This is a genomic window from Paenibacillus sp. Cedars (genome assembly GCF_003184205.1).
GTDB lineage: Bacteria > Bacillota > Bacilli > Paenibacillales > Paenibacillaceae > Paenibacillus_AQ > Paenibacillus_AQ glucanolyticus.
Window position 1 is genome coordinate 6,248,529 of sequence record NZ_CP020866.1, and the last position, 57,671, is coordinate 6,306,199.

Consider the following 57,671-nt stretch of genomic DNA (forward strand, 5'->3'; position numbering starts at 1 on the left):
TATGCTTCGGGGCTGCGTCGTGGTATTCATTCAGGATCGGGTGCTCCTGTTTGATGCCGTGTTGATCAATGCAGGCGATATTCAGCCTGCCAGCACGGAGAATGTCATTCAAGGGCCGGATGACTCCTTTACCGAGAATATTGAAGTGAATTTGAATTTAATACGCCATCGTTACCAAACGGCCAATCTGAAATCGGAGTTTATGACGGTAGGGAAAATATCCCAGACCCGGATTATCATCCTCTATGATGTGACCAAAGCCGATGAGTCGGTTTTGGAGGAATTAAGGAAGCGTCTTTCCGAACTCAAATCAGATATTGTCCAGTCTGCATCCGAGATTGAGCGGCATACGATGCACCCTCAGCTAAGACTGTTCCCAACGTTAATGTTGACCGAGCGGCCGGACCGGACGGTCATGAATATTTCCCAGGGAAAAGTAGCCGTCCTTGTTGACTCGACGGGGTACGCAATTCTGCTTCCGGCGATCTTCAACGATTTCTTTACAGCCATGGATGACAAAATCCAGCTGCCCCCTATCGGATGGTTCCTCAAGGGAATCCGGTACATCGCATTGTTTGTGACGGTCCTCATGCCGAGCCTGTATGTGGCTTTTACCTCCTACAATCCCGAAATACTCAAAATGCAGATTACACTGCTCATTGCGGGCAGCCGGGCCACCGTCCCGTATCCCTCCTTCTTCGAAGTAATCTTTATGCTTCTGGCGATGGAGTTTCTGACGGAGGCAAGTGTCCGGCTGCCGAAGGCGATAGGCCAGACCGCCTGCGTGGTCGGTGGACTCATACTGGGTACAGCGGCTACAGAAGCAGGGCTCGTCAGCAATATCATGATTATTTTGGTGGCTGCAGTGGCGGTTACGAACTTTGTTATTCCGATCAACATGATGAGTTCCGGCATCCGCGTGACCAAGTACATATTCATTCTCCTGGCTACCTTTTTCGGGCTGGTAGGCATTGTGCTGGGTGTCGTTGCAACGATTATGTACTTAACCAGCCTGCGGTCGTTCGGCAAGCCTTATCTGAAGATGTTTGCGGTGGAGTGGAGCAATAAGGGGGATCAGCAGAGTGGTTAGAAATAAATATTTTTATTACCTCTTCCTGCTCAATGCGACCATCAACCTGATTAACTATGTGCCCAGGATCCTGATTCAGGACCGATTTGACGGTGCCTTGATATCCATTCTGATAGCGATCCCTATCGGATCCTTGCTGCTATATACTTTCACCAAGCTAATCCAGAAATTTCCTGGCGAAGGACTGCCGGAAATTTTCAATTCCGTGATGCCTGCATGGATATCCGGCGTGCTTCTGGTTCTGTACGGATTAGGGTGGTATTTCTCCAGCGTCATTACGCTGGTCAGTTTTGTGGATATTACCAACCGGTATGTAAGCCCGGATGTGTCGCCCATTATCGTGCTGATTGGGTTTCTGGTTGTCGTGGCACTTAGTGCAAGGCTGGATTCGGAGTCGATCCTGTATGCCCTGGAAATGATCCTTTATATGACCGTTCCGATCATTATGTATATGGCTTGGCGTGTTTTTAGTAATCCCTACTACAGCTGGGATGCGGTCAGGCAGATCATTACGCATCTGTGGGACATACCCAATTACCGGACGGTTGCAGCCGCGACCTACATTTATACCGGATATATCAATATGGTGGTTTTCAATCGGATCTTCCACAAGTTCAGGGTAAAGCATATCTGGTCCATCGTCATCGTAAGTATTCTAACGCTGGCGGTATCCATTTTTGCGCCGATCGGACTGCTTGGAGCAGCGGGAGCAGGGGAGCATGTGTATCCTGCTTTCTCCACCGTAGACTCGCTTCGCATCCGCTACTTCATCATTGAACGGATGATTTACGTGTTCTATGTGGTCTATATGTGCCTTTCCCTCGTCAATTCCATTGTCCACTGGCATGTGGGCAAGGAATTGATTCTGGGCGGATTTCGGCTGAAGTCCGATAAACCGGAGTCCATTCGTAAGAAGCGGAAGGTGGAATGGTGGGTGCTTGCTGCTTTTTGCGTGATCATCCTTGCATCCTCAATGGCCATCAATCAATACTCTTTGAATGATATGGCCATTGTCTTCCTCGATGTTCGGTTTGCGGGAGAATTCCTGTTAATTGCCCTGTTATTCTACGCCGTGTGGAGAAGGAGGAGGAAGCGGGCATGAACATGCTGAAACGTCGGCTGGTCTGGGTGTTGTGCTGCTCGATGCTTACACTTACACTCTCGGGATGTGAGTTTCGGGATATCGACCTTCGCCTCTTTGTGGTATCCATCGGTGTTGACGTGTCGGAGAAAAGTCCCGATCTGTATAACTTCAGCTTCAAGATTTCGATCCCTTCGGGTGACCCGAAAACCGGCGAGGAGAAGTCGCTTCTCATTACCGAGGAGTCCGACAGCATCGCAGAGGCGATTCGTCAAGTCAAATCCAAAGTGGACAAAGAGCTCGATTTTGGACATTGCAAAGGCGTAATGTACGGTGAAGCCTATGCCCGCCGGGATATTAGCAAAATTGAGGACTGGACGGTCCGCCGGAGGGACATGCAGCTTCTGATGTATCCGGCGGTTGCGATCCCGACGGCGGAGGAGGTGCTCAGGGCAGAGCCGCCAACCGAACGGATTGCCGGTAACGCTATTTTTCTGGCGCTGAGCGAGGATGGCACGGAGTCCCCTTTTATTACGAGGACCTATTCCTTTGATCTTGCCCGCCGAATGACCGAGGTAGGGGAGGATCCTGTCATGCCTGTCGTTGAGGTAGGCGAGAAGAATGTTTTGAATATCAATAAGGTTGCCCTGATGGATAAGTCCAAGGTTAAGGTAATTCTCACGAAGGATGAGACCCGTCTGTTCAACCTGCTCGATCTTCGGAATCTAAGCACCAACTTTGGCACCCGCGTTGACGGGGAATTGATTGAGGTCAACACGGACAGGACGCGGGCAAGCTATAAGATCGTAACCAGCCCGAAGGGGCAAGAAGCGATCCATTTTCGGGTTCGCATTCAAGCCACGCTGGAGGAGAAGGAGGATATCAAGCTATTGACACCGGAAGAAGTAAAAAAAATCGAGGGGATATACAATAAGGAGCTCTCTAAAGCGATAACCGATGTGCTGGAAAAAATCCGAAAAACAGGCCGGGATCCACTTGGCTTCGGTCTTCGGTACGGGGGTACGCATTGGAATAATAAAACCGAAATGGAGGAATGGGCGGCGATCTATCCTCATATCAAGTTTAATGTTTCCGTAAAATTAAGAATCAAATCTACCGGTTATAAGCAGTAGACAGGGTTACTCTATCCATCGTACAGGAAGATGTTACAATAATGGGGAAGCATCTATCTTGTATAAGGAGGTTTCACATATGGAATTTAGAAGATTGGGCGGAAGCGGGCTGAAGGTCAGCGATATCAGTCTCGGGAGCTGGCTGACGTACGGAGGATATGTGGAACGGGAGAATGCAGTCAAGTCGATTCAGACGGCGTATGGGCTCGGCGTCAACTTTTTTGATACGGCAAATGTGTATGCCCAAGGGGCAGCCGAGGTGGTTGTAGGTGAAACCTTGAGGGCATTCCCAAGGGAATCCTATGTGCTGGCAACAAAAGTATTCGGCAAGATGGGGGACGGACCGAATGATCAGGGGCTTTCCCGCAAACATATTAAGGAGCAATGTGATGCGAGTCTGAAACGGCTCGGAACCGATTATGTCGATATTTATTATTGCCACCGATACCATGAAGAGACACCGCTTGAAGAAACGCTGCGCGCGCTGGATGACCTCGTTCGGCAAGGCAAGGTGCTCTATGTAGGAGTCAGTATGTGGACAGCTGCCCAAATGGAGGCGGCATTGGCTGTTGCGGACCGATATCTGCTGGACCGCATCGTGGTGAATCAGCCGCTGTATAATATGTTTGAGCGTAAGATTGAGGAGGAGGTCATTCCGCTTGGCGAGAAGAAAGGGATTGGCCAGGTGGTCTATTCTCCCCTTGCGCAGGGACTGTTGACGGGCAAGTATGCCTCGAGGGAAGAAGTGCCGGATAACAGCCGTGCATCCAAGATCGGAGCGGATCGAATCAAAATGAGTGAAGACCGCCTCCAAAAGGTGCAGGCGCTCGGGCGCATAGCTGACGAGCTGGGCATCACCGTCGGCCAATTGGCCCTGGCCTGGATTTTGCGTCAGGACAACGTATCCAGTGCGCTTGTCGGCGCAAGCCGCCCGGAGCAGGTCGAAGAGAACGTGAAGGCTTCCGGCATCAAGCTGTCGCCGGATACGCTGTCTGTCATCGAAGAGGTATTGAAGGCGGATCAAGGCTAAGAGAGGACCAGGTCATTGATTTCTACGGCGGAGCATACGCGGTTGCGCCCGCTGTTCTTGGCGCGGTAAAGCTCATGGTCCGCTTGCTGGAGCAGCTCCTTGGCATCCTTCGACCGGACCGTATCCGGATGAACGGCGGCTCCGATCGACACGGTGATCCGCAGCCTGGTCCCGTCTTCAAGGACGAATACATGGCGTTCTACTGCGGCCCGGATCCGTTCGGCAATCGCAGCCGTTTCGTCGATGGTTGCTTCCGGAACGAGCACCGAGAATTCTTCCCCGCCGTTGCGGGACACTTCGTCAAAAGAACGGGAATGCTCCCTCAGCACTTTGCTGAGCTGCTGCAAAACGACATCTCCGGCCGCGTGGCCGTAGGTGTCGTTTATTTTTTTGAAATGGTCGATGTCCACGACCAGAACGCCCAGCCGTTCGCTGAAATGCTGGGCTTCGAGAAAGCGCTCGGACAACAGCTGCTCAAACTGGCGCAAATTGTGCAGGCTGGTCAGATGATCGGTCTCCGCGTTTTTTTTCATTTGCAGAAACAATTTATTGGAGGTATGGATATACTCGGTCAGCATGTAGATGACAACGGTGGCAAGCACCGATATAATCAGATGCTGCGTAAAGACGGCAAACACTTTTTGGTGGTTCTGAATATTCATCCACATAATAAACAGGAGCACCAGCATGCTGGATACACTCATGATCATCATTTTGGTCAACCGGTCCCAACGCGTGCGAGACAGGGTTCCGCAGATCATGCCGATCAGCAGCATGCCGGCACCCGCAATGGCAGAGGAAGCGGACATGCCGAACAGGATCATCCGTCCGAGTGCAATCAGAACGCCTGCTATCAACGACGGAAGCCAGCCCAAGTAGCTGGCAATCACCACGATAGCCAAATGCCGCAAATCGGCAAAAAACCTGGGATCAATCGGAAAAGAATAGTACATCAGAATGATCCCGTAGATGCCAAAGAGCAATCCGGCATTGATCTTCACGGTAGTGGAGGGAGTCACAACGCCGGCCACATATTTTTTGGACAGCAGTCCGGATAAATATAAAAAGGTTACGAATATACAAAAGTTGGTGAACAGGATATTAGTCATGAGAAGGGATTCATTCCTTTCACGTGCTTGCACCAGCAGTGCAAGGCGATGAGGACATTCATCCCTATTTTATCGGAAAATGGAATTGTATGTCGAATATTAATTGTTTTATTTGTTAATTTCAGGAGCCTGTAGCGGCAGTCGGACTTCGAACATTGTAAGTTCCGTGCTGCTGGTTACCTGAATCGTGCCGTGATGGGCGTCGACGATGGTTTTCACGATGGCTAAACCCAGTCCTGAGCCGCCGGTTTGATCCGTGCGCGATTCGTCGGCCCGGTAGAATCGCTCGAACAGGTGGGGGATGGCATGCTGAGGGATCGGAGGGCCATAATTGATCACCTGCACGATAGCAACCTTCGGTTCCCGGGATACTTTCAAATCCACCCTTCCGGCATCCCGCCCATGCCGCACTGCATTGGACAGCAGGTTCTCGAAGGTACGCATCAGTTTATCCCCGTCCGAGGAGATCATGATTTTCTCCGTAGCGGGCGTGAATACCACCTGCACCTTCTCATGCTGTCCCGTTAATGAAAAATCCACGGCCAATTGCCCGAGCAGCTCCACCAAGTTAATATCGACCCGATTGATCGGAGAATAGCCCATGCGGGTGTATTCAAACAAATCGCTGACGAGACCGCCCAGACGCAGCGATTTATCGTAGGCGATATCGGTGTAATAACGGAGTTCGACTTCATCCTTGTAACGATCCTCTTTCACCAGTCGCAAGTACCCGATGATGGAAGTGAGCGGGGTGCGCAGATCATGGGAGACGTTGCTGATGAGCTCGTTCTTGGACTGTACCGCCATGCGTTCTTCTGCCAGTGATAGTTTGAGCTGCTTGGCCATTTGATTGATTTGCTTGGCCATTTGGCCCAGCTCGTCATTCGATCTGATGAGGATTTCCTGGTCCAGTTCTCCCTTTGCCAACCGTTTCGTTCCCTCCATTAGCTGGTTAATTTGACGAATGGTCCCTTGACTAAGGAGCAGTACAATGCAGATAAACAGTACAATGCCAACCATCGTTGCAACAATCGGAAACCCGAAGAAATTCTCCAGGAGACGATCCACACTAAAGAGAGCGGCTACCATTGGTTCCCGCCAATAATCCCGCCCGATCAATCGTATGATCTGCTGAGCGATAAACAACATGATCAGGGTGAGGCCTCCGCTGACCAAGAACAGCATGATGATTTTCCACTGCAGCTTACGCATGGATTTTGTACCCGACGCCCCATACGGTTTGGATCAGCTTGTAACCGAGCTCCTTCTCAAGCTTGTCCCGCAGGTTGCTGATGTGAACCATGACCGTGTTGTTGGATACGTAGTATTTCTCCTTCCAGACCTGCTGAAATATATCCTCGGCGCTGAAGATTCTTCCTGGTTGACGGGCCAGCAAGTACAGGATCTCAAATTCCCTTGCCGTCAGGGATACCGATCTGCCATTGGCGGTGACTTCATGTGTGGTCCGGTTGATATCGAGTCCGTCAATCTGGATGCGGTCGGTGTGTCCCTGCTGAAGCTCAGTATTGTACTGCGTGGAACGCCGCAGCAGTGTTTTGACACGTGTGGTCAGTTCCAGCGGATTGAAGGGTTTAATCATATAGTCATCGGCGCCCGTCATCAGCCCCAGGATCTTATCCATATCCTCGCTCTTGGCGCTCAGCATCAGGATAGGGATGGATGAGGTTTCCCGAATCCTGCGGCAGGTGTCGATTCCGTTCAGCCTGGGCATCATGACATCCAGGATGACGAGGTCCACCGTGCCTTCGTTCGTTGCCATGGCCAGCAGCGCTTCTTCCCCGTCATGGGCCTGAATAACGCGGTATCCTTCATTCTCCAGATAGATGGAGATCAGCCCGGATATTTCTTTATCATCGTCTACAATCAATACACTTCTCATCGGTATCCTCCATTAAATCACCCATTAAAGTCTAAACTTTCCTAATAAACAGTGTACCCTAAAATAAGCCCGCACAGCTTAGATTTCACTCCGATGCGTCTTTAGGTTGGATATGAGTCAAGGGCCATTTAATTAAAAAGGAGGGATAGGAGATTCGAAAACATGCCTTGACGCTCGAAGCCGTAATTCATCAGCTTCCGGGTTTCCGTGAACCGCTGATCCGTGCTCTCGGTTCCCATCACGACAGAGATCAACCGATTCCCTCCCCGCGCTGCGGTACCGGTAAAACAATAGCCGGCTGAGCTCGTATAACCGGTCTTGAAGCCGTCATTGCCCACATAGCCGTGCGCTTCGCCTGGCAGCATAAGATTGGTGGTATGCAGGGTAAGGTCCTTCTGCGGCAGCGGAAAATCCCGTTGGCTGGTGACTTCAAGCAGATCAGGGTGTTTATTCATGATCCAGCGGGCCAGCATGGCCGAGTCTCTGGCGGTCATGATGGTCTCTCCTTCGGTGGCCGCTTCCGCAAACGAAGCCAGATCGGCAGCAGGCAGCCCCGAAGCATTGGCAAATACGGTACGGTCGGAAAGACCGATTTCCTTCGCCCGGGCATTCATTTCCTTCACAAACTGTGTCTCCGACCCTTTTAGATGTTCGGCAATGGCCACCGCGGCATCATTGGCTGAATGAATAATGAGCGCCTGGAACAATTGTGTCAGGGTGTAAGACTCCCCTTCGACCATGCCAATACCCGAACCCGGCACTCCTGCAGCGTAACGACTGATGGATACCTCCTCGTCCCAAGCATGCTGTCCGGAACGGACAGCATCAAGCACCAGCAGCTCGGTCATCATTTTGGACATGCTTGCAGGGGGAAGTGGAAGATCGGCATGCTGGGCATAGAGCACCCGGCCCGTCTCGGCATGAATCAGGATGGCTGAGCTGGCTTTAATGGAAGGGGGAATAATTACCCTTGTTATGTACACCGCCATAAGAATAACGACAAACAACAGAAGCAGCAGACTGAGACGGGCGCGTCCATTGCGGCGTTTTGCCCGGTTGCTCTGCCGTCTGTTTGTTTCCTGCCGGGGTGGTTCGGATGTGGATGAAGGTTTATAGGGATGCTTGGCAACGGATTCCATGGCTGTATATCGACTCCTTTAACTGGCTGTTATTTGCATTAACATCTATGTTTCTAGTCTATCCATACAAGCTAAAGGAATTTTTAACGGAATCTAAAGAAATCTTAAAGATTACCAGCGGCATTTTCAGCGGCGGATATTGACCTTGAAATAAATAAGATTTATACTTGATCTAAAAATAAATTAAAAGGGTGAATACCTTGAGATCTTTAAATCTGACGACACAACGCCAAGCAGTATACGATGTCCTTCGGGAATCGCATGATCATCCGACAGCTGCGGATATCATGAACCGACTGGTGGAGAAAGGATATAATCTTGCATACGGGACCGTTTATAATTCCCTGCGTTATCTGACGGATAAACAGCTGATCCGAGAGTTGAAGCTTGGGGAGAGCGCAAGCCGATACGATGCCCGTACAGACGAACACCAGCACATTATTTGTGAAGTATGCGGAAAAGTCGACGAAGTCATGACGGAGGTGCCGGAGGATTGGGCGGCTACCGTGGCTGGCGAAACCAGCTATGTGATCCATCATGCTCACGTCGTATTCGGGGGGGTGTGTCCAGAATGCCAAATCAAACGGAAGAAATGATGGAGCCGGGAACGGTCTATCCGTTTCCGGAATGGAAATCCGGCAATCTGTTTGTTCGTCCGACGGCCGCTATGGCGATTGGCGATGCTTGTCCTACAACGCTGCGGGCCGCGTTATTGAGCCGTTCTCCAGGGCGGGTTCATGAAATGTTCATTACGCTGACGGACAACTGCTTTGAGGTGATGATGTTCCGAAAATGGGAACCGCGCCTGCAATCGGCTCTGAATACAGGACTGATCATTGCCGATATGACGGGCTGCCGGAATATGGCGGCATTCAACAAGGAGAAGGAGCTTCTGCTTCCCGAACGATCCTCCATTCCGATTCTGTACCTCGTGGGCGAGGAGCTGATGAGCAATGCAGGCTCAAGCCTGCTCGATGAAGAGCTTATGGTATGGCCTGCCCGCTCCAAGGATACGATGATGTATCAGGTACAGCGGACGATTCGATTGTTCTCACCCGCTGCGGGTTTGCCTGGAGAAGAGGAAGCTGTACGCGGTTTGGTGTACAAGGACTTATCGATTGATCGGGATAAAATGACCATTCACCGCGGAAGCACCCCCATTCACTTGACCAAGACAGAGTATCATTTGCTGATGCTGATGCTGGACAGCGAAGGGGCCGTCTGCACGCGTGAGGATCTGATGTGCAAGATTTGGGATACGGACTTTATGGGCGGCAGCAATGTGGTGGATGTCCATATCAAAAGCTTGCGTAAAAAGCTGAGCGACAATGCGGGAGCCCCGCGCTATATTGCAACAGTTAGAGGAGTGGGATACCGCCTGGCGGATTAATCCCCTCTTTTTTTTGCGTGCCTTCACGGTCTTTTCCAGCGTTCATCTGAACTTCATATAAGGATCATATAACACTCATGCGACAATCATGATCTGCTGGATTCTCCGATGATACAATCATCTCATAAATTTAGATTCAGTCTAAAATCAATTATAGAGATGATGGAGGTTCATACATGGACAGATTAACAACCAACCAAGGGGCTCCTGTAGGAGATAACCAAAATTCGAAAACGGCTGGCCGCCGCGGACCGACGCTGCTTGAGGATTATCATCTGATCGAAAAAATCGCCCATTTCGACCGTGAACGGATTCCGGAGCGTGTCGTTCACGCTCGCGGTGCAGGGGCGCACGGCGTGTTTGTGGTCGAGAATGATATGAAGGCTTATACCAGAGCTGCATTCCTGCAGGAAATTGGTCAGGAAACACCTGTCCTTGTGCGTTTCTCAACGGTTATCCATGGAACAGGATCACCGGAGACCGCTCGTGATCCACGCGGTTTTGCCGTGAAGTTCTACACGGAAGAAGGAAACTACGACATTGTGGGCAATCACCTCCCGGTCTTCTTTATCCGGGACGCCATTAAATTCCCGGATATGGTGCATTCCCTGAAACCTTCGCCCGAGAGCAATATTCAAGAGGCCGGCCGCTACTGGGATTTCATGACGCTGTCACCGGAATCCACGCATATGATGACTTGGCTGTTCTCGGATCATGGTACACCGGCAAATTATCGCGAGCTTGACGGCTTTGGTGTGCATTCCTTCAAGTGGGTCAATGGTGAAGGCAAAGTAACGTACATCAAATATAAGTGGGAATCCGTGCAAGGGGTAAGAACGCTGGATGTGGATCAAGCGGGTGAGGTGCAGGGCAAGGACTTCAATCATGCCACCCGTGATCTGCGCGAACATATCGAAAATGGTGATTTTCCGAAGTGGCGCCTGCAGGTGCAGCTGATGTCCCCCGATGAGATGGACGATTTGTCCTTTGATGCGCTGGATCCTACCAAGACCTGGCCGGAGGATCGCTTCCCATTCATCACCGTAGGTACGATGACACTAAACCGCAACCCGCAGAACTACTTTGCCGAGGTAGAGCAGGCCGCTTTCTCTCCAAGCGCTTTGGTGCCGGGTATTGAGCCATCCGAGGATAAATTGCTGCAAGGCCGCTTGTTCTCTTACCCGGATACGCAGCGTCATCGACTGGGACCGAATTATTTGCAGCTTCCGATCAACTGCCCGTACGCACCTGTGCGTAATCATCAGCGCGACGGCTTCATGAACGTGAAGCAGGATCCGTCACCGGTCAATTATGAGCCGAACAGTTATACAACGGGTCCTGTGGAAGACCCGTCGGTCCGCGAGAGCGAAGCTCCATTGACGGGGAGCGTTGTTCGTCAGCGCATCGAGAAAACGGATGATTTCACGCAAGCCGGTGAATTGTACCGTTCGTTTACGCAGCAGCAGAAGGACCATTTACTTCGCAATCTGATTGACGACCTGAGCCAGGTCAAATCCGATATCCAGCTGCGAGCCGTATGCAACTTCTACCGTGCAGACGCCGAATATGGCGCGAAACTCGCGGCAGGACTCGGCGTGGACCTGAGCGGATTTATCCCGGGCAGTCAGCAGAAGTAAGGCAAGAACAACCGATAGGAGCCTCCATCTTGTTCCCGCTGTGCAGGGTGGAGGCCTTTATATAAACGGTGATCCGAGATCACCAGCCAAGAGGGGTACCCGTGTTACAATGGGTACCCCTCTATTTGAATCCATTCCAATTTACGTTCTGAATGAACACGTACAGGATGATGGCCGGCTTCATACACCGGCTGCATTCTATGACATGGGTCTTGGGTTCCTTTCGTTATGGTCGCAGGTTTAGTAAAGGGAGATTTGGAAGAATAAGACCAAAGTGGCTTTATCTATAGGGTCAGGGCCTTTATACTGGAGTCAATACTAGATACTATAAGCTGTACTAAATTAACGGATGCACAGGCAAGAATTTAAGAGAGCGAGGCATATAAGATGGCACAGCATATGAAGGATCGGATCGTAGCCTTGGCCGGCCCGCGTAAAGCGGCAGACATGGCCAAGCTGGTGGAGAAGATGGGAGGAACCGCACTGCTTCGTCCGGCGCAGGGAACTGTGTTTTTGGATGATGAAGTGCTGCGCAGCTCTATCGGGGCTTGGCTCAAGGCGCCTGCGCCGTGGGCGATCTTTACGACAGGAATCGGCCTGGAGGCCATTTATGATATGGCAGAACAGATGGGCCTTATGGATACATTGAATGAAACGATGCAGCACACCTTCATTGCGGCAAGAGGGTACAAAACCGCAAATGCGCTTAAAAAACGCGGTCTCGCGCCCGTTGTCAGAGATGATGACGGCAGTACGGCCGGTCTCATCCGGTCACTCGAGCCGCATGATTTCACAGGCAAGCGTGTCATTCTGCAGCTTCATGGCGAGTCGGCGCCCAAGCTGGTGGAGTGGCTCGAAGGCCGCGGCGCGGCGGTTGAGCAGATTCTGCCGTATCAGCATATTCCACCGCTTGAGGAAGACATTTCGCAGCTTGTCGATGAAATCATCGGTGGCAAGGTCCATGCCGTTGCTTTTACCAGTGCACCCCAGTTTCGTTTTTTAGCTGATTATGCCCGTGCCCATGGCAAGCTGGAGGCGGTGCTGGAGGCATTCCGCGGACCTGTCCTGGCAGCGGCTGTAGGGAAGGTTACAGCCCAGGGGCTGCGTGAGGAAGGCATTGAACGCATGGTGGTTCCGGAGGAGGAGCGGATGGGCAGCATGATGGTGACGCTTGGCCGCTACTTTGCTCAAAATCAAGAATAATGTCATGATATAGAATGGGAGCTGGCAAGATTAGCTTCCATTCCGGCTTCTGATGCATGTTTTCGGAGGATCATGTGAAATATGGAGTAGTAATAGGAGGATGACCAATGGATAAGAAAAAAGCATTGCTGCTCGGCAGCTATACCCACCCGAAGTTTCATCCGCTGCAAGGCATCGATAAACAAATGACGCATCTGCTGAATGATATGTTCACCGTGCAGTGCACGGAAAATCATAAAATGCTTCATGAGAGCAATCTGTACCCTTATGAGTTATGCATCGCCTACAGCGATTTGTGGGACGAGCGCGTCTCCCCCCGGCAGACCGCCGGCTTGCTGTCCTATGTAAGCGGAGGCGGTGGATTGCTTGTCATTCATAACGGGGTGACGCTGGCTAACCGGTATGAGCTGGCCCAGCTGATCGGCGCCCGGTTTGACGGACACCCGCCAATGGAGAAGCTGTATTTTGTCCCCGGGGAGACCGAACACGATATTACGGAAGGCATGGAGCCTTTTGTGCTGGATGAGGAGCCTTACCGCTTCATATTTGATCCCTTCACCGAGAAAACGGTGCTGCTGCATTATGAATTCGAAGGGAAGCAGTGGCCTGCTGCCTGGTGTCATACGTATGGCATCGGACGCGTGGTATTCCTGATGCCGGGTCACCATGAGCCGTCCTTTCTCCAGCCACAGCTGCGGCTCATGATCACGCAGGCAGCGAAGTGGGCTGCACGTGTTCCAGGTTAAATGATTTCGTGAGGATATCGGTGGGAGGGACGCGCGTGAGCGGGAAGATTTTAATTGTAGAGGATGAAGTGAAAATATCCCGCTTGCTTGAAATCGAGCTGGAGAGTGAAGGTTATCAAGTGACCAAGGCGGATAACGGACTGGATGCGCTGGAGGCTTACCGCAGTCAGGACGTGGATTTGATATTGCTGGACGTCATGCTGCCGGGGATGAGCGGGATCGAGCTGCTTCGCCGGATTCGTGCGCATGATACGTACACGGCCGTGCTGCTGCTGACTGCCAAGAGCTCTGTTGAGGATAAAGTGTCAGGGCTTGATCTTGGAGCCAACGATTATATTACGAAGCCGTTTCAGATCGAAGAGCTGCTGGCGCGGATTCGTGCGGCATTGCGGCTTCAGGGGGCCCAGCATTCGGCAGAGCAGTCAGACGGGGAGTGGCTTACGGCTGCGGACCTGAAATTGAATGAAGGCACGCGTGAAGTCATTCGCGATGAACGAAGAATGGATCTGACGCCGCGCGAATTCGACCTGCTCGTATACTTGCTGAAGAACAAACGGCAGGTGCTGAATCGCGAGCAGATTCTTGCCGCCGTATGGGGATATGATTACTACGGCGATACCAACGTCGTTGATGTATACATACGCTATGTCCGCAAAAAAATCGATCAGGACGGCAAGCCGGAGCTGATTCACACCGTTCGCGGTGTCGGCTATGTGCTGAAAGATACCCCATGAAGCTGAGCAGCAAAATCCACCTCTATTCGTCGGTGCTGATGGCTGTCATCCTGATTGTCATGAATTTATGCATCTATTATGTGTTCAGCAAAATGTCGCTGGACAGCCAGCTGAAACAGGCGGAGGTTGAGGCGTCCAGCATAGCCCGGGGCATGGCACATTCAGCCGCTGCCATTCCCGTCGGTGATTTGCTGCGAAGCTATGTACCAGCTGACGGGAAGATTCAATTCGTCCCGGCGGACAGCAAGGTCAAATCTCCGTTTGTGACCTCCTCCGGCGAGGAGATGGAAGGGCTCAAGCTGCCGTATAACACCAATAAGCAGGTAAAGCAGATTTCGTATGAAGGCATGCGTTACGTGATGGTTTCCATGCCGGTGATTTGGAGTGACGGGGCTGTTTACAACATCCAAATTTCCCGCAGCTTGGCCGCAACGATGGAGACGCTGCAGGCACTCCGAATCGTACTGGTGGCTGTAACCGCCATAGGGCTTGTCCCGATCGTGGTTTCTACGCGGGTGCTGGGGAGATTGATCATGCAGCCGATCACCGGCTTGACCCATACGATGCAGGATATTCGTCAAAGCGGCCGCTTCCGGCGAATCGAGCTGAAGGAGAAATCCAAGGACGAGCTGGTTGAGATGGGCGCTGCGTTTAACGACATGATTACGCTGCTGGAGAGCAATCACGCCAAGCAGGAGCAATTTGTATCCAACGCTTCCCATGAGCTGAAGACACCTCTGACCATTATTGAGAGTTACGCAAGCTTGTTGAAGCGTCGTGGAATGGATCGGCCCGAATTGTTCATGGAGTCGGTCGAAGCGATTCACTCTGAGGCCATTCGAATGAAGGAAATGACGGAGCAGCTGCTGCTGCTTGCCCGCAATCAGGAGCAGTGGCAAGTTGAGATGGAGCAGGTGGATCTTGTTGCATTGTCGGAGTCCTCGGCGCGTGCTTTTCGCGATGCCTACAATCGCACGGTGGAGATTAAAGCCGATGGTGAGGTTCTCGGCTGGACAGACAGCCGCAGGCTGAAGCAGCTCTTATTCATTCTGCTGGATAATGCGCGTAAATACAGTGACGAGCATATGATCATCGAGATTGGAAACCAATCATCCGAGGCCTATATCCGGGTTATCGACCGCGGAATCGGAATAACCAAAGACGAGCTGGAGCATGTGTTTGACCGCTTCTACCGGGTGGACGAGGCCCGCGGCCGCCGCGGCGGAGGGGCGGGGCTCGGCTTGTCCCTAGCGAAGGATATCGCAGCAGCCATCTCTGCCGTTGTGGAGCTGGACAGCCTGCCTGGCGTGGGCACAACAGCCACGATTCGCATGAGGGCCTCCCAATAGAAGAAAAGCACCCTTTTCTCATCAAATTCTAACCAAACTGCGCTATACTGACGGAAAAGACGAATGTGTCCGAGGTGATTAGATGCGTAAAAAAGTCAGTTTGCTGCTGGGTGTCGTTCTCGTTGTGGCTGTTATGATCATTGTGAATGCGGTCTGGAGTCCGTTCAGCCGTTCGACGGAGGCCATGTCACAGGCTGAAGCCGTTCGTGGGGTATTGGAGCAATACCAGGGCGGTGAAATTATAAAAGCATCCCTGGAAGGTGAGATGTACCGGATGGAGCTTCAATCGAACACCGGAAAGTACGAGCTGACAGTGGATGCCCGTAACGGGGACATCGTGTCCATCAAACCACTGGACCAAGCGGAAGTGAAGCCGAAGCCGGAGCCGGAGCCGGTTGACCCCGTGCAGCCACCGGATCATGATAACCCCCCCAAGCCGGGAGAGAACGGTGGGGAGGGAACAACAGGCGGCGAAAGCGGAAACGGTACAGGGATCAACAACCCCGAGCCGCCTAAAACGATGATTACCAAAGAACAGGCGACCAAACTCTCCTTAGGGAAGGTAGCGGGAACGGTTGAAGACGTGGAGTATCGCGAGAGCAAGAGCAGCCGTTACTATCTGGTGGAGATTGAGCGGGAAGATGGACGGGAAGCAACCATTCAAGTCCATGCGATTACAGGCGAAATTATGACGATTACATGGGACGACGATGATGACGATGAATAATGAGAGGGTATTTCACATTTTATCATCGTTTTCTAATCTTTCTCTCGGAGTGCTCTCATTTTGAACGTTTATATTAGGTTTGTAGAGATAACCAAGAGAGTATAGAGGAGGCGTAAGATATGAAAAAAGGAACATTGTGGGCAGGTGCGCTGTCCGTGGCAATCGCGGCAAGTGGAGTATACGGTTATAACGCTGTGCAGGCGGCAGGATCAGAAAAGGCCCCGGCAGCGAAAACCCAGGCGGCAGCGAAGCAGCAGCTGATCGGTATGGAGAAGGCAGAGCAGTTGGCACTGGCCGCTGCCAGCGGTAAAGTGGAGAGCATTGATATCGATCGCAAAAAAGGCAAGCTGGTCTATGATGTGGAGATCCAGCAGAAAAACCGGGATGTGGATGTATGGATTGATGCCTACACAGGCAAATCCCTCGGTGTTCGGGTAGACCAGGACGATGATGATAATGACCGCGACAACATTCCCGCCAATCTGATTGGTGCCGGCAAGGCTTCTGCTATTGCAGTCCAACATGTTAAGGGCGGGACTGCTGTGGAAGTGGATTTGGACCAAGATGATGGAAAATGGGTGTATGACGTTGAAGTCAAGACAGCCAAAGGGTCGTCTGAGGTAGAAGTTCATGCCGTCAGCGGCAAAGTGATCAAGGCAGAGAATGAGAAGCATGACGACCACCATGACCGGGATCATGATGATGATCGTGACGATAACGATAACGATCGTGATGACGACTAAGCCGTTTTTCATCCTCACGGAATAGATGCATAAACGAACAGGCGGGGGTATGGTTTCCCCCGCCTGTTCGCTTTTTTCATGATGGCACCTGAATGGTCGTTCTGTTCATCTGAAACCAAGATGCCCTCATATTTAGAGTGAAATCAGGGGAAATTGATAAGGAAGCTTCTCTATACTTATGAAGGCAAGTCCAAGGATAGATGTTTTTGCCAGCATTACAGGTTATAATGGAACCAGACAACGACCGGGAGGGATATACCTTGAGTGATCTTTTTAAAAAAGCAATCTCGTTAGGATTGGGCCTTACCGTAGTCAGCAAGGAAAAAGTAGAGAAAGTCGTGGATGATTTGGTTAAACGCGGGGAGCTTGCTCCTGCGGAGTCCAAGGCACTTGTGAACCGTCTCGTGGAACGCGGCGAAGAAGAGCAGTCGCAGATCAAGACGTATATTTATGAACAGGTGCAGCGTGTATTGTCCGAGCTGGACGTACCTAAAGAGAGTGATGTCGCCAGCCTGGAACAGCGCATTGCCGCTCTGGAGAAGAAGGTCGTAGAACTGGAAGGATCGCAGCAGGAATAGATGGCGGTCCGAATCCGACATGCCGGACGTTACCGGGAAATCGCCATGGCGCTCATGCGTCATGGCTTTGGCTATATGGTGGAGGAGATGGGACTGTTTCATGTCCTGTCGCTGCCGGTCCGCTGGAGTTCCAGGGAGCAGCCGGAGACCATCACCTTAGGGGAACGCATCCGGCGGGTGCTTGAGGATCTTGGGCCGGCATTTGTGAAGCTTGGCCAACTGGCGAGTACAAGATCCGACCTGCTGCCAGACCATATTATCCAGGAATTGGTCAAGCTGCAGGAGCGGGTTCCTCCTTTTTCTTCTGCCAGCGCGCGGGAGCTGATTGAGCAAGAATGGGGAATGCCGATTGACGACGTATTGAGTGAGTTTGAAGAGAAGCCGCTGGCTGCTGCCTCGATTGGGCAGGTTCATGCCGGGAGGCTGAAGTCTGGAGAATGGGTAGCGATCAAAGTTCAGCGGCCGGGCGTAGCCCGAATGATCGGCCGTGACTTGGAGATATTACGGGATTTAATCTCGATTGCCGAGCGTCACTGGGAATGGGTCAAGCTGTACCGGGTGGACCGGATTGTTGACGAATTTGCCAGAGCCATGATGGCAGAGCTGGATTACAGCCATGAGGCCCGAAATGCAGAGAAGGTTGCATCGCAGATGACGGAGCATGAATTTATCCGCATTCCGCGGATTTATTGGGAGTACACGTCATCCAAGGTGCTGATGATGGAGTATGCGGAGGGTCTTACGTTAAGCCGGCGGCAGGAGATTGTAGCCAAGGGACATGATCTGAAGGCTATCGCGGAGCATCTGATTGACGGCATGCTGCAGCAGATTTTTCTTGAAGGGTTCTTTCATGCGGACCCTCATCCCGGGAATCTGCTCGTCCGAGAGGACGGGAAGCTGGTTTTTCTGGATTTCGGGCTGGTCGGACAGCTCAGTGAGAGTATGAGGGATCATCTGTCCGGACTCATTATTGCGCTGATGCGGCGGAACTCGGAAGGGATGATCCGGGCAATTTCCAGAATGGGTTTGATCCCGGAGGATTGTGATATGGACTCCCTGCGGTCCGATATGGACCGGCTGCGGGGAGAATATTATGATGTTCCATTCTCCCAAGTGCGTATCGGCAAGGCGCTGACGGATTTGTTTGCCGTAGCTCAGCGCCATCAGATTATGCTGCCTCCGGATCTGACACTTCTGGGCAAATCATTGCTGACGCTTGAAGGGGTCATCGAGATGCTGGATCCGAATCTCAGCATTATCGATATGGCGGAGCCTTTTGGACGAAAGCTATTGAAGAAGCGGTATAATACCCGCCGAATCGGCAGGAAGGTGCTGGATGGGGTAGCGGGTCTTGCGGAGAGTTTGCTTGATCTGCCTGGACAGGCCAGACAGCTGTCGGCTCTGATCAGCAAAGGGAAGCTGCGGGTGGAGATCAGCGTTCCGGAGCTGCAAGCGCTGATGCGCAAGCTGGATCAGATCAGTAACCGGCTGTCTTTCAGCATTGTACTTCTCGCTTTCAGCATTATTATGGTTGGCTTGATTATCGGTTCGTCACTCAGTCGGGAGCCGATGATGCTGTGGAGCTTCCCGGTAATCGAAGTCGGATTCATTGTAGCCCTGCTCATGGTCGCATGGCTGCTGTATGCGATATTCAAATCCGGGAGGTTCTAGCCTAGCCGGCAGATTCGGCTCTGGCTCGCTTGCGCTGCTGCACCCAGGTTTGGACCCCGATCAGGATCCACTCAATCAGGTGGAAGAACAGCGCAATGAACAGCGATTGCAGCCAGCCTCCGATCGGAATGGCCGGTATCAGCAGGGACACGATGTATAGCAGAACCGTATCGAATGCAATCGTAACGGCTTGCTTGATATAGATGGAGGCGTCCTTGCGAAGGAGCAGCCGCAGCAAGGCGATGACCAATGGGTGAATAAGGCTCTCGAAGATCAGGAATCCGATCAGAACGATGAGCGAGAAGCCCAGCAATACGCCATTGCTGTCGAAGGCAAGGGTGTCGCCGGATCCCGCTGGGTCGGGCAATGGGAACCACCCCGCATATAACATAGCGAAGAGCTCAAGCGGTATAATAATGAAGGCTGACAACAGTGGGATAACCCACAGCTTCTTACGGAAGGGAACATGGGGCTCCCCGTCACGCCGCGATATGTAATTGATCATCAGATTGATAAGGCCGAACAGGATCAGCAGGATGAGTGCTGTCAGGATGAGCTGTACGTTGTTCATTTCGGAGCACCTCCTCGCTTAGTGTAAACTGGATATCTATATGTTGACATTACCAAAGTCAGGGACGTTTGTCAGTTTCTTTACAACTAGAACGATTCCGAAGGACATTTTGTTGGGACTAATGCAGGTTATGCGTGATATCCAGCCAAACCAGTATAGAAGATAAACGCAACAGATGCTAAAAAATTAAATGAGGTGGAACGTTTGCCGAACTTTCAACAACTGGGTATTGACGAACAAAGAGTAAGGAAACTGAAGGAGCAGGGAATTACGGTGCCGACTCCGGTGCAACAAGAGAGCATCCCGCTGCTGATCGATGGAAAAGATGTTATCGCCCGGGCACGCACCGGCACCGGGAAGACGCTGGCTTTCATGCTGCCGATTCTGCAGCAGATCGATCCCAAGCGGGCGTATCCGCAGGCGCTCATTATTGCGCCAACGCGGGAGCTGGCATTGCAAATTACGGAAGAAGCCAAGAAGCTCACAGCCGGAGAGCCGGATGGCATTAAGATTCTGGCGGTATATGGCGGGCAGGACGTGGAGAAGCAGCTGCGCAAGCTTGAGGGCGGGCGCCACCTGATCATTGGCACACCTGGACGTCTGCTGGATCATTTACGCCGCGGCACGCTGGAGCTGGGCGGTGTCAAACAGCTGGTGCTGGATGAAGCCGATCAGATGCTGCATATGGGCTTCCTGGATGATGTGGAGGCGCTGATTCACGCACTTCCATATCGGCGTCAGACGATGCTCTTCTCTGCCACGATGCCTGCCGGGGTGAAGCAGCTGGCTGGAAACTATATGAATCAACCGGTTGATATAGTCATTAAAGGAGCCTCCCCGATTCCGCTGGAGCAGATTCAGCAGGTAGTGGTCGAGTGTACGGACCGCTCGAAGCAGGATGCCTTGCGTACGATGATTGAGCAGTATAACCCGTTCCTGGCGATTATCTTCTGCCGGACGAAGCGCAGAGCGAGTATCTTGAATGATGCGCTGCTGGCCCATGGCTACCAGTCGGACGAGCTGCACGGGGACCTGTCCCAGGCGAAGCGGGAAGCGGTGATGAAGCGATTCCGGGATGCCAAGCTGCAGCTGCTGGTGGCAACGGACGTTGCTGCCAGGGGGCTTGACGTGGAAGGCGTTACGCATGTATTTAACTACGACATGCCTCATGATGTCGAGAGTTACATCCATCGCATCGGACGGACCGGACGGGCCGGGGGTAACGGAATGGCGATCACCTTCGCGGCTGGCAAGGACCTTAATGACCTGCAGCGAATTGAAGAAGGAATTTCCCTGCGTTTAAAGCGTGTGCGTTATGACTCTGGTGCTGGCAGCCTTCGGGAAAGCACTGGCGATTCAGGCAGGGATGCAGGCAGACCGAGAAACACAAGAAGTGTCTCCTCACTCGAATCCGATAATGAACGTGGACAAGGCAGAGGCCGTGCGGATCGTGGGACGGGCTCCGGGCGGAGCCGGGGTAACCATTCTGGAAGCGCGCGCGGCGAGCAGAGCCGGGGAAGAGGCGAGTCGTCACGCCGGGATGAGCGTGGAACTGGCCGGGTCAGCAGCCGCGAGGGTCGCGCAGGCGAAGGCCGAGGACCGTCACTGGCTGGTGAACGTGGCAGCAGCAGCCGCGGGGGTCGCGCAGGCGAAGGCCGAGGACCGTCACAGGCTGGTGGACGTGGCGGCAGCAGCCGTGAAGGTCGCGCAGGCGAAGGCCGTGGGCCGTCACAGGCCGGAGTGCGCGGCAGCAGCAGCGGACGCGGGCAATCCAGGACCGAAAGCCGGGGGAGTCAGAACAGTCGCGGTGGTCAAGGCGGTACTCGTAATTCCGAAGGCCACGGTGCAAGAGGCCAAGGCGGCGGACGGCGCGGCGGGCGTTAAGTACTGAGGGAATTTTTAGGAGAAACCTGTTTCAATTCGGGTGAGCACGGTTAAGTACAGAGCGTTACCTAGTCGAAGACAAGGAGGCGTTATCATGTCTGAACATAATCATGTTGTGAATAAGAATGGTGAGCTGGATGTGAGTAAGGTTGACCATGCGCTGGACCGAATTGACGATGGGGATAAGGAGCGGATTCTGGCTGACTTTGATGCCTTCCAATCCTATTTGAACAAGCGAATTCAGCTTGCTGAGAGCATCGGTTTGAATGAAGAGCAGCTCGCTCAGGCCGCAGAGAAGGTAGCAGGTTACCTGGCGGCAAATGAGGAGCCCCGTAATTCCGAGGAGAAGCTTCTTCAGGAATTATGGAAGGTTGGTACACAAGCGGAGCAGCATCAGCTGGCTCATCTGCTTGTTAAACTGGCTCAGAACCGTACGGCTCAGTAAGGCGAAGAATGAAACGAAAACCTTCCCCGGCCGCTGTCGGGGGAGGTTTTTTGGTTCGGAACAACGGCATGAAACCATAAACATAATTTATGGGAGGCAGGGCCTTGTTTCATTTTCGTTACATATTGTTTTCTCCGATAACAACAATAGAATATAAGGAGGGAGTTACCTGAATGTCTCTGGTGATTCATGAGCAGAGAAAACCCCAAATGCAGCCCTTTTATTGGGTGATTACCTTCGAAATGCACGTGCTGGGGCTGCTCCTTAGCTTGGTGCTAACGATGGGACCCTTGATTCTGCTGTACCTCTGGACCCATATTTGGTCCTGGATAAGTCTAGCTGCCATACCTGCAGGCATCTTTATGGGAGCTAAGCTGTTTAGAAGCTTGAAGGGACATGTCTGGACCAACACACATCTGGATGAGTACTTGTTATATGAGGATCATGTGGAGTACGAGAGGTGGGACCCAGAGTCAAAAGATTCGTTCAAGGGGAGCCTATGGCTCGGCGATGTGAAGGAAATATACTATGGAAGGTATATTTTTTCATATAGTTATGCCTATAAGAAGAGCAAAATGAGCGAAACACTGCCTATGGCAGAACTGATGCCAGTCCTGTATCTCGTGGGTACAGGAGAGCAGGGGGACCGGACGGTGGCCATTCCTTTTATCGATCCGATGGATGCCAACCGCTGGCTGGAGGTCATAGGTCGGCGGGACCTTCCGATATATCTGACCTCGATCATCGTACAGGATCTGGCAGATGAATCGGTTGCCGATGTGCTTCGCGAAGACGAGGATTTGGAACAGACCGCATTCGACGGCAACATAGAGCGGGAATATCGGCCTTATCTGGACCGTCTCTTGCAGGAGAGCGGTGAGGAGCGGGAACTGACGGAAGAAGAACTGAATCAGCTGGAATACGAGATGAAGCTGTACCAATACGAAGAGGCGCTTCAAAAGCGGAGATCGGCGTTTCGCGGAACGGGGCTGCTTGCCTGGCTGGTATTCCCTGTTCAGTTCGGCATCGCATTCTGGTTGACCCGTGCGGCAGAGCAAGGTACCGTGGATCCGGAACAAATGCTGTACCCGATTCTGCTTCTTGGACTTTTCTCCATTCTGTTTTTTGTTCTGGTGAAATGGATGCGCTGGCTGCAGATTCTCATCTTCCCGGGGGTCACGTTCATTACGTTTGTTTTTTTGGACTTCTCCGAAGTTGAAACCGACCCTTCTTACCAGATGTCGAGCATGATGCTTGCCATGACCATGCTGTCTCTGCCGGTGGTTACTCTTATCTATTTGGGTATACGGCATATGCGCAAAGGACGTGACATCAAGAAACTCCCGCCCATCCCAGAGCCCTGCCAGCCTGTGTCCCAAACGAATGATGCAGGTGTCAGGCCAGAAAACCATCTGTCAACTTGAGCTTGATAATATAAACGAAGAACGCAGCCCTCATACCTCGGGCTGCGCTTCATAATGGAATCGATACGTTGTCATGGGGTGGCTGGTGAACGTGGAATCCAGCTTTTTCTTCTCACCCGGTTCCAGTGTCACGCCTTCGTAGGTCTTGATAAATACCTCTTCATCCTCGCTGTCGTAGAGGTAAACCCGGATATGACCACTGAATGTTTGAGTCGCATGATAGTTGCCTGCATAGACCACGATATCGGCGTCATCCTCATTCTTATATGCACCGACATAAGCGATGACGTAATCCTGAGTCCCATGAAGCTGACCGTTTGCTTGTTTGTCCTCATACCGCTGATCCAGGCTTTGTATCATCGTTTCTTCCTTGTACAGGGATTCCTGGGTGATCAGGCCGATCGGGATCGTCAGCATAAAGTAGAAGATGAGCGCTGAGAGCCCTGTGCTTCGCAGCACCGTCTTCTTGTCATATCCACCCATGATCAGTCCGATAAATGCAATCAGGACCATGAGAAGGACGATGAGATGCCATGGAGATAAAAACATTTCGGGGTATAATTTCATTGCTCTTGCCTCGCTTATGTATGAGTATATGATGGATACATAAGATCCAACCCTCTCGGGTCATTACCCTGCTGGCCTGCTGTCTAAACATGCTTGTTTGTCATCAAGTATATGTCCGTTCATTATGGCAAAGCATGCAATGTAGGCTGCAGTTCATAGTACCATTCAATTCGATACAAAAGGATACACTTTATGCTCTTTATGGCCATATCAGAACCGGGATTTGGTTTGACGGCATTTATTCGGTATGATGGAGGGAGACCACAAGGCTTCAGCGTCACGGCAGGAGTCTAATGTCCATTCAAAACAAAGCCGGGGAGGAGATCCAAAGATGTCAGTTTATGAATATCAAGCAACAAACCCATCAGGCCAGGAAGTTTCACTCGATCAGTATTCAGGCAAGGTTCTGATTATAGCGAATACGGCAAGTCAATGTGGTCTTACGCCACAATATGGCGAGCTTCAGCAGTTGTATGACCAGTACGGCCAGCAAGGGCTGCAGGTTCTTGGCTTCCCGTGCAATCAGTTTGGCGGACAGGAGCCGGGGACAAGTGAAGAGGCAGCATCGTTCTGTCAAATAAACTATGGTGTGAAATTTCCGGTTTTCGAGAAGATTGATGTGAACGGGGAAGGGGCGCATCCGTTGTTTCAATATTTGAAATCGGAGCAGCCAGGACCGAATGAAGGCGGGGAGATCGCCTGGAATTTTACGAAGTTCCTGGTGGATCGTGAGGGTAACGTTGTTCAGCGGTTCGAACCGCGCGACACACCTGAATCGATGAAGAGTGCTATCGAATCACTGCTGGGTTAAAGGCAGAATATATCACTAATATAACAGGGCTGTTTCCTAACAGGGCGTATTTGTCCGCAGGAGAACAGTCCTGTTTTTTCTTTTGGAACGAATATATTAACTTGAGGCTAACTCCTTCAGGGCATCCTCTATATGACGCTGGCCTTGAATCAGATCAAACGTGGTATTCTCCGTCTCCGGCAGTGAAAGACACAACACCGCGGCATGCGCAACATCATGACGGGATACGGGCCCGGCCTTCGGGAGATTGGAATCCGCTTCAACCGTTCCGGCAGGCTCATGATCCGTTAACTCTCCTGCCCGAATGATGGTGTGAGTTAGCGTACTCTCGGCAAGAATGACTTCTGCCTTATGCTTAGCGAGCAGATATGGTTTCAGCTCAGGCAGGTTCCCCGGATTCTTGGTCTCCATACAGCTGATCATAATAAAGCGTGGAATCCCTTCAAGCACGCACTGCTCGATCAGCCGGACGGTGCCGATTTGATCGGTCTCCTGCGGATCCTCGGTGACCCCGGCCCCCACTGCACAAATAACGGCATCGACGTCCTTCAGGCCACCTGAATAAGTCTGAGCCAAATCGCCGACAATTCCTTCTGCACCATCCTGCTCCATATTTCGCTTATGATCCTCATCCGGAATGAGACCGCGCACTTGATATCCTTTTTGTACAAGGAGCTTCGCAATCAGCCTTCCGGTTGTTCCACCGGCTCCAGCAACAAATACGGTAGTCATCTCCAAACACCTCCTGCACACCATTACCCGCTGTCGGTTGTTTCAAAAAGGGCATATTCTGTTATTAATTAAGAAAACCTGTTTGAGGCCTCATGTTCTAATCTCACTTATCGGAACGACATCTGTTAGCTTGCCCTGATTTGAAGCCGGTATGCTGAGGGTTTTAAGGTCCATTTATACGATGCTCACGTTGTCAATCTCATCGGCAATTGTCATCGCATCAGTCCATATTTTTTATCACTCACACCATGTGAATTTATGAACAATGTGTGAAATTCGAAATCGCCTATTGAACTGTGAAATAAATCACATTATAATGAGACTATAAAGTGAAAATATTCACAATAATTTTTCCAGTCGCTGCATTCAAGTTCATCAAGGGTTACCAAGCATGAATCCAGTCAAAACAGCTCATCTTAAACAAATATAAAGCTTCAAATTTGGAGGAGGAAAAAACCATGAAAGTTGCCGTTATCGGTTGTACCCATGCAGGAACGTCCGCCATTGTAAATACCGCCAAGCTTTACCCCGATGCACAGATTACCGTTTATGAACGCAATGATAATATCTCTTTCCTGTCGTGTGGCATCGCGCTTTATGTCGGGGGCGTTGTAAAAGATCCTGATGGATTGTTCTACTCTTCACCTCAGAAGCTCGACGAGCTGGGTGTTGAGACCAAGATGAAACATGAGATTATTTCGGTGGATACAGATCGCAAAATTTTGAAAGTTCGTAATCTGGTTACATCGGAAACCTTTGAAGATACGTTTGATAAGCTGATCGTAACAACTGGATCGTGGCCTATTGTGCCTAAGCTTGAGGGCATTGATCTGAATAATATTCTGCTCTGCAAAAACTATAACCATTCCAACACCATCATCGAAAAGGCACAAGGTGCGAAGCACATTACGGTGGTTGGCGCAGGTTACATCGGCGTGGAGCTTGTAGAGGCTTTCCAGCAGAACGGCAAGCAGGTCACCCTCATCGACAGCGCCGACCGCATTCTGAACAAATATCTCGACCCTGAATTTAGCGGCAAGGTGGAAGAATCCTTCCGGGAAAAAGGGATCGAGATGGCGATGGGTCAGACGGTAACCTCTTTCCAGGGGGAGGATGGCAACGTGAACAAGGTCATCACCGACAAGGGTGAGATCGACACGGACCTGGTTATCCTCTGTATCGGCTTCCGCCCGAACACGGAGCTGTTGAAGGGGCAAGTGGATATGTTGAAAAATGGCGCCATCGTTGTGGATCAATATATGCAGACCAGCAAGCGGGATGTGTATGCGGCGGGCGACTGCTGCTCGGTCCTCTACAATCCGACGGGGAAAATGATGTATATTCCTCTGGCCACCAACGCAGTACGGATGGGTACGCTTGTTGCCCGCAACCTCGTGCAGCCGACAACGCCTTATATGGGCACCCAGGGGACCTCGGGATTGAAAATATACGAGCACAACATTGCATCGACAGGCTTAACCGAAGGATCTGCCAAAGACGAAGATCTTAAAGTGGAGACAGTATCCATAACGGATCACTACCGTCCGGAGTTTATGCCAACCTTCGAACCGGTCACGCTGAAGGTGGTATATGAACAGGATAGCCGCCGGATATTGGGTGCGCAGATCATTTCCAGAGTGGATATGACACAGTCCATCAACACGCTGTCGGTATGCATACAGAATCGCATGACTATCGACGAGCTGGCATTCATCGACTTTTTCTTCCAGCCGCATTACAACAAGCCGTGGAACTTCCTGAACACGGCTGGCTTGCAGGCATTGCCTGAGATCGAGACGAAAGCTCCGATACATTCTTAATGAGACAACAGTTGGAAGACCCCCTGATTCGGGGGTCTTTTTCTTGTTTAAGAATAATCGCGCAAGCAAAACTTCTTCTGAAACGCTTCCGTCTTCCATAAAAGGGAATCGATCGATTTATGTTTTTATGAAGGATTCAGGGTTTTTAAGGCGAAATGGAAATGGTCCGCACATTTAGATATAGTCTTTCAGAGAGGTAGGATAATAGAATGAATAAAAAAGTTATGATGGTCGCGGCTGTGTTGTTTTCCATGCTGCTGACAGCTGCTTGTTCCAATGATCAGGCCGATCCCCCGGCAGAGACTCCACCGGCCGTTGTGGGTAACGAGGGGGCGGATGAGAAGGATCCGTCTGCAGAAGAATCGTCTACAGAACCGATCCAAGAGGATAAGGAATCAACTGCAAATACAGATGTGAAACCGATTGGCGAGCCTGCGGCTGTGGGCGACACGGTGGATTATCACGGCGCGGTCATTACGCTGAACAGCGTACGCGATTCGGAGGGCGATGAATACTTAAAGCCTCAGGCTGGCCATACGTTTAAGGTTGTTGAGCTTACTGTGAAGAACAATGGACAGGAGCCGCTTGTCATATCATCAGCGCTGTCTTTTTCCTTGACGGATTCAAGTGATCTTAACTACACGGTCCCTATTACGGATGATGTGAAGATGCTGGATGGTACGGTTGCACCAGGCGGAGAATTAAAAGGTGAAATTCCGTACGAAGTGAAACAGGGCGTTCAGGGGCTGCAGCTAAGTTACGGCGATCCGATGAAAGAAGGAAGGGCCATTTGGACAGTGGAATAATGGAAGCCTCATTAGAATTGATTGTGAGATGGAAGGGATTTTGCTGGGCAGGGCAGAATCCCTTTTTTTTCTGTGCATCTGTTGCTGACTTTACACGGGGAGATGTTTTCAGTATGATTATGAGTAAACCGCATAGTCGGTTTCTTGTGAGGGGATGGATTCCATGAACCTTGACTTTCATTTTTATTAAGGGAAAGGTCTTGGCTTTGCGGCTAAGATCGTTATTCCAGACAAGGAGTGCTTACATCTATGTCTTCAGAAAAAGCGCAGCGAAAGCGGGATTTGATTCTGGATAAAGCGAAAGAGCTGTTCATTCAGCGCGGGTATGCGGCTACATCGATGGATGAACTGGTCAAATATACAGGTGCCAGCAAGGGCAGCATTTATTATCACTTCGAAAGTAAGGAAGATTTGTTTGTCAAGCTGCTGGCGAAGCAGAATCAGGAATGGATGGAAGGCTGGAACGATAAAAAAGCCCATTACATCAATTTCGAAGAGAAGCTGTATGGAATAGCCGATCATATGGTTGATGATTTTCAGAATCCGCTGACCAAGATTGCGGAGGAGTTCTATATCAATCAGCCGGAGAATAAGACGATTGTGGCCGAGATGCTTGCTATTTTGCAGGGTCCGCGTACGCTGTACCGAGAGATTATGCTGGAGGGTGCGCGCGAGGGACGGATATCGGAAGGGGATATTGATGAGATCTCCATTATTTTTGGATCGCTGCTGGATGGGTTGTCGATTTCTTACTATGAACGATCCCAGGAGAAATCAAGGATTTTATACCGCAAGGGCGTTACGTACTTTTTAAAAGGTGTGTTAACGAATGGAAGGCCGTAGTTTACATCAGGAAATGATCAGAAGCGTGTTATCGTTCTTGGAACGGGCAAAAGGCGTTTCTGTAATTATAATTAAACCGAACAGTCGGTTTTATATTAGGGTGATGGAAACATGAGGCAATTGTTTGGAAACCGTGCGTTTGTACTGCTTATGGTCTCTGATTTTATGCAAAATATAGGGATCTGGATCCGCAACATGGCGCTGTTGTTCTTCATTATGGAAAAGAGCAACCATGACCCGGTCGCCGTATCGCTGCTTACGGTCATTGAATACGTACCGATTTTTGTCATCTCCATGATCGGTGGTGTGCTGGCAGACCGCTGGCGGCCGAAGCGGACGATGATATGGGGCGACGTGTTAAGCTTCTTATCTATCCTGCTTATTCTGTTCGTGGTGTTAGCGGGATACTGGCAGGCGGTGTTTGCCGTTACGCTGGTATCAGCGGTTGTGTCGCAATTTTCGCAGCCTTCGTCGATGAAGATCATCAAGCGGTGCCTGCCGGATGAACATGTGCCAGCGGCAACAGCTTTATCCCAGACGTTAATGTCGCTGTTTATTATTTTGGGTCCCATGGTTGGAACGACGATTTATCAAACTTTTGGCCTTCTAGCTTCATTAATAAGCCTGCTGGTTCTGTTCGCTGCTTCAGCGATCGTATTAACCTTCCTCCCTTCGAGTGTAGATCAAGCACCGGATACCACAGAATCTGCCGGTTCTTTACTGAAGGATATGAAGGCCGGATTTTCTTACATCGCTTCCAGTCGATTGCTGAAAGTGCTGCTCGTGGTCTACATGGTATTGGCGCTTGGCAGCGGACTCGTACAGCCTTTGGATATCTTTGTCATAACGGAGCGGCTCCAGCTGGATATGTCCAGCGTCCAGTGGTTTACGGCTCTGGAAGGTCTGGGCATGCTGATTGGCGGACTGATCGCCGCTGTTATTGCAGGTAAGGTAAAAGGCACCTACTTGCTGTTTGCAGGGCTTTCGTTTCTGGGACTCTCAACCTTTGTAGAGGTGCTGTCCCAGTGGCCGATGCTGACCGGCACGATGCGATTTTTGACCGGGGTGCTGATGGCGATGGCTCAAACCGTATTAATGGCGGTAATGATGCAGCAGGTGGATGAGAAATTCATCGGTCGGCTGGGTGGCGTGATGATGCCGGTCTTTACCGGCATGATGCTGATCGGCTCCGGGTTTACGGGATGGTATATGTCGGCAACCTCGATTGTTGTGGTGTATTTCACGGCGGGAGCCCTCTTCCTGTTGTCGTCCTTCATCAGCATGAAGCTTCCGATTTCCAGGGAACCTGTCCAGGAGGAAGCGGAAGCGCCTGTAAGTGTAAACGCCACGGTCAAGGTGTAACCTCTGGGGAGGAGAGTCGCTGGTCTAAGTCGCAGGATGGATGAAGAGCTGCTGATTACTCTAATTCTGTACAGAAACTGCAAGTTAGGTAAAGCGCACGATAAGCGGACTGAATGTTGGCTCAATCTGACATGGGGGTGCACATTCTGGAGGTTCGTTTGATCTGACAATTCAGTACATTTACTGGATTTCAGCTCTATCTAACATTTCGGCACACTCTCATGCATACCAGCTCCATCTCTAACGGACATCAGAAGCGTTATTTGCGCTAATTGTACTTTCTGGATTTCAGCTTTATTTAACATTCCGGCACGCTCTCGGGACATCAGCTCCATCTAACGGACATCAGGAGCGCTATTTGTGCTAATTAGCTTATATAGTAAATGTAACGGACACCAGCGTCGCTATGAAGCTGGATAGAAGGACATTTCCCATCAAATTGACTTAATAACGCCTCTCAGGTCCGTTAGAATTCAAAAAGCTAATTTTTCCGCCCAATAGCGTCTCTTCAGTCCGTTAGACCAGTCCACTGGGCTGGTGTACTCCTGGATGTGAGCTCAATCTGACATTAGGATGCACTTTGTGGATGGTTAGCTCCATCCAACATTGGGGTACACTTTCTGGAAGCTAGCTTGATTTAACATTTCGCTACACTCTCATGTACACCTGCTCCATCTCTAACGGACATCAGGAGCGCTATTTGTGCTAATTAGCTTATATAGTAAATGTAACGGACACCAGCGTCGCTATGAAGCCGGATAGAAGGACATTTCCCATCAAATTGACTAAATAACGCCTCTCAAGTCCGTTAGAATTCAAAAAGCTACTTTTTCCGTCCAATAGCGTCTCTCCAGTCCGTTAGACCAGTCCACTGGGCTGGTGTACTCCTGAATGTGGGCTCAATATAACATTGGGGTGCACTATCTGGAAGTTAGCTTGATTTAACATTCGGCACCTCTCGGGTGCCAGCTCTATTCAACGGACTTCACCAGCGTTATTTGCGCTAATTAGCTTGATCTGACAATTCGCTATACTCTCATGGACACCAGTTCCATCTCTAACGGACATCAGGAGCGCTATTTGTGCTAATTAGCTTATATAGTAAATGTAACGGACACCAGCGTCGCTATGAAGCCGGATAGAAGGACATTTCCCATCAAATTGACTAAATAACGCCTCTCAAGTCCGTTAGACCAGTCCACTGGGCTGGTGTCTTCTGAATGTGAGCTCAATCGGACATTAGGATGCACTTTGGAGCTCCATCCAACATTGGGGTACACTTTCTGGAAGCTAGCTTGATTTGCCATTTCGGCACACTCTCATGCACACCAGCTCTATCTCTAACGGACATCAGAAGCGTTATTTGCGCTAATTAGCTTCTATTATGAACGTAACGGACACCAGCGTCGCTATGAGGCCAGATAAAAGGACATTTCCCATCAAATTGACTAAATAACGCCTCTAAGGTCCGTTAGAATTCAAAAAGCTACTTTTTCCATCCAATAGCGTCTCTTTAGTCCGTTAGACAACCAACTGCCCTATAGTTCTAAAACGAGCGTACTTATCAACGGTTATTGGGTATTTCGGGTAAACAACGGTTTTCGGATAAATAACGGTGATCGGGTAAAGCAGCATATTCCATAAAAAATAGCGGTGTATGGATTTAATCCACACACCGCTATTTTGCGTACCCTTGCTCAGATTGAGCAGGCAAATTGCTCTAATCAAAGAATGTTGTCTGAACCAATAAACAGAGGGGCTCTAACGTCCGGCGGTTATTCCTATCATCCCAAGTGGTTTGACATCCTATCCTGTAAGGGTGATCTACTCGTAACCGGATGAGTCGCCTTTTGACAATGCGCTATGCCTGTATCCGTATATAGCGTAGATGACGACACCGAGTCCGATCCATACAATGAACCCGATCCAGGTAATCCACTGCAGCGTGGTCAGCAGATAGAGACAGCTGGCAACAGCAATCAAAGGCAGCCAAGGCACAAACGGCACGCGGAAGGTGCGTTTTAGATCCGGATGTGTTTTGCGCAGCACAATGATGCCGAGCGAGACGGTAATGAAGGCAAAAAGCGTGCCGATGCTGGCCAAATCCGCCAGGTTGCCAAGGGGGACAAAGCCGGACAGCAGGGCGATGCTGATACCGGACACCCAGGTGCTGAATTCCGGCGACTTCGTTTTCGGATTGACCGAGCTCATCCGTTTCGGCAGGAGTCCGTCCCGGCCGAGTGCATACAGCAGTCGGGACTGTCCGAACATGACACCCATCAGCACGGTGGTGAGTCCAGCTATGGCCCCCAGCGAGATGAAATAGGACATCCAGTCCTGCTCGATGTAGAGCAGCGCAAAGGCAACCGGGTCTTTCACATTGAGCAGGTTGTATGGTACGAGTCCTGTCAGCACCGCGGTAACCGCAATATATAACACGGACACAATCAGCAGGGAACCCAGAATGCCGATCGGGAGGCTCTTCTGCGGATGCTTGACTTCTTCGGCTGCCGTTGCAATGACATCAAAGCCCACGTAGGCGAGGAAGGCAATGGCCGCTCCCGTCATGACACCTTCCATGCCAAATGGCAGGAACGGCGTCCAGTTATCCGGTTCCACATAGAATATCCCCACGCCGATAAATAGCAGAATGACGGCAACTTTCAGATAAACCATGAAGGTGTTAAGCCTTGTCGATTCCTTGGCTCCGCGCGATACAATCCACGTGATCAGAAGCGCGATAAATATAGCGGGCACATCCACATAGGTACCGTTGGCCGGATTAAAGGCATTGGTTATCGCGGTTGGCAGATGTATCCCGAAGCCCGCGAGGATGCTCTGGACGTAACCGGACCAGCTGCTGGATACCAAAGCGCTGGCGAAGCCGTATTCCAGAAGCAGGTCCCAGCCCATCAGCCAGGCAAAACCTTCGCCAAAGGTTGAATAGCTGTACGTATATGCACTGCCCGCCACCGGTACGGTGGAGGCGAATTCTGCGTAGCAGAGTGCACAGAAGGCGCACACCAGCCCCGCCAGCAGGAACGAAACGATTAATCCCGGTCCGGCATGGGTTGCGGCGGTGACGCCGGTTAATACAAAAATCCCTGTTCCCACGATAGAACCCACGCCGAGGATGATAAGGTCCATGGCACTGAGTTGTTTTTTTAATGCGGAACGTACTTCCCCACCTTGCATATTAGGGATCGGCTTCTTGCGAAGCAGATTGTGTTTCAAGCTCATAAATGGAGTCTCCTAGATGTTTATTTAGATAGATTTCCCCGATGTGTGACCCATCCATTCGACATTATAAAGAAAAACGAATTTCTTTGAAAGGGGGAATGTCTCATCTGAAGGCTGTCCTCCCCTGATGGACACAAACGTGACATAATTCACGTTCAAGGTGATGAAGCTGCGTTACAATGAAGGTAAACGATAAATAGGAAACCAAGAGCTGCATCGGACATACCCAATAGAACGAATGCAGGAGAAATGAGGAAGAGACCATGGCCTACTACAAACCTGATCGTATCGCAGAAATTACCGTGGAGACCGGTGTGAAAAAAGCACGCAATTCCACCTTAAATGTTATGATACTCGGCTTTTTGGCAGGGGCATTCATTGCGCTCGGCTTTCTGCTGGATATCCGCGTTATCGCCGGAGCATCTCCGGCCTGGGGAGGGATTGCCGGTTTTATAGGTGCGGCGGTATTCCCGGTCGGGCTTATTCTGGTATTGCTTGCAGGCGGAGAACTGCTGACGGGCAACATGATGGCGGTGTCCTTGGCCAGATTCAAGCAGCGGATTTCCACCAAGGAACTGATCCGGAATTTAGCGCTTGTCACGGTAAGCAACTTGGCGGGGGCATTGTTTGTTGCCTATTTCTTTGGCCATGTGACCGGGCTAACAGGCAGCGGCGTATACTTGGAGAAGCTGGTTAATATGGCAGGTCATAAGCTGGACGACAGCTTCCTGCAGGCGTTCTTGTCCGGCATCGGGTGCAACTGGCTTGTTGCGCTTGCCGTATGGCTCTCCTACGGATCGGATCAGATGAGCGGCAAAATTCTGGGGATCTGGTTCCCGACCATGGCCTTTGTAGCTATCGGCTTTCAGCACGTGGTGGCAAATATGTTCCTGATCCCGGCAGCGATATTCGAAGGTTATTACAGCTGGGGTCAGTATTTCATGAACTTCGTTCCGGTATGGCTTGGCAATTTTGTGGGCGGCTCGCTGTTTGTGGCCGCTGCTTACGGGTCTGTTTACTTGAAGAATAGCAATAGGGCGGAGGAGGTATCCGGCATTCACCATGACGCCGCAGCCGTGACAACGACTCCTGCTGCTGGAAGTCCTCCTGAGGTTCATTCAGCACAGCAGGTATCATAATAAATTCAGTATCGATTGCAGAAAATCGCGGGCACCAAGGGAACGTCTACCATAAAAAGCAAATTCGCCATGCCGGTCTCGGGGGAGGAGACACGGCATGGCGAATTTTTTGGGAGTGGTCCATGATTTGGCAAGGAAGAGAAAGGGTCTGGGTTCCTCTTCTTTGCTCTTGATAGGAATATACCCGGCAGGGAGAAGCGTGAATCACCCTATTTAGAAAAAAATGTATGACTTTACTGGAACCCTGATGTTCTTTTAAGATAAGGGATAGGATGCAGCCGAGCAGAAGGGGGAAATGGACGAAATGACTCAAGACATGATTCAGCAGGAAAATGGCATATTTCCAGGGGTATGTCCGTTGGATTGTCCCGATACATGCGGCCTGCTGCTGCATAAAGAGAACGGGAAAATCGTCAAGGTTACCGGAGATCCCGACCATCCGGTTACGCAAGGAGCCATCTGCAATAAAGTCCGCAATATGGCACACCGGGTATACCATCCGGAGCGTGTGCTCTATCCGATGCGGAGGGTAGGCGCCAAGGGAGAGGGAGCTTTCGAACGAATCAGCTGGGATGAAGCGGTTCAGGAGATTACCACGCGCTACAAGGGGCTGATCGAGGAACACGGCTCCGAGAGCATTCTGCCTTACAGCTTCTACGGCAACATGGGCATATTGAGCGTGGACGGCATGGATCGGAGATTCTTCAACAGGCTGGGCGCCAGCCGGTTGAAGCAGTCCATCTGCAATTCGGCAGGCAGTGAAGGCTGGAAGTCCGTCATGGGCTTTAACGGAGGCACCGTGCCTGAGGTCACGGTGCTGGCTGACGTCATTATCGTCTGGGGCGGCAACATCGTCAGCACCAATATGCACCAGGTGGTGCTCGCAGAGAAAGCGCGCAAGTCCGGTGCCAAGGTCATTGTCATTGATGTTCATAAAAATCAGACCGGGCAATGGGCGGATTGGTTCATTCCGCTGTTTCCGGGCACGGATGCGGCCCTGGCCGTCGGTATCATGCACATTATGTTTCGTGATGGCATGGTGAATGAGGAGTTCCTCCAGCACTATACCCTGGGTCATGAGGAGCTGCGCGAGCATGTGAGAACATACACGCCGGCGTATGTGTCTTCCATTACCGGCGTTTCGGCTGAGGATATCGAGAAGCTGGCTGAGTTGTATGGCCGAGCCCAGGTGTCTTATATCCACATCGGAAACGGACTTCAGCATCACGATAATGGCGGATTGACGGTACGCAGCATAGCGGCGCTTCCTGCTTTGACCGGACAATGGCTCAAGCGGGGCGGAGGTGCCTCCAAGTCGAATGGCGGCTATAACAGTATGGACAGCGATGCACTGGAGCGCCCGGATCTGAGACCGAATCCCGAGGCCCGAACCATCAACATGAACCGGATTGGCGAGGCGCTTGCGATGACCGAGCAGCCGATTAAGTCCGTGTTCGTTTATTGCAGCAATCCGCTCGTTGTCGCTCCAGATACGGAGCGGGTGCGCGAAGGTTTTGCACGGGAAGATCTGTTTACCGTTGTACATGACCTGTTTATGACGGACACAGCGAAATATGCAGATATCGTGCTTCCGGCAACCTCTTCATTTGAGAATACGGATCTGTTCAGTTCCTATTGGCATCAGTACATCCAGCTTCAGGAGCCGGTCATTCCGGCGCTTGGGGAGAGCAAGAGCAATGTGGAGCTGTTTTCGTTGCTGGGACGGGCCATGGGTTTCAATGAGCCTGCTTTCTATGAGACAGAAGAAGAGATGATTGCAAGGGCGCTCGACTATCCGGACAACCCTTATCTGAACGGCGTTACCTTGGACAAGCTGAAAGCGCACCGCCACGTGAAGCTCGACATGACCCCGCTGGAGACGTATCTGGACCGTCTGCCGACGCCTTCCGGCCAGATTGAGCTGTATTCGGCACAGCTGGAAGCAGCCGGTCTTCCGCCTCTTCCGACTTACGTGCCATTGAAGGAAGGATATGATGGCGTGAGGCGAGGCCGCGGGCATCAATATCCGCTGATGTTCATCTCCCCGCCGAATCACAATTTCCTGAATTCAACCTTTGCGAATGTGGAGAAACATCAGAAGTTGGAGAAGGAGCCCGCACTGCAGATCCATCCGGAGGATGCAGCGGAGCGCGGGTTACAGGATGGAGATATGGTTACGGTATATAATGACCGCGGAACCTATGAGGTCCGGGCGAAGGTAACGGATAAAATGCTGCCGGGCACCGTGGTCAGTCAAGGCTTGTGGTGGGAAGGCGAAGGCCGGAAGCAGCGTGCTAACGCCCTTACGCCGGACAGGCTGTCCGACATGGGCGAAGGGGCCACCTTTTTCTCGACGGTAGTCGAGGTCAGGGCTAAAGAGAAGGGTATCTAAAAGATGAATACGAGACTGTCTTGAAGGTCTATATGACCTGAAGGCAGTCTTTTTTTATAGATAAGAAAGTGGGGGGCTGAAAGTGATAACACATTCCGGTGGAAGTATAAAAAATCGGGGTTTTGTTATATAGCTTGAATAAATTTCCATAGGTAGAATGGTACTAAGTCAATTGCAAGCGGTTTCGGAATGGCAGAAATTCAGAGACCCGGCATGCGTTTAGATCAATTCGTAACGGGAGGATAAATATGCCGCAAGCTACTGCAGAACAGCAATCACCCATTTCCCGGCAGCCCAAAGTTCACAGTAAAAGTTTCCTCAGACGCTTGATGAAGCAATGGGATGTTCAGCTCATGGTGTTACCCGGGGTCATTCTGGTTTTCATTTTTGCCTATATGCCCATGTATGGCGTAATAACCGGTTTTATGGATTATAACCTGTTCACCGGATCAAGGATTTGGGATAACCCGTGGGTCGGTTTTAAGCATTTCGAAGCCTTTTTTGCCGCCCCCGAGTTTGAGAGGATTTTGCGCAACACGATTGTCATCAGCCTGTTGAAGTTCGTTATCGGATTTCCGGCACCGATCATACTGGCGCTTTTACTGAACGAAGTTCGCCATATGTTGTTCAAAAGAGTGATTCAAACGATCACGTATCTGCCCTATTTCTTATCGTGGGTCATCGTTGCGGGGTTTGCCACCGCCTTGCTATCCACGGAAAACGGAAGCATCAATATTTTGCTGGAGCGCATAGGGGCCATTGATGAACCGATCAATTTTCTCTCGTTGAAAGAATATTTCTGGTCGATCCTCATTTCGGCCAACGTATGGAAGGATATCGGATTTAACTCGATTGTATTCCTGGCTGCGATTGCAAGCATTGATCCTGCTCTGTACGAGGCTGCAGATATCGACGGGGCAAGCAAGGCGAAGCAGATCTACTTGATTACGCTTCCCTCGATTATGCCGGTAGTCATTATCTTTATGATTCTTGCCATCGGCAACTTGCTCAACGCAGGCTTTGAGGACATCTTGCTCCTGGCATCCAATCCTGTGCTAAGGCCGGTATCTGATGTGATTGATACGTATGTCTATCGGGTAGGCTTGGGGTCACATCGCTATTCTTATGCGGTTGCTATCGGATTGTTCAAGGCAATCATCAGTGTAGGACTGCTAACGATCGCGAACTATCTGGCTCGAAGATCTGGTAACAGCTTATGGTAAGAATCAGCAGCCCTCAGGAGGTACGGCATGTTAAAAAGAATTAGCTTTGGTGACAAGGTCATGCTCATTGTGATATACGCGTTGCTCAGTCTACTCGCCTTCACGGCACTCTATCCGTTCTGGAATGCGGTGGCTGTTTCTTTCAATGTAGGTGTGGATACCGCCAAGGGAGGGGTCACCTTCTGGCCACGAGAATTCACACTCGAAAATTACAAAATCATACTGCAAGATGAAAGACTGCTTAACGGGTTTCTCGTATCCATAGGCCGTACCGTAATCGGAACCGCAACCTCCATCTTCATGACAGCGCTCCTTGCCTTCGGGATGACTCGATCCTATCTGATCGGACGGAGCTATTATATGGTGTTCTTTATATTCACGCTTTACTTTGGTGGAGGATTGATTCCAACCTATCTCTTGATCCGTTCACTGGGTATGATGGACAGCTTTCTGGTGTTTATTATTCCATCGCTTATCAGCGTCTGGAATATGATTATATTCCGAACCTTCTTTAAGGGCCTTCCCGTTGGCTTGGAAGAATCGGCCAATATTGATGGCTGCAGCAATTGGGGTATATTCTTCCGGATTATTCTTCCATTGTCCGGGCCGGTTATCGCCACGCTGTCCTTGTTGACCGCCGTTGGCCATTGGAACGACTGGTTCCTGCCAAGCATCTACATCACTAGCGATACTTTGCTGCCCATTCAGACGATATTGAGACAGACCTTGAATGCCAATATTGTATCCGGTTCAAGCACCGTGCTCGACAGCGCTTCGGTTGCTCTTCTGGATCAAGCAAGGCAAATTACTTCGAAGTCGCTTACGATGGCGATGATGATTGTTGTGACCTTGCCGATCATTTTGGTCTATCCTTTTGTGCAGAAATATTTTGTCAAAGGCGTGCTGGTAGGCTCGTTGAAAGAGTAGGTGGCCGAACGGTTTAAGGCGAACAGCTTTGAACATATATATTCTTGGAAATGAGAGGGGTTAGGTATATGAGAAAGACGAAAAAGCCATTGCTCGTAATGGTATCGCTTCTGTTGGTCATGGTTACTGTTCTTGCCGGATGCGGGAGTAAAAAAGAAGCCGCACCGCCGGCGACACCGCCTGCAACAACCAATGAGGGGAATAAAGAGACTGACCCTCCAGCAGAGGGGGATGGAGGTAAATGGGTGCTTGGCGAGAAGCCGCTGGAATTCTCAGCTTATGCACACTATGGAAACACAGACTTCCCTAAATGGGAAAGCACGCCTATCGGCAAATATTTGAGCGAAGAAAAGCAAGTTAAGCTCAATATGATAGCGGCTGCCGGAGCACATACGCAAAAGCTGAGCGCGATGATGGCATCAGACGATTTGCCTGACATGATCTGGGCAGACCGTGAGGATCAGGATATGGAGAGACTTCGTAAAGAAGGAAAGCTGGTAGCCTATGATGAATATCTGGATAAGTATCCCAACCTGAAAACGTGGATGGGCGATCTGGACCTGCTTCGTGCTGAAGACGGCAAGCTGTACAGGTTTCCTAACTGGTACTCATCCAATCCTTACGGAAATGCAGGTTATGTAATTAACAAGAAAATTTACGAAGAGCTGGGCAAGCCGCCACTCGAAACCACAGATGATTTATATAACTACCTGGTAAAGGTTAAAGAAAAGTATGGCAGCGAGATTGTTCCGTTCGAGCCGCATCGCGCACAGGATCGACAAGGACTGGGTGTGTTATATACGGCTTTCGGAGAGGGAGCAAGCTACACCAACCTTAACGCTAATTTGTTAGCGGTTCCAAAGGATGGCAAGCTGACGTCGCTACTCATGGATCCGGTATTCCGTGAGGCTCAGAAATATATCGCTAAACTTTACAGAGAGAAACTCATTTCACAAGATGCCTTTAACCAAACGGAAGATCAAGTGCTGGAGAAAGTCATGACAGGCCGAGTCGCTGTGTTTGCCGGAGCCAGTCCGACAGATATGGCAGGAGAAGCACAGCCGGAGTTAATTAAGAAGGATCCGGACGGCGGGTATTTCATGATCTGGCCTATTCATAAGCCTGGTCTGGATAAGAACAAGATTTATCCAGGGACCTACACAAGCTTTGGATGGAATGCTGCATATATTACAACGGCTGCCGAAGACCCTGAAGCGATCTTTGCATTCCTTGACTGGTATACAGGTCCGGAAGGAATGAACGTGCAATTCTTCGGTCCTGAGGGTAAGAACTGGAAAGGCTTTGATGAGCAGGGTCAGCCGAATTTCACCGAGACTTATAATCCCGAAGAAGTAGCCAAAATTCAATCCGAAAATTCTCCGGTTATGTTTGTAGGGAATACGAGTTATATTGACCCTTCCAAATATAAATATATGAAGGATCTTCCGTTCGAAGAGCAGGATTGGAGAACACGTTACCAACAAACGATTACTTGGCCAACTCAATTAAACGTTACGGAATTTTCCGGTATTGAACCATCCCCGGATTCCGATGAAGGCATTATAAAAACATCTGTAAATGAATTGTTCCTCGAAATTTATGCCAAATCCGTAATGGCTAAGAGTGACGAAGAGGTTGATAAAATTCTTGACCAAGGGAACAAGGATTTGATGGATCTGGGTTACCAGCAGCTTCTTGATTACCGTACAGCCAATTGGCAGGAGAACTTGGCGAAGAGAAAATAATTAATTACAGCGTTATTACAGGGAAGCCTCCCAAAGAATCCACCAGATTCTTTGGGATATCTCTGTTTTATTATCAAATAGTCTTTTGCGCGTATGTGTAAGTAGAGGTGTATCTACCATTATGGAGGGGTTCCATGTACAAGGTGCTGCTTGTGGATGATGAAGAACTGGATCTTGAAGGAATGAGAAGATTCATTCCTTGGTCTGATTTGGACATGGAGTTAGTGGGGAGCGTTAATAATGCATTGTCGGCATGCGAAATAATAAAGAACCAGGAAGTTGATATATTGGTCAGCGACGTCAATATGCCCTATATGTCCGGGCTCGAGCTTGCTCGGATTGCGATTGAGCATAAACCTAACATTCGGATCATATTCGTCAGCGGATATCAGGAATTTAGCTATGTACAGCAAGCACTCTTATTGAAAGCGTATAGCTATGTTCTGAAGCCCATGAACGATCGGGAACTGGTTGCTTCATTAATCAAGGTAAAACGGGATTTGGATGAGGAGATCAAGCAGCGCGAGGTGGAGATGGCTTATCAGGAGATGATCCCTATTGTCAAAAGTGACTTTCTCATACGCCTGCTTGAACGGGAAGAATCAGAGGAATTATTGACACAGATGAGTATTTCTTATGAATTCGACCAGTTGAAGTGGCCGATCCGCGTCGCCGTCATGGAACTGGATAATCTGTCTTGGCGCCAAACGGGGAGTCTTTTTTCAAAGAGGGAACTGGCAAGAATATTTCTGCAGCGTATCCAGGAGGCAATTACAGATGGCGGCATGCTTCCATACTGCAAGCTGTCCCCGCAACGGGTAGCGATCCTGCTTGAGGACGTAAGCGCCACCCATACGATACGTACCTTGACGGATAACGTTCAGTTGCATTTGACGACATCCCTGACAACGGGTATTGGGGAACCCGTACACAACTTGAATCAGCTTCAGCTGTCCTACAGGCAAGCGGTGGAAGCTGTGGAGGCCAAGATGTTTCTTGGCAAGGGAAGTATGATCAAGTATGAAGATGTCAGTGCGGAGCCAGGCATGCTCGATGCGCGGATGCTTGATGAGCGCATGAATGTCCTCCTAAAAGCGATGGAGAAATATGAGCTGGTTCAAATTTGTGATGAACTGGAGAAGTTATTTGGTTCTATAAGGAATCTGCGCTCCCGCTTTACTGTGCATAATATGTCGAATTATATTATCTGGAAGCTCGAACAATATTTAAGCAGTCGAAATGAAGATTTGTTTGACCTGTTGGGCATGGAGATCCATCACCTGGATATTTTGATGCAATTCGAAACCGTCAGTGATATTCGTTCCTGGTTTATACAGCACATATTCGGAATTTCCGAAAGATTATATGAGAAATCCAATTCTAAGGATGGTAAATTCATTCGCAGTGTTATCCAATTGATGAGAGAGCGGATGAGTGAGAATATAACGATCAAGGATATTGCGCAGCATTTTTGTTTTTCGCCGAGTCATGTCGGGTTCCTGATTAAAGAGAGGTCAGGAAATACGTTCAATGAACTGCTTGTCCAACTGCGTATGGAAAAAGCATGCGAATTGCTGAAACAGCCGGGTCTCAAGGTCTATGAAGTCGCCGATCAGGTAGGATATCGCTATCTTCCTTATTTCAGCCGGCAGTTCAAAGAGAAATTCGCGATGACACCCATGGAATTTCGAAAGAGAGAATTGGGATGAATACTCGCTGGACCACATCATCCAGAATAAACGGTAAGAAGCTGGGGTATATACCCATCGGTTACAAGCTCATGCTGACCTTTACGATATTTATATTGCTGTTGGTTTTCGTGAACTTTTATATTTCACACTCGATGTACGATGACACCATGCGCAAACAGAGCCGGGTCAACATCCAGGGGACGCTCAATCAGATCCGGGATAATGTGGCCTATAAAGTGGATGATATCGTCCAGACTTCAGCGACATTGTACGATGATCCTGCCTTCATTCAGAGTGTCCTCAGGAATTTATCAGGCGCTGATAATCATATCCGCATGAACAATGTCATTCTCCCGAAGCTGGAGAGCGCTGCGAAGGCGGTTGGCCTTAATTTAAGGCTATCCGTCTATTTTCATAATCAAACGGTGTACGAGAGATATAGAGATTGGGATAATGCCAATAATCAAGATTTCAACGAACAAAGCTGGGATATGTACCATATGACTCGAATTTCGAATGAGTTTTGGTATTTCACGCTGCCGGAAGAGAAGTATAATTCAACGATGACGTGGAGGCAGGTAGAAGAGGATGAGCGGGATGGGCGGATTTCGCTGATTCGGCGTATCGTGGATATGAATAATCCGCTCGATATTCAAGAAGTGGGAATCATGAGGTTCAGTGTTCGCTTGTCGCAGCTGTTCGACAGTGTGGATTACACGAAGCTTGGCGACGGAAGTGTGTTATCGGTGCTGGATCCTTTTGGGAATGTGGTGTTTACTTCCGGATCAATGGTTGAAGACCCTGAGCATACCAGCGACAAGGTAAATCCGTATGCCGTTATAGCACCCAACGATAAGAAGAATTATTTGGTGATTGAAGAAGATTTGCCGCAGAAGAACTGGAAGATTGTTGCGCAGGTTCCGCTTAACATCATTGAACAGGAAGCGAAGAGAGTACGAACCGTATTAATAGTAATCTGTATCATCTGCATCGTGTTGTTTACATATACAGGGTATGTGATATCCCGATCTTTCTCTAAGCGAATCCAGAAGCTTGTAGGGGTACTCAATGCATTTCGGGAAGGGGAGCTGCATAAACGGATCGCTTATCGGGGCAAAGGGGAGTTCCCGCAAATTGCGAATGCCTTGAATGCAATGGGCGAGGATATCGAGGCGTTAATCAATAAAGTGTATCTAACCCAGCTTCAAAAGAAGGAAGCAGAGCTTGAAATGCTGCAATCGCAGATTAATCCCCACTTCTTATACAATACGCTATCCTCCATTAATCAACTTGCGAAATTCGGCGAGACGGAGAAACTGCAGAATATGGTTGTGCAGTTGGCACAATTTTATCGGCTTACACTAAATTCGGGAAGAATATTAATACCCATTGCATTAGAGATTGAGCAGGCCAATGCGTATCTGGATATCCAAAAGGTAAAATACGGACAGCGCATGGAAGTCAATTTTGATGTGGATACAAGTATATGGCCTTACGAAACCATTAAACTGATTCTGCAGCCCTTTATCGAGAATGTGCTGAAGCATGCGTGGAGCGGGGATCGCATTCATATTCGGATTGTCGTCAAAAAGGAAGGGGATACGATTCTCTATCGGATCATCGACGATGGTCTCGGCATGAAGCAGGGGAGAATCGAGGAAATATTCGATCCCCGGGATAACAACCATACGGGCTGCGGCATCCGCAATATCGACCAGCGGGTGAAGCTGCATTACGGGAGCGAGTACGGCGTGTCTATCTTCAGCAAAGTGGGAATCGGAACTTCGGTTCAAATACGCATACCGGCAAGAGCCAGAAATGCAAACCCCGATAAGAGAGGAGGGTAGACGGGGCCCTAAACTATAGCTCTGCCTAGGGAAGAGGGATCCGTTCAGTTTAGTTTCATGTTCGCTGTCAAGGTAAAGCGTCAATGAGTGTGCTTGCTAAAAACATAGGCCTCAAGCGATACTAGGATTTGGGCGAAGAAATGACAAGCAATGTAAATTTCACAGGATGATATGATAGGTAAAAGACGTTGTCTTTCTCTTTTCTATTAGAAGAACCATAGAAGCCCGCAAGGGCTTTTCTTTTTGATTATATATGCTTATGCCGATTATACTGCTGCGAGGCTGCTGGGAGATAATAAACATGAAATGGTTGGAGCAGTACCCTAAGGAAGTTAAAGGTTTTCTTGTAGCAAGTCTCGTTGCCTCTGCAGGCGGCTCCTTGATGTGGCCGCTGACAACGATGTATGTATTTGATGAGCTGGGACGCAGCATGCAGGATGCCGGCTTTGTCATTCTGATTCAATCGATGGGGGGAATTGCGGGCCAGCTCCTGGGCGGGGCCATGTATCACCGAATTGGGGTGAAGAAACTCATCGTGGGCTCCCTGCTGCTGAATGCGCTGGGGTTGTTTACTCTTCCGTTCATTAACGGACTATGGGGCCTCTTCATCGCGATGATGGGATTCATCGGGTTCTGCAACGCAGTATCCATGCCGGCCATTCAGGCCTTTATCGGATTCCGGTTTGCCGATCGACGGGGTGAGCTGTTCAATGTCATCTATGTTGCTAACAATATCGGTGTAGCGCTAGGTACGGCCGTGAGTGGATTTTTGGCAGAGATATCCTATCATTTAAGTTTTGTCTTAAACGGAGTCACTTCCTTCGGGTTTGCGATTTTCTTCCTGTCCTATCTGACGAAGCTGGACGGACCCGGCGTACCGGAGCAGTCCCATCACCCGCAGCCCAAAACTCCGCTTCCCGCAGGCCCCGGTGCTTGGGCATTGCTGGGAAACACCCGAATTTATCTCTTCATGGGTTTGGGCTCTCTGTTTTTGTGGTTCGGGAATTCGATCTGGAATACGGGCGTCTCTCCCTTCATCATCTCAGAGGGGATGTCCAAGACAGCCTATGGTTATTTATGGACCCTTAATGGCATATTGATCTTTGCCGCACAGCCGCTGACCAATGCAATCAAGCGCTGGTTTGCCCGGACGGAGAGCAGCCAGATGACGGTGAGCGCACTGTTCTACCTGTCTGCTTACCTCGTTATTGTGGCGATGCACAGCTATCCGGGTATGGTGCTTGCGATGGTGCTGGCTACACTCGGCGAAATGCTCATCTCACCTGCTATACCGGCCTTTATCTCGGAGCGGGCAGGTCATGCAGCACCGTTCTATATCGGCGTTACAGGCGGTATGGGAGCTGTCGGACGGGTGATAGGTCCTTATGCTATGGGAACGATGTATGATGGCGGGGGATTGACGCCAGTGGCGTGGCTGGCAGCAGGCGTTGCGGTGTTGTCCTGCTTATCCTTCATGGTGCATGCACGGCTTAGCAAGAACAGCTCGCTGAATCATAACCTCCACGACAAGAATGCAAGACAAGCTGACGCTTCCAGCCCTCACTAAGAAAAATAACATGGAATGTTATAAAGCAGCAGGCAAGCTTCCGGCCGGCTGCTTTTTCTTATGGGGTCGAAGCTCACAGCGCTTGTCAAAAAATAGACTCATAAAAAAATAAAAAGGATATTGAAATCGCTCTCAAGGGAAGCTATAATGAACTTGTCGAAACGTTTCAAAATAGAATGCGTTTTTTGAAGTTATCAAGCAATCAAGCAGATTATTATGAATACACAAAAGCATGTTTATACCTAAAATAAGCATGGAAAGGTGCTTTATAGGGGGAATGAAGAGACATTAGGATTATAGATTTGTACTTTATCCGGCGTCTTTATTTTTTCGAATAAAATCGAAACGTTTCGAAGTAAGTGCTTTCAATTTAAGTTCGGTATTACGTTTTGCATGCTGGTAAACATTAAAAACGGGGTGAATGTAGAATGAGAAAAAAATCATTATTATGGACGTTGGCAGCAATGCTGATGTTCTCGGTTGTTTTAGCTGGATGTTCTGGTGGGTCTGAAGATGCCAAGGAAGGCGGCGAAGGCAAGAAAGAACTGAAAGTTTGGTTGATGGGTGACACAACAGACGAAACCTTAATTAAGGAATATGAAGAGAAAAATCCAGGCGTTAAGGTGAGTGTTCAATTGATCCCTTGGGGCAGTGCACATGACAAGCTGCTTACAGCGGTTGCATCGAAGAGTGGTCCTGATGTCGTGCAAATGGGAACCACCTGGATTCCAGAGTTTGCCCAGGCTGGAGCTTTGCTCGATCTGACGCCGTATCTTGAGCAGTATCCTAGCCTGAAACAAGAGAACTATTTTGACGGTGCTATCCAAACCATGAGTTATGATGACAAGGTTGTCAGTATCCCGTGGTACGTGGAGACACGCGTATTGTTCTATCGCACAGACATTCTGGCCGAAGTCGGCTACCCGGAAGGTCCTAAGACTTGGGATGAAATGAAGGATGCCGGTGAGAAGCTGGCAGCTAGAGGAAACGGCAATTACGCCATTACCATTGATGCCAAAGACATGAACTACCTGTCCATGTTTGCCTGGCAGAATGGAAGCGACATGATTGACGAGAACCGGAAGCCTCATTTTAACGAACCGGAATTTATGGGAGCCATGGAATACCTGAAGAGCTTCTACGATACCGGAATGACGCCGCTTGCGAGCGATTTGGATCTGTTTGCCGCATTTAAAGACGGACAATTCCCGATGTTTATCAGCGGTCCTTGGATGATTCAAGGTGTTAAAGACAAAGCGCCTGAGATTGAAGGTAAATGGGCAACAACAACACTTCCGGCTAAAGAAAACAATGCATCGTTCCTCGGTGGAGCGAACATGTCGGTATTCAACACAACCAAAAATGCAGAGGAAGCCGTTAAATTCATCTCTTTCATGAGTGAAAAAGAATCGCAGCTGACCAACTACGATGTAGCTAAAAACCTGCCTGCTGTTAAGAGTGCATGGGAAGATCAACGCTTTGAAGATCCGATTTTTGCTACCTTTGGAAAGCAGCTCGAAAACGCTAAACCTGTTCCGTTCATTAAGGAGTGGGATGCGATCTCCAAGGAAGCAATTGCAGCTTTTGAGAAAATTACCGTTGGTGGAGCTGACATCAAAACAGAAATGGATCTTCTGAATCAAAAAGCTACCGAAATGCTAAACAAAAAATAAGAGTGCGTCTTAAACGCAGCCCGGCTTGTTTCATCGAAGGATGAAACAAGCCTGACTGCTTCAAACGTACGTTATTCTTATATTGAGAAACCCACACTTGCAGGAGGTGAATGACATTGCAGAACTTTATCAAGCGCTTTAACCATTATAAGTATCCTTATATGTTTATTGCGCCCGCACTGGTGCTGCTTCTGACGTTCTCAATCATTCCGATCATCATTGCGCTAGTCATCAGTTTCACGGATATTGACCTTGCCGGCCTCGCGAATTATTCAAACATTGAAGGCGTTGGCTTTGATAATTTTATCAATGTATTTAAAGATCCGGTCTTTCTGAAATCCATGTTTAACACCATGTTCTATGTTATTATCGGAGTTCCGCTTGTCGTAATGCTTGCCATGGGCGCTGCCCTGCTGCTTAACTATGGCACGGGATTGTTGTTTAAGACATTCCGCGTCGTGTATTATATGCCTTCCATTACGAATATTGTGGCGGTCGCGGTTGTTTGGGGTTACTTGTATAACAGCCATTACGGCCTCTTTAACCATATATTGTCCTGGTTCGGAGTGCCGGCTCAGCAGTGGCTGACAGATCCGGCACTAGCCAAGCTATCGCTGATTCTTCTGGCCGTTTGGAAATCCATCGGACTTAACATGATCATTTTCCTGGCTGCGCTGCAGGGGATTCCGCGCTCCTATTATGAAGCGGCGGAGATTGATGGTGCAAGCAAATGGAAGAAGCTCCTGTACATTACGGTACCACTGCTTAGCTTCGCGACCTTCTTTGTCACCATTACGACATTGATCGGCTGGATTCAATTCTTCGAAGAGCCGCTGGTTATGACCAAGGGTGGCCCGCTCAACTCCACGATGTCGATGGCTCTCTTTATCTATAACAATGGCTTCCAGCTTAGCAATTTTGGCTATGCGGCCGCAGGATCGTTTGTACTCTTCATCATCATTATTGCTGTAACGGTCTTGCAATTCGCAGTCAAGAGAAAAGATGTCGAATATTAAGGCTCAGGTTCAAGCGACCATCCCGTATCGTAACTGAAGGAGGCTTTAGAGTATGGCAGCTAAAAGAATTGAGAAAACAGTCATGACGGTGCTGCTCATTGCAGGAGGACTGCTCATGATGATTCCGTTTATCTGGATGATCACGTCCTCGTTCAAGCCGGAAAATGAATTTACAGCGGTTCCGCCAACGTTATTACCAAAAGAATTTACAATTAAGAATTATGTGGACTTATTTACGAAGCTGGACTTTATTGTATATTTGAAAAATACACTTATCATTGTGTTCTGGTCTTTTGTCGGTCTGTTCCTTAATGCGCTTGCAGGATATGCATTCGCCAAATACGAATTCCCTGGCAATAAAAAGCTGTTCTATCTCGTGCTTGCCACGATGATGATTCCAGGGCAGGTTACCATGATTCCAGTATATCTGCTGATCAATGCAATGGGCTTGACCAACACGATGGCAGGTATTGTGCTGCCGGGCTTGGTTGGCGCTTTCGGTATTTTTCTATTCCGTCAGTTTATGTCCACCATTCCAACGGATTTAATCGAGGCATCAAGGCTTGATGGAGCAGGGGAGCTGCGTATCTTCTTCCAGCTGATCGTTCCGATCACAAAGCCCGTATTCGCGGTACAGGGAATCTTGGCGTTCATTGGAGCCTGGAACAGCTTCCTGTGGCCTCTCATTATGGCAAACGACCAGAAGCTCTACACGCTTTCGGTTGGTTTGCAGCTTCTGAAAGGACAGCATGGATCTGACTTCGGTCTGCAGATGGCAGGCGCGGCATTCATGGTCGTTCCAATTATTATCGTATTTTCTTTCTTCCAAAAACACATTATTGAAGGATATACGATCTCCGGTATGAAATAAGTTAAATAGAGTTTTTTATGTACTAGAAGGGGCGTAAGGAAATGGCAACGATTAAGGATGTGGCAAAGCTCGCCGGGGTTGCGTTGTCAACCGCTTCCTATGCACTAAGCGGCGATAGCAGGGTTAGTTCCAAGACAAGATCCAAAGTGCTCGATGCAGCAAGACAATTGAATTATCGGAAGAACGGATTCGCCATGGATTTGAAGCGGAGTCGTACAAAGACCATCGCGCTTATTCTGACGGATCTGTCCGGCCCTTATTATTCTGAACTGATTCGAAGTGTGCAGGAAGTGGCGTTAACGAACGGCTATGATCTGATTGCTTGCAGCTCGATGGGCGGAAGAGATTCGACGGCGGTTAAATTTCTGCGCGAGAAGAGGGCGGACGGAGCCATCATTCTGGCACCCAATATTCGTGATGAAGTTCTGGTTGAGACCTCCGGTCCCCAATTTCCGATCGTTGTGATGGATCGTCAGTTGTCCAGTGATTATTTGCTTAACGTGCTGGTTGACGGAGAGCAAGGAGGATATACGGCTACCCGTTATCTGCTGGAGAATGGACACAAACATGTAGCCTATATCAGTGGTTCTTCTGATTCTTATGATAACCATTTACGTTACAAAGGGTATTTGCGAGCACTTGCGGAGGCTGGGCTGGAGGAACAGTCGAAATGGCGTCTCAGCGGCAATTTTGTGCGCGAGGGCGGTTATAATGCCACCAAAATGTTGATTATGCAGGGATCGCTCCCATCGGCTGTGTTTTACGGCAATGACGAAATGGCCATCGGTGGATTGAAGGCATTTGAGGAATGCGGGATATCGGTACCGAATGACATCTCTGTCATCGGATATGATGACATCCAATTAGCCGAATACGTAAATCCGCCGTTAACGACCATAAGACAGCCCAAGAGTGAAGCGGGGTCGCTTGCAGCCCATTTGCTGTTTCAAGCATTGGCCGGTGAATCGGTGAAGCAGTCTTACATGCTGACTACAGATATGATGGAACGTGCATCGGTAGGAAAGGGTAAAGCAGGGAATTAAGGTGCCGGATCGGAGATGAGGAACTTGGCGTGGATCACATGTGATTTTTATTCGGAAACACTGCAGCTGTTCACCAGCATGGAGGTGTTTCTACCCCAAGGCAGCTTAATGCCACTCCGTTCTTCTTCGAAGCTGCCGGTGCTTTATTTGCTTCACGGACGAGGGGCAGATCATACCGAATGGATGCGCAGGACATCCATCGAGCGATATGCCGAGAGCAAAGGCCTCGCACTCGTGATGCCGGGATTCGGGCGCAGCTATTACATGGATATGGCGAATGGGCTGCCATACTTCACCTATCTCAGCGAAGAGCTTCCCAAGCTTGTTCGGACGTTCTTTCCGGTGTCTGGCCGAAGAGAAGATACCTTTGTCGCTGGAATCTCCATGGGTGGGTATGGTGCATTTAAGCTGGCGCTTAGCTATCCGGAGCGTTATGCGGCTGGTGCAAGCTTGTCGGGCGGGCTGGATCTTGCCAGCCGCGCAGCAGGAGCGGGCTTTCAGGAGTCGGAGATCCGCACGATCTTCGGCCGTGTGGAGAACGTGCGGGGGAGCCGGGATGATTTGCTCTTCTTAGCTGCAGAGTTTGCCGCATACACCGGAAACAAACCGATGCTGTATCAATGCTGCGGAACCGAAGATTTTTTGTATAAGGACAATCAAACCTTTAGACGATATGCGGACAGCCTGGGAATTCATATCACATACGAAGAAGAGCCGGGTGGACATGAATGGGGATATTGGGACAACAAAATTCAGCGGGTGCTGGATTGGCTGCCCCTGCCCTGAATTTTCTGTTCAAATTCATTGAAACGTTTCGAATATATAGAGATATATGATGTGATTTATTCAATCTAAAGTCTGTTCATAATTAGCATTAAAACCTTATATCATCTATATTTTAATGGCTTAAAACGACTGTGTTTGATAAAATCAAAACGTTTCAAATTTATGTAGAATGGAATGTTGCAAAGACAAAGGAGGATGGGAAATGGCAGATCAACAGCTGATTTCTCTGGTAGATCAGATGACGCTGGAGGAAAAAATCGCGCAGCTTCTACAACTGGCCGTCCCTTTTTTCGAAGGAACTCAGGAATCCGGACAGATTACAGGTCCTATGGAGTCGCTCGGCATAACGGATGCCATTGTAAGTAATGCAGGCTCCGTGTTGGGTTTAGCGGGTGCAGAGGAAGTTATCGCTGTTCAGGAAGCGCATATGCGCAAAAATAGGCTGGGAATCCCGCTGCTGATCATGGCCGATATCGTGCATGGGTTCAAGACCATTTTTCCGGTGCCGCTGGCAATGGGAAGTTCGTGGGATCCGAGTCTTGCCGAGCGGAGTGCGGAGATCGCTGCACGTGAGGCTGCGGTATCCGGTCTTCACGTGACCTTTGCGCCAATGGTGGACCTGGTTCGCGATCCCCGTTGGGGACGCGTGATGGAGTCGACCGGCGAAGATCCCTATTTGAACAGTGAATTTGCGCGAGCTTTTGTCAGGGGGTTTCAGGGTGACGACCTGAGCGGCGACCTGAACCGGCTTGCAGCTTGCGTGAAGCATTTCGCTGCCTACGGAGCAGGCGAAGGTGGCCGTGATTACAACACGGTGGACATGTCCGAGCGTCAGCTGCGGGAATATTACTTGCCTGGATACAAGGCGGCGCTGGATGAGGGCGTCGAGATGGTCATGACCGCCTTCAATACCGTGGATGGAATCCCGGCTACCGGCAATAAAAGGCTGATGCGCGATTTGCTGCGAAGCGAATGGGGCTTCGATGGTGTACTGATTTCCGACTGGGGAGCGGTCAAAGAGATGATTCCCCATGGCATTGCGGAGGATGAAGAAGAAGCGGCACTGAAGGCCATGGAAGCTGGCGTGGACATTGAGATGATGACTTCCAGTTATGTTCATCATTTACCGGCACTGGTCCGAGAGGGACGGGTGGATGAGTCTCTGATTGATGAGGCCGTGCTGCGCATTCTAACTTTGAAAAAGCGCCTCGGACTGTTTGAGCGTCCTACGAGGGGAGCTGATCCGCAGGCTGAGCGGGAAATCTTATTCTGCGATGAGCATCGTCAGGCGGCACGGGAAGCAGCGGCTAAATCCTGCGTGCTCCTGAAGAATGAAGCTCTGCTGCCGCTGCAAGCGGAGCAGCGTGTTGCATTGATCGGCCCTTTTGCTGCAAGCGGCGATATTCTCGGTCCATGGTCGTGGACGGGCTCCAAGGAAGATGCAGTGACGATGGAGCAGGGCCTTCGCTCCAAGCTGCCATCTGGTCAGCTAACGGTAGCCGAGGGCTGCGGTGTGAGCACAATGACCGGACGGCAATTGGAAGAAGCCATGAAGGCTGCGATGGAAGCCGACGTTATCGTGCTTGCGCTGGGGGAGGATTCCGAGATGAGCGGAGAAGCGGGCAGCCGCGCCCTCATTACATTGCCACAGCCGCAGCTGCAGCTGATTCAGCACCTCAAAACGCTGCAGAAGCCGATGGTTGCCGTCTTGTTCAACGGCCGCCCGCTGGATCTGCACGGTGTGCTGGATGAGGCAGATGCAGTACTGGAAGCCTGGTTCCCGGGAACTGAAGGCGGAGCAGCTGTAGCTGCACTGCTTACAGGCGAAGTGAATCCTTCCGGCCGTCTCAGCATGTCGTTTCCATATTCCGTTGGACAAGTACCGGTATATTATAACCATTTCAACACCGGGCGTCCGAAGGATGCGCCAGACGCGCAGGAGCGCTATGTATCGCAATATTTGGACATTCCGAATGAGCCGCTGCTTCCGTTTGGTTTCGGTCTAAGCTATACCGATTTCAAATATGGGGACATGACGCTGTCAACGGATGAAATATCGCCGGATGAATCTCTGGAGGTCACGGTTTCGGTTACGAATACCGGAGACATGGCCGGCGAAGAGGTAGTACAGCTGTATATTCGTGATCGATCCGGCGAAGTTGTCAGACCGGTCAAGGAACTGAAGGCTTTCCGCAAGGTACAGCTGCAGCCTGGCGAACAACAGGATGTAACCTTTACGCTGACCGAACAACAGCTGCGCTATCATCATTCGGATCTATCCTTCACCAGCGATGCGGGGGAATTCGATATTATGGTCGGAAAGAATAGCAGGGATACAGAGACACGGCGGTTTCGACTTCGGAAATAAACACATATTTTTGCAGACAGGAAGTGATACTTGTGACAGCCAGCAATGTAATGAACGATGACAAGATGGTTCTCAAGGCGGGAGAATTAACGTTTACCTTTTTGCCTAGCGGTGATCTGTTTCAGGCGACTTACGGCAGCACCATGATAAACCAGCTCCTCTCCAATTCGATTGATGGTGCCCTTAACAATCTGTTTCTGAGAATTCATACCGAGGCCGGCATCGAGGCGATTCCCCTGCTTGGGGTGCATTCGAACAGCATGGTTACCCGCTTGGATAATCGGATGATGTGGGAAGGAAACGTTAAGGGAGTTGCCTATAAGGTACTATTCACCCCGACAGAATCAGGAGCCTGGTTCTGGGATATTGAGCTCCAAGGGGAAGGGATTCAAGTTGATGTTGTGTATGGACAGGACGTAGGGATCGCGCATCCGGGCGCCGTTCGAACCAATGAAGCGTATTTGTCCCAGTATATCGACCATGCCGTGTTTGAACAGGAAGACCTGGGTTATGTCGTGTGTTCCCGTCAAAACCAGCCGCAGGGAGGCGTGTTCCCCTATCTTCAGCAAGGCGCGCTGACAACAGCCGTTGGCTATGCCACGGATGGATTTCAGTTTTTTGGTCTTTCTTATAAGGAGACAAACCAAGCGGAGGCCTTGTCCAAGGAGAGCCTGGCTAATGAAGTGTATCAATATGAATTTGCTTACACTGCGCTGCAGTCACCATGCCTCGAGCTTGATGGCAAGGCGAGATTCGTATTTTATGGATTGTTTAAAGAGCATCATCCTGAGGCTGTCACCGAATTGGAGTTCCAGGATGAGCTTCAGTCAACTTGGCAGCAGGTTGAAGCTATCGGCATGACAGGAACGGGTCATAAACTAACGCGCACGGAACGATCGGAGTTCCTTGGGGAACCTCTGCGTACCGTGCCTTTGACTGCAGACGAGTTGAAGGCATTGTATCCTGTACGCCGCCAAGAGGAGCGTGACGGGGAAGAGCTGTTGTCCTTCTTCACGGATACCTACGAGCATATCGTCATGAAGGAGAAAGAGCTTCGAGTGGAGCGTCCGCACGGTCATATCCTGATGAGCGGTCAGAATGTGACGCTTGGCAGTCCTGTCCTAACGACAACCTCGTATATGTATGGGGTGTTCAATTCTCAGGTGGTTACGGGCAATACCAACTTCAACAAAATGATGAGCCACGCCAGAAGCGCGCTTAACGTGCTCAAAACGTCAGGTCAGCGTATCTATGTAGACATTGACGGGAAGTACCGTCTTCTTACCATGCCATCCGTGTTTGAGATCGGCTTTAACTATGTACGGTGGTATTATAAGACTGACAATGACATGCTGATCATTACCAACTTCACCTCGGCCGTATCGCCGGAGCTGACGCTTGAGGTTCGTTCTAAGAGCGGCAGGGCTTACCGTTATCTCGTCACTATGCAAATGACGATGGACGTCAATGAATATGAGGTTCCGTATCACCGTGTTCAGGAAGGCAACGTGATCACGTTCCGTGCGGATTCGGCTTCGCTCAGCGCGTCCGTATACAAGGATCTCCATTACCGTCTTCAGGTAAATGGAGCTGATGTGCATGTTACAGACGAAACCGCTCTGGCAAGCAATGTTGTATCGGGAGATGCTTCCCTGACGGTGTTAAGGCTTAGTGAGAGCGCTGAATGGACTATGACCATACAAGGCAATCTCGATGCGGCGAATGCTCCGATTCAGGCTCGGCAGGCCGAAGAGGAGATCGCAAGCTACCGCTCGTTCTATGCTTCGGTCATGAACGGGTTCCACTTAAGTTTCAAGGATGGTCAGGATGACAGCTTGTTCAAGGTGAATGCGCTGGCCTGGTGGTACACGCACAACATGCTGGTTCACTATTCCGTACCGCACGGGCTGGAACAATACGGCGGTGCGGCGTGGGGGACACGCGATGTATGCCAGGGACCTGTCGAGTATTTCATGGCAACTCATCAATACGAGCAGGTTCGGGATATTCTGCTGGAGGTGTACTCCCACCAATACGAAGATGACGGGAATTGGCCGCAGTGGTTCATGTTTGATCAGTATGCACATATACAGCAGGAAGAAAGCCATGGCGACATTATCGTTTGGCCGCTTAAGGTGCTTGGCGATTATTTGGCCGTTACTCATGATTACGACATTCTGGAGCTGGCCGTCCCTTATACTAGAAAACACAGCTTCGATTTTACAGAGCAATCGCATACCGTGCTTGAGCATGTGAAGAAACAATTGTCCTACATTCGGAATCATTTCCTTCATGACACCCATCTGTCTTCCTATGGAGACGGGGACTGGGATGATACGCTGCAGCCGGCCAACGCCCAATTGAAACAGTTCATGGTCAGCAGCTGGACGGTAGCTTTGACGTATCAGACCTTGAACCAGTTCTCCCATGTCATGGAGAACGTGGATACAGGAATGTCCGCTGAGATGGGGGAACTCGCTGAAGGAATCCAGCGAGATTTCAATACGTACATCTTGAATTCCGAAGTCATTCCTGGATTTGTATATATGGAGAGCAAAGAGCACAGCAAATTCCTGCTTCATCCAACGGATCAGGAGACAGGAATCCAGTATCGATTGCTGCCAATGACCCGCAGCATGATCAGTGAGCTGTTAACGCCGGAGCAGGCAGCCAGCCATTACGAGATTATCCGTGAACAATTGTTCTGCCCGGACGGGGTGAGGCTGATGAATCGTCCGGCTGTATATGCCGGCGGCGTCAGCACCCACTTTAAGCGGGCGGAGCAGGCAGCCAATTTTGGCCGGGAAGTGGGCCTTCAATATGTGCATGCGCACATTCGTTTTGTGGAGGCCATGGCGAAGCTTGGCAAGAGCAGCGAGGTATGGAGCGGGCTTGAGCGCATCAACCCGATCGGCATTACCGAGGTTGTGCCGAATGCGGAGCTGCGTCAGAGCAATGCGTATTTCAGCAGCTCCGACGGGAAGTTCAACACCCGCTATGATGCACAGGAATCTTTTGATGAGCTGCGCAGCGGACGCGTGCCCGTCAAGGGAGGATGGAGAATTTATTCCAGCGGTCCAGGGATTTATATGAACCAGCTGATCTCCAATGCGCTTGGCATTCGTGAAGCCGGGGGCGATCTCGTGATCGACCCGGTTCTGCCGACGTCACTCGATGGTCTTCAGTTCGAATTCCATTATGCAGGAATCCCGGTTACGTTCAGCTATCACATTGATAGCCGTGAGGAGACCCGTGTCACGATCAACGGACAGGATGTAGCCGCCGGTTCCATCCGGAACCGTTACCGCACAGGCGGCGTGCGCATTTCCAGCGCGGACTTCAAGCGATTAGCCACAGAGAGTCAGGATGGATGTGTTGTGGATATTTACAGTGGAGTTAATGAACAATAATGCTTGACCCCTATAACTTGTCAGCAGGAAACACATCGTTCTGATATAATGAATGGAATGGTTATCGAAGCGAGGGATGGCGATGAAGACCCGTCAAGAGACAGTGACCATCCGGTTCTCCGAGATGAAGGACGCCGTTTCACTCATGGAGCTTGATGAACTGGTATGGGATCGTAATACAGCCCCTGAGCCGCTGAAATGGACCTCA

47 protein-coding genes (2 of these 47 cut by a window edge) are annotated in these 57,671 nt (G+C 50.1%); 39 read left to right on the forward strand and 8 right to left on the reverse strand.

What is annotated here, in order from left to right:
* The 4 genes from B9D94_RS30040 to B9D94_RS30055 form a co-directional block, all read left to right on the forward strand.
* A protein-coding gene (locus tag B9D94_RS30040) for a spore germination protein (protein ID WP_006207016.1) crosses the window boundary here: on the forward strand, window positions 1–1,090 show its 3' portion. 281 nt of this gene lie to the left of the window's left edge; the window shows 1,090 of its 1,371 coding nt (coding positions 282–1,371); its start codon lies beyond the left edge, outside the window; its stop codon occupies window positions 1,088–1,090.
* Window positions 1,083–2,192 carry a GerAB/ArcD/ProY family transporter gene (locus B9D94_RS30045; RefSeq protein WP_148248635.1) on the forward strand — a complete coding sequence of 370 codons (1,110 nt, stop codon included), beginning with the start codon at window positions 1,083–1,085 and terminating at the stop codon, window positions 2,190–2,192. The genes B9D94_RS30040 and B9D94_RS30045 overlap by 8 nt, the downstream gene beginning before the upstream one ends.
* Entirely contained in the window at window positions 2,189–3,304 is a 1,116-nt protein-coding gene (locus B9D94_RS30050; RefSeq protein ID WP_063478048.1) for a Ger(x)C family spore germination protein, read from the forward strand. The genes B9D94_RS30045 and B9D94_RS30050 overlap by 4 nt, the downstream gene beginning before the upstream one ends.
* Window positions 3,305–3,383: 79 nt before the next feature.
* On the forward strand, window positions 3,384–4,334 hold the full coding sequence (locus B9D94_RS30055) for an aldo/keto reductase family protein (RefSeq protein WP_006207013.1): 951 nt from the start codon (window positions 3,384–3,386) through the stop codon (window positions 4,332–4,334).
* Here B9D94_RS30055 and B9D94_RS30060 read toward each other — a convergent pair.
* From B9D94_RS30060 to B9D94_RS30075, 4 genes are all read right to left on the reverse strand, one after another.
* Window positions 4,331–5,443 carry a GGDEF domain-containing protein gene (locus B9D94_RS30060; protein WP_006207012.1) on the reverse strand — a complete coding sequence of 371 codons (1,113 nt, stop codon included), beginning with the start codon at window positions 5,441–5,443 and terminating at the stop codon, window positions 4,331–4,333. The two genes, B9D94_RS30055 and B9D94_RS30060, sit on opposite strands and share 4 nt — an antisense overlap.
* A 108-nt stretch (window positions 5,444–5,551) precedes the next feature.
* Window positions 5,552–6,655, reverse strand: a complete 1,104-nt coding sequence (locus B9D94_RS30065) for a sensor histidine kinase (RefSeq protein ID WP_063478047.1) — start codon at window positions 6,653–6,655, stop codon at window positions 5,552–5,554.
* Window positions 6,648–7,343, reverse strand: a complete 696-nt coding sequence (locus B9D94_RS30070; protein ID WP_006207010.1) for a response regulator transcription factor — start codon at window positions 7,341–7,343, stop codon at window positions 6,648–6,650. The genes B9D94_RS30065 and B9D94_RS30070 overlap by 8 nt, the downstream gene beginning before the upstream one ends.
* Window positions 7,344–7,471: 128 nt before the next feature.
* Window positions 7,472–8,482 carry a D-alanyl-D-alanine carboxypeptidase family protein gene (locus B9D94_RS30075; RefSeq protein ID WP_006207009.1) on the reverse strand — a complete coding sequence of 337 codons (1,011 nt, stop codon included), beginning with the start codon at window positions 8,480–8,482 and terminating at the stop codon, window positions 7,472–7,474.
* Window positions 8,483–8,682: 200 nt separating this feature from the next.
* Between B9D94_RS30075 and B9D94_RS30080 the strand changes: the two genes are divergently transcribed.
* From B9D94_RS30080 to B9D94_RS30130, 11 genes are all read left to right on the forward strand, one after another.
* The gene (locus tag B9D94_RS30080; RefSeq protein WP_036640081.1) at window positions 8,683–9,078 is read left to right on the forward strand and encodes a Fur family transcriptional regulator; all 396 of its coding nucleotides are present in this window, start codon (window positions 8,683–8,685) and stop codon (window positions 9,076–9,078) included.
* Entirely contained in the window at window positions 9,054–9,872 is an 819-nt protein-coding gene (locus B9D94_RS30085; RefSeq protein WP_006207006.1) for a winged helix-turn-helix domain-containing protein, read from the forward strand. The genes B9D94_RS30080 and B9D94_RS30085 overlap by 25 nt, the downstream gene beginning before the upstream one ends.
* Window positions 9,873–10,048: 176 nt before the next feature.
* The gene (locus B9D94_RS30090) at window positions 10,049–11,509 is read left to right on the forward strand and encodes a catalase (protein WP_006207005.1); all 1,461 of its coding nucleotides are present in this window, start codon (window positions 10,049–10,051) and stop codon (window positions 11,507–11,509) included.
* Window positions 11,510–11,896: 387 nt separating this feature from the next.
* Window positions 11,897–12,712 carry a uroporphyrinogen-III synthase gene (locus B9D94_RS30095; protein ID WP_063478041.1) on the forward strand — a complete coding sequence of 272 codons (816 nt, stop codon included), beginning with the start codon at window positions 11,897–11,899 and terminating at the stop codon, window positions 12,710–12,712.
* A 107-nt stretch (window positions 12,713–12,819) separates the two neighbouring features.
* Entirely contained in the window at window positions 12,820–13,458 is a 639-nt protein-coding gene (locus B9D94_RS30100) for a ThuA domain-containing protein (RefSeq protein WP_006207003.1), read from the forward strand.
* Between the two features lie 35 nt (window positions 13,459–13,493).
* Window positions 13,494–14,192, forward strand: a complete 699-nt coding sequence (locus tag B9D94_RS30105) for a response regulator transcription factor (protein WP_063478040.1) — start codon at window positions 13,494–13,496, stop codon at window positions 14,190–14,192.
* Window positions 14,189–15,541, forward strand: a complete 1,353-nt coding sequence (locus B9D94_RS30110; protein WP_148248636.1) for a sensor histidine kinase — start codon at window positions 14,189–14,191, stop codon at window positions 15,539–15,541. The genes B9D94_RS30105 and B9D94_RS30110 overlap by 4 nt, the downstream gene beginning before the upstream one ends.
* An 82-nt stretch (window positions 15,542–15,623) precedes the next feature.
* The gene (locus B9D94_RS30115) at window positions 15,624–16,268 is read left to right on the forward strand and encodes a PepSY domain-containing protein (protein ID WP_148248637.1); all 645 of its coding nucleotides are present in this window, start codon (window positions 15,624–15,626) and stop codon (window positions 16,266–16,268) included.
* A gap of 119 nt (window positions 16,269–16,387) precedes the next feature.
* Entirely contained in the window at window positions 16,388–17,011 is a 624-nt protein-coding gene (locus B9D94_RS30120; RefSeq protein ID WP_148248638.1) for a PepSY domain-containing protein, read from the forward strand.
* 260 nt (window positions 17,012–17,271) lie between these two features.
* Window positions 17,272–17,589: a phasin family protein gene (locus B9D94_RS30125; protein ID WP_006207000.1), complete on the forward strand. Its 318-nt coding sequence runs from the start codon at window positions 17,272–17,274 to the stop codon at window positions 17,587–17,589.
* Complete coding sequence (locus tag B9D94_RS30130) at window positions 17,590–19,260, forward strand: ABC1 kinase family protein (RefSeq protein WP_006206999.1); 1,671 nt, start codon at window positions 17,590–17,592, stop codon at window positions 19,258–19,260.
* A 1-nt stretch (window position 19,261) separates the two neighbouring features.
* Here the strand turns inward: B9D94_RS30130 and B9D94_RS30135 are convergent, their stop codons facing one another.
* Window positions 19,262–19,831 carry a hypothetical protein gene (locus tag B9D94_RS30135; RefSeq protein WP_006206998.1) on the reverse strand — a complete coding sequence of 190 codons (570 nt, stop codon included), beginning with the start codon at window positions 19,829–19,831 and terminating at the stop codon, window positions 19,262–19,264.
* Window positions 19,832–20,035: 204 nt separating this feature from the next.
* Between B9D94_RS30135 and B9D94_RS30140 the strand changes: the two genes are divergently transcribed.
* The 3 genes from B9D94_RS30140 to B9D94_RS30150 all read left to right on the forward strand — a co-directional run bounded on the left by B9D94_RS30140 (window position 20,036) and on the right by B9D94_RS30150 (window position 23,584).
* On the forward strand, window positions 20,036–21,715 hold the full coding sequence (locus tag B9D94_RS30140) for a DEAD/DEAH box helicase (protein WP_006206997.1): 1,680 nt from the start codon (window positions 20,036–20,038) through the stop codon (window positions 21,713–21,715).
* Window positions 21,716–21,809: 94 nt separating this feature from the next.
* Window positions 21,810–22,160 (forward strand): DUF3243 domain-containing protein, encoded by a 351-nt coding sequence (locus B9D94_RS30145; protein ID WP_006206996.1) that lies wholly within the window; start codon window positions 21,810–21,812, stop codon window positions 22,158–22,160.
* Window positions 22,161–22,333: 173 nt separating this feature from the next.
* On the forward strand, window positions 22,334–23,584 hold the full coding sequence (locus B9D94_RS30150; RefSeq protein WP_006206995.1) for a hypothetical protein: 1,251 nt from the start codon (window positions 22,334–22,336) through the stop codon (window positions 23,582–23,584).
* A gap of 30 nt (window positions 23,585–23,614) precedes the next feature.
* Here B9D94_RS30150 and B9D94_RS30155 read toward each other — a convergent pair whose 3' ends face one another.
* On the reverse strand, window positions 23,615–24,151 hold the full coding sequence (locus B9D94_RS30155) for a hypothetical protein (protein ID WP_082834267.1): 537 nt from the start codon (window positions 24,149–24,151) through the stop codon (window positions 23,615–23,617).
* A gap of 331 nt (window positions 24,152–24,482) precedes the next feature.
* On the opposite strand from B9D94_RS30155, the gene B9D94_RS30160 reads away from it, so the two are divergent.
* Window positions 24,483–24,962, forward strand: a complete 480-nt coding sequence (locus tag B9D94_RS30160; protein ID WP_006206993.1) for a glutathione peroxidase — start codon at window positions 24,483–24,485, stop codon at window positions 24,960–24,962.
* Between the two features lie 96 nt (window positions 24,963–25,058).
* On the opposite strand, the gene B9D94_RS30165 is transcribed toward B9D94_RS30160, so the two are convergent.
* The gene (locus B9D94_RS30165) at window positions 25,059–25,694 is read right to left on the reverse strand and encodes an SDR family oxidoreductase (protein ID WP_148248639.1); all 636 of its coding nucleotides are present in this window, start codon (window positions 25,692–25,694) and stop codon (window positions 25,059–25,061) included.
* 458 nt (window positions 25,695–26,152) lie between these two features.
* Here B9D94_RS30165 and B9D94_RS30170 point away from each other — a divergent pair, with 458 nt between their 5' ends.
* From B9D94_RS30170 to B9D94_RS30185, 4 genes are all read left to right on the forward strand, one after another.
* A complete protein-coding gene (locus tag B9D94_RS30170) occupies window positions 26,153–27,514 on the forward strand; it encodes an FAD-dependent oxidoreductase (RefSeq protein ID WP_148248640.1) in 1,362 nt (453 codons plus the stop codon).
* A 209-nt stretch (window positions 27,515–27,723) separates the two neighbouring features.
* On the forward strand, window positions 27,724–28,320 hold the full coding sequence (locus tag B9D94_RS30175) for a DUF4352 domain-containing protein (protein ID WP_063478032.1): 597 nt from the start codon (window positions 27,724–27,726) through the stop codon (window positions 28,318–28,320).
* Window positions 28,321–28,569: 249 nt separating this feature from the next.
* Complete coding sequence (locus B9D94_RS30180; protein ID WP_148248641.1) at window positions 28,570–29,163, forward strand: TetR/AcrR family transcriptional regulator; 594 nt, start codon at window positions 28,570–28,572, stop codon at window positions 29,161–29,163.
* A gap of 111 nt (window positions 29,164–29,274) precedes the next feature.
* On the forward strand, window positions 29,275–30,525 hold the full coding sequence (locus B9D94_RS30185; RefSeq protein ID WP_148248642.1) for an MFS transporter: 1,251 nt from the start codon (window positions 29,275–29,277) through the stop codon (window positions 30,523–30,525).
* Window positions 30,526–32,349: 1,824 nt separating this feature from the next.
* Here the strand turns inward: B9D94_RS30185 and B9D94_RS30190 are convergent.
* The gene (locus B9D94_RS30190) at window positions 32,350–33,720 is read right to left on the reverse strand and encodes an amino acid permease (protein WP_100086554.1); all 1,371 of its coding nucleotides are present in this window, start codon (window positions 33,718–33,720) and stop codon (window positions 32,350–32,352) included.
* A gap of 308 nt (window positions 33,721–34,028) precedes the next feature.
* On the opposite strand from B9D94_RS30190, the gene B9D94_RS30195 reads away from it, so the two are divergent.
* From B9D94_RS30195 to B9D94_RS30270, 16 genes are all read left to right on the forward strand, one after another.
* Window positions 34,029–34,904: a formate/nitrite transporter family protein gene (locus tag B9D94_RS30195; RefSeq protein ID WP_148248643.1), complete on the forward strand. Its 876-nt coding sequence runs from the start codon at window positions 34,029–34,031 to the stop codon at window positions 34,902–34,904.
* A gap of 304 nt (window positions 34,905–35,208) precedes the next feature.
* Window positions 35,209–37,296, forward strand: coding sequence for a molybdopterin-containing oxidoreductase family protein (locus B9D94_RS30200; RefSeq protein WP_148248644.1), 2,088 nt, complete (start codon window positions 35,209–35,211; stop codon window positions 37,294–37,296).
* Window positions 37,297–37,544: 248 nt separating this feature from the next.
* Window positions 37,545–38,519 (forward strand): ABC transporter permease, encoded by a 975-nt coding sequence (locus B9D94_RS30205; RefSeq protein WP_148248645.1) that lies wholly within the window; start codon window positions 37,545–37,547, stop codon window positions 38,517–38,519.
* A 27-nt stretch (window positions 38,520–38,546) separates the two neighbouring features.
* Window positions 38,547–39,446: a carbohydrate ABC transporter permease gene (locus tag B9D94_RS30210; protein WP_148248646.1), complete on the forward strand. Its 900-nt coding sequence runs from the start codon at window positions 38,547–38,549 to the stop codon at window positions 39,444–39,446.
* A 68-nt stretch (window positions 39,447–39,514) separates the two neighbouring features.
* Window positions 39,515–41,191 (forward strand): type 2 periplasmic-binding domain-containing protein, encoded by a 1,677-nt coding sequence (locus B9D94_RS30215; protein WP_063478027.1) that lies wholly within the window; start codon window positions 39,515–39,517, stop codon window positions 41,189–41,191.
* Between the two features lie 134 nt (window positions 41,192–41,325).
* The gene (locus B9D94_RS30220; protein ID WP_148248647.1) at window positions 41,326–42,900 is read left to right on the forward strand and encodes a response regulator; all 1,575 of its coding nucleotides are present in this window, start codon (window positions 41,326–41,328) and stop codon (window positions 42,898–42,900) included.
* On the forward strand, window positions 42,897–44,729 hold the full coding sequence (locus B9D94_RS30225) for a sensor histidine kinase (RefSeq protein WP_148248648.1): 1,833 nt from the start codon (window positions 42,897–42,899) through the stop codon (window positions 44,727–44,729). The genes B9D94_RS30220 and B9D94_RS30225 overlap by 4 nt, the downstream gene beginning before the upstream one ends.
* A 301-nt stretch (window positions 44,730–45,030) precedes the next feature.
* Window positions 45,031–46,296: an MFS transporter gene (locus B9D94_RS30230; protein WP_148248649.1), complete on the forward strand. Its 1,266-nt coding sequence runs from the start codon at window positions 45,031–45,033 to the stop codon at window positions 46,294–46,296.
* A gap of 428 nt (window positions 46,297–46,724) precedes the next feature.
* A complete protein-coding gene (locus B9D94_RS30235) occupies window positions 46,725–47,969 on the forward strand; it encodes a sugar ABC transporter substrate-binding protein (RefSeq protein ID WP_006213139.1) in 1,245 nt (414 codons plus the stop codon).
* Between the two features lie 110 nt (window positions 47,970–48,079).
* Window positions 48,080–48,985, forward strand: coding sequence for a carbohydrate ABC transporter permease (locus B9D94_RS30240; protein ID WP_063478024.1), 906 nt, complete (start codon window positions 48,080–48,082; stop codon window positions 48,983–48,985).
* Between the two features lie 52 nt (window positions 48,986–49,037).
* The gene (locus B9D94_RS30245; RefSeq protein WP_006213137.1) at window positions 49,038–49,856 is read left to right on the forward strand and encodes a carbohydrate ABC transporter permease; all 819 of its coding nucleotides are present in this window, start codon (window positions 49,038–49,040) and stop codon (window positions 49,854–49,856) included.
* A gap of 41 nt (window positions 49,857–49,897) precedes the next feature.
* On the forward strand, window positions 49,898–50,899 hold the full coding sequence (locus tag B9D94_RS30250; protein WP_006213136.1) for a LacI family DNA-binding transcriptional regulator: 1,002 nt from the start codon (window positions 49,898–49,900) through the stop codon (window positions 50,897–50,899).
* 24 nt (window positions 50,900–50,923) lie between these two features.
* Window positions 50,924–51,685, forward strand: a complete 762-nt coding sequence (locus B9D94_RS30255; RefSeq protein ID WP_148248650.1) for an alpha/beta hydrolase — start codon at window positions 50,924–50,926, stop codon at window positions 51,683–51,685.
* A 202-nt stretch (window positions 51,686–51,887) separates the two neighbouring features.
* Window positions 51,888–54,053 carry a beta-glucosidase BglX gene (gene bglX, locus B9D94_RS30260; protein ID WP_148248651.1) on the forward strand — a complete coding sequence of 722 codons (2,166 nt, stop codon included), beginning with the start codon at window positions 51,888–51,890 and terminating at the stop codon, window positions 54,051–54,053.
* Between the two features lie 32 nt (window positions 54,054–54,085).
* The gene (locus B9D94_RS30265; protein ID WP_148248652.1) at window positions 54,086–57,463 is read left to right on the forward strand and encodes a GH36-type glycosyl hydrolase domain-containing protein; all 3,378 of its coding nucleotides are present in this window, start codon (window positions 54,086–54,088) and stop codon (window positions 57,461–57,463) included.
* Between the two features lie 82 nt (window positions 57,464–57,545).
* On the forward strand, window positions 57,546–57,671 hold the 5' end (the start) of the coding sequence (locus B9D94_RS30270; RefSeq protein ID WP_006213133.1) for a GNAT family N-acetyltransferase. 369 nt of this gene lie beyond the right edge of the window; the window shows 126 of its 495 coding nt (coding positions 1–126); it begins with the start codon at window positions 57,546–57,548; its stop codon lies off the right edge, out of view.

Coding starts and splice junctions, on each gene's coding strand:
- B9D94_RS30050 (WP_063478048.1), top strand. CDS start 2,189: ATGAACATGCTGAAACGTCGGCTGGTCTGGGTGTTGTGCTGCTCGATG.
- B9D94_RS30055 (WP_006207013.1), top strand. CDS start 3,384: ATGGAATTTAGAAGATTGGGCGGAAGCGGGCTGAAGGTCAGCGATATC.
- B9D94_RS30060 (WP_006207012.1), bottom strand. CDS start 5,443: ATGACTAATATCCTGTTCACCAACTTTTGTATATTCGTAACCTTTTTA.
- B9D94_RS30065 (WP_063478047.1), bottom strand. CDS start 6,655: ATGCGTAAGCTGCAGTGGAAAATCATCATGCTGTTCTTGGTCAGCGGA.
- B9D94_RS30070 (WP_006207010.1), bottom strand. CDS start 7,343: ATGAGAAGTGTATTGATTGTAGACGATGATAAAGAAATATCCGGGCTG.
- B9D94_RS30075 (WP_006207009.1), bottom strand. CDS start 8,482: ATGGAATCCGTTGCCAAGCATCCCTATAAACCTTCATCCACATCCGAA.
- B9D94_RS30085 (WP_006207006.1), top strand. CDS start 9,054: ATGCCAAATCAAACGGAAGAAATGATGGAGCCGGGAACGGTCTATCCG.
- B9D94_RS30090 (WP_006207005.1), top strand. CDS start 10,049: ATGGACAGATTAACAACCAACCAAGGGGCTCCTGTAGGAGATAACCAA.
- B9D94_RS30095 (WP_063478041.1), top strand. CDS start 11,897: ATGGCACAGCATATGAAGGATCGGATCGTAGCCTTGGCCGGCCCGCGT.
- B9D94_RS30100 (WP_006207003.1), top strand. CDS start 12,820: ATGGATAAGAAAAAAGCATTGCTGCTCGGCAGCTATACCCACCCGAAG.
- B9D94_RS30110 (WP_148248636.1), top strand. CDS start 14,189: ATGAAGCTGAGCAGCAAAATCCACCTCTATTCGTCGGTGCTGATGGCT.
- B9D94_RS30115 (WP_148248637.1), top strand. CDS start 15,624: ATGCGTAAAAAAGTCAGTTTGCTGCTGGGTGTCGTTCTCGTTGTGGCT.
- B9D94_RS30120 (WP_148248638.1), top strand. CDS start 16,388: ATGAAAAAAGGAACATTGTGGGCAGGTGCGCTGTCCGTGGCAATCGCG.
- B9D94_RS30130 (WP_006206999.1), top strand. CDS start 17,590: ATGGCGGTCCGAATCCGACATGCCGGACGTTACCGGGAAATCGCCATG.
- B9D94_RS30135 (WP_006206998.1), bottom strand. CDS start 19,831: ATGAACAACGTACAGCTCATCCTGACAGCACTCATCCTGCTGATCCTG.
- B9D94_RS30145 (WP_006206996.1), top strand. CDS start 21,810: ATGTCTGAACATAATCATGTTGTGAATAAGAATGGTGAGCTGGATGTG.
- B9D94_RS30150 (WP_006206995.1), top strand. CDS start 22,334: ATGTCTCTGGTGATTCATGAGCAGAGAAAACCCCAAATGCAGCCCTTT.
- B9D94_RS30155 (WP_082834267.1), bottom strand. CDS start 24,151: ATGAAATTATACCCCGAAATGTTTTTATCTCCATGGCATCTCATCGTC.
- B9D94_RS30160 (WP_006206993.1), top strand. CDS start 24,483: ATGTCAGTTTATGAATATCAAGCAACAAACCCATCAGGCCAGGAAGTT.
- B9D94_RS30165 (WP_148248639.1), bottom strand. CDS start 25,694: ATGACTACCGTATTTGTTGCTGGAGCCGGTGGAACAACCGGAAGGCTG.
- B9D94_RS30170 (WP_148248640.1), top strand. CDS start 26,153: ATGAAAGTTGCCGTTATCGGTTGTACCCATGCAGGAACGTCCGCCATT.
- B9D94_RS30175 (WP_063478032.1), top strand. CDS start 27,724: ATGAATAAAAAAGTTATGATGGTCGCGGCTGTGTTGTTTTCCATGCTG.
- B9D94_RS30180 (WP_148248641.1), top strand. CDS start 28,570: ATGTCTTCAGAAAAAGCGCAGCGAAAGCGGGATTTGATTCTGGATAAA.
- B9D94_RS30185 (WP_148248642.1), top strand. CDS start 29,275: ATGAGGCAATTGTTTGGAAACCGTGCGTTTGTACTGCTTATGGTCTCT.
- B9D94_RS30190 (WP_100086554.1), bottom strand. CDS start 33,720: ATGCAAGGTGGGGAAGTACGTTCCGCATTAAAAAAACAACTCAGTGCC.
- B9D94_RS30195 (WP_148248643.1), top strand. CDS start 34,029: ATGGCCTACTACAAACCTGATCGTATCGCAGAAATTACCGTGGAGACC.
- B9D94_RS30200 (WP_148248644.1), top strand. CDS start 35,209: ATGACTCAAGACATGATTCAGCAGGAAAATGGCATATTTCCAGGGGTA.
- B9D94_RS30205 (WP_148248645.1), top strand. CDS start 37,545: ATGCCGCAAGCTACTGCAGAACAGCAATCACCCATTTCCCGGCAGCCC.
- B9D94_RS30210 (WP_148248646.1), top strand. CDS start 38,547: ATGTTAAAAAGAATTAGCTTTGGTGACAAGGTCATGCTCATTGTGATA.
- B9D94_RS30215 (WP_063478027.1), top strand. CDS start 39,515: ATGAGAAAGACGAAAAAGCCATTGCTCGTAATGGTATCGCTTCTGTTG.
- B9D94_RS30220 (WP_148248647.1), top strand. CDS start 41,326: ATGTACAAGGTGCTGCTTGTGGATGATGAAGAACTGGATCTTGAAGGA.
- B9D94_RS30225 (WP_148248648.1), top strand. CDS start 42,897: ATGAATACTCGCTGGACCACATCATCCAGAATAAACGGTAAGAAGCTG.
- B9D94_RS30230 (WP_148248649.1), top strand. CDS start 45,031: ATGAAATGGTTGGAGCAGTACCCTAAGGAAGTTAAAGGTTTTCTTGTA.
- B9D94_RS30235 (WP_006213139.1), top strand. CDS start 46,725: ATGAGAAAAAAATCATTATTATGGACGTTGGCAGCAATGCTGATGTTC.
- B9D94_RS30240 (WP_063478024.1), top strand. CDS start 48,080: ATGACATTGCAGAACTTTATCAAGCGCTTTAACCATTATAAGTATCCT.
- B9D94_RS30245 (WP_006213137.1), top strand. CDS start 49,038: ATGGCAGCTAAAAGAATTGAGAAAACAGTCATGACGGTGCTGCTCATT.
- B9D94_RS30250 (WP_006213136.1), top strand. CDS start 49,898: ATGGCAACGATTAAGGATGTGGCAAAGCTCGCCGGGGTTGCGTTGTCA.
- bglX (WP_148248651.1), top strand. CDS start 51,888: ATGGCAGATCAACAGCTGATTTCTCTGGTAGATCAGATGACGCTGGAG.